Origin of the sequence: Luteimonas deserti (assembly GCF_013425765.1) — a bacterium.
GTDB classification, from domain to species: domain Bacteria; phylum Pseudomonadota; class Gammaproteobacteria; order Xanthomonadales; family Xanthomonadaceae; genus Luteimonas; species Luteimonas deserti.
This window is the reverse complement of sequence record NZ_JACCJZ010000010.1, coordinates 57,034-112,610: the sequence shown is the minus strand read 5'-3', so window position 1 is coordinate 112,610 and position 55,577 is coordinate 57,034. Positions and strand designations below refer to the sequence as shown.

At 70.4% G+C, this 55,577-nt stretch carries 57 protein-coding genes (2 of these 57 only partly in view); 25 read left to right on the top strand and 32 right to left on the bottom strand.

The features are described 5' to 3' along the window. The 4 genes from H0E82_RS16750 to H0E82_RS04050 form a co-directional block, all read right to left on the bottom strand. On the bottom strand, positions 1–77 hold the start of the coding sequence (locus H0E82_RS16750; protein ID WP_180544075.1) for an alpha/beta fold hydrolase. The gene continues 715 nt to the left of window position 1, outside the view; 77 of the gene's 792 nt are visible here — the first part of the coding sequence; it begins with the start codon at positions 75–77; the stop codon falls past the left edge of the window. Between the two features lie 50 nt (positions 78–127). Continuing rightward, positions 128–1,735, bottom strand: a complete 1,608-nt coding sequence (locus H0E82_RS04060; protein ID WP_180544073.1) for a GMC family oxidoreductase — start codon at positions 1,733–1,735, stop codon at positions 128–130. Positions 1,736–1,940: 205 nt separating this feature from the next. Continuing rightward, positions 1,941–2,876 (bottom strand): AraC family transcriptional regulator, encoded by a 936-nt coding sequence (locus H0E82_RS04055; RefSeq protein ID WP_180544071.1) that lies wholly within the window; start codon positions 2,874–2,876, stop codon positions 1,941–1,943. 49 nt (positions 2,877–2,925) lie between these two features. Beyond that, on the bottom strand, positions 2,926–3,252 hold the full coding sequence (locus tag H0E82_RS04050) for a nuclear transport factor 2 family protein (RefSeq protein ID WP_180544070.1): 327 nt from the start codon (positions 3,250–3,252) through the stop codon (positions 2,926–2,928). Between the two features lie 88 nt (positions 3,253–3,340). Between H0E82_RS04050 and H0E82_RS04045 the strand changes: the two genes are divergently transcribed. Together H0E82_RS04045 and H0E82_RS04040 are read left to right on the top strand one after the other, a co-directional pair. Next, positions 3,341–3,709: a winged helix-turn-helix transcriptional regulator gene (locus tag H0E82_RS04045; RefSeq protein ID WP_180544335.1), complete on the top strand. Its 369-nt coding sequence runs from the start codon at positions 3,341–3,343 to the stop codon at positions 3,707–3,709. Between the two features lie 529 nt (positions 3,710–4,238). Continuing rightward, positions 4,239–5,027, top strand: coding sequence for a glutaredoxin family protein (locus H0E82_RS04040; protein ID WP_180544068.1), 789 nt, complete (start codon positions 4,239–4,241; stop codon positions 5,025–5,027). A 42-nt stretch (positions 5,028–5,069) separates the two neighbouring features. On the opposite strand, the gene H0E82_RS04035 is transcribed toward H0E82_RS04040, so the two are convergent. After that, on the bottom strand, positions 5,070–6,179 hold the full coding sequence (locus tag H0E82_RS04035) for a hypothetical protein (protein ID WP_180544066.1): 1,110 nt from the start codon (positions 6,177–6,179) through the stop codon (positions 5,070–5,072). A gap of 332 nt (positions 6,180–6,511) precedes the next feature. On the opposite strand from H0E82_RS04035, the gene H0E82_RS04030 reads away from it, so the two are divergent. The 3 genes from H0E82_RS04030 to H0E82_RS04020 all read left to right on the top strand — a co-directional run bounded on the left by H0E82_RS04030 (position 6,512) and on the right by H0E82_RS04020 (position 9,652). After that, the gene (locus H0E82_RS04030) at positions 6,512–7,060 is read left to right on the top strand and encodes a YdeI/OmpD-associated family protein (protein ID WP_180544064.1); all 549 of its coding nucleotides are present in this window, start codon (positions 6,512–6,514) and stop codon (positions 7,058–7,060) included. Between the two features lie 292 nt (positions 7,061–7,352). Next, a complete protein-coding gene (gene mgtE / locus H0E82_RS04025) occupies positions 7,353–8,684 on the top strand; it encodes a magnesium transporter (RefSeq protein WP_180544063.1) in 1,332 nt (443 codons plus the stop codon). A 95-nt stretch (positions 8,685–8,779) separates the two neighbouring features. Beyond that, positions 8,780–9,652 (top strand): hypothetical protein, encoded by an 873-nt coding sequence (locus H0E82_RS04020; RefSeq protein ID WP_219338400.1) that lies wholly within the window; start codon positions 8,780–8,782, stop codon positions 9,650–9,652. A 38-nt stretch (positions 9,653–9,690) separates the two neighbouring features. Here H0E82_RS04020 and H0E82_RS04015 read toward each other — a convergent pair whose 3' ends face one another. After that, entirely contained in the window at positions 9,691–10,965 is a 1,275-nt protein-coding gene (locus H0E82_RS04015; RefSeq protein ID WP_180544061.1) for a serine hydrolase domain-containing protein, read from the bottom strand. A gap of 123 nt (positions 10,966–11,088) precedes the next feature. Here H0E82_RS04015 and H0E82_RS04010 point away from each other — a divergent pair, with 123 nt between their 5' ends. Further along, on the top strand, positions 11,089–11,583 hold the full coding sequence (locus tag H0E82_RS04010; protein WP_180544059.1) for an Lrp/AsnC family transcriptional regulator: 495 nt from the start codon (positions 11,089–11,091) through the stop codon (positions 11,581–11,583). Between the two features lie 24 nt (positions 11,584–11,607). Here the strand turns inward: H0E82_RS04010 and H0E82_RS04005 are convergent, their stop codons facing one another. The 9 genes from H0E82_RS04005 to H0E82_RS03970 all read right to left on the bottom strand — a co-directional run bounded on the left by H0E82_RS04005 (position 11,608) and on the right by H0E82_RS03970 (position 18,512). Then, entirely contained in the window at positions 11,608–12,993 is a 1,386-nt protein-coding gene (locus H0E82_RS04005; protein WP_180544057.1) for a hypothetical protein, read from the bottom strand. A gap of 229 nt (positions 12,994–13,222) precedes the next feature. After that, entirely contained in the window at positions 13,223–14,029 is an 807-nt protein-coding gene (locus H0E82_RS04000) for a DUF3618 domain-containing protein (RefSeq protein WP_180544055.1), read from the bottom strand. Then, on the bottom strand, positions 14,026–14,475 hold the full coding sequence (locus tag H0E82_RS03995; protein ID WP_219338399.1) for a phage holin family protein: 450 nt from the start codon (positions 14,473–14,475) through the stop codon (positions 14,026–14,028). The genes H0E82_RS04000 and H0E82_RS03995 overlap by 4 nt, the downstream gene beginning before the upstream one ends. Next, positions 14,472–15,140 carry a hypothetical protein gene (locus tag H0E82_RS03990; protein WP_219338398.1) on the bottom strand — a complete coding sequence of 223 codons (669 nt, stop codon included), beginning with the start codon at positions 15,138–15,140 and terminating at the stop codon, positions 14,472–14,474. The genes H0E82_RS03995 and H0E82_RS03990 overlap by 4 nt, the downstream gene beginning before the upstream one ends. Before the next feature lie 228 nt (positions 15,141–15,368). Next, positions 15,369–15,464 carry a small membrane protein YohP gene (locus tag H0E82_RS17120; RefSeq protein WP_486624448.1) on the bottom strand — a complete coding sequence of 32 codons (96 nt, stop codon included), beginning with the start codon at positions 15,462–15,464 and terminating at the stop codon, positions 15,369–15,371. 116 nt (positions 15,465–15,580) lie between these two features. Further along, on the bottom strand, positions 15,581–15,748 hold the full coding sequence (locus tag H0E82_RS03985; protein ID WP_180544052.1) for a hypothetical protein: 168 nt from the start codon (positions 15,746–15,748) through the stop codon (positions 15,581–15,583). Between the two features lie 142 nt (positions 15,749–15,890). Further along, positions 15,891–16,793, bottom strand: a complete 903-nt coding sequence (locus H0E82_RS03980; protein ID WP_180544050.1) for a type II toxin-antitoxin system RelE/ParE family toxin — start codon at positions 16,791–16,793, stop codon at positions 15,891–15,893. A gap of 388 nt (positions 16,794–17,181) precedes the next feature. Continuing rightward, positions 17,182–17,694, bottom strand: a complete 513-nt coding sequence (locus tag H0E82_RS03975; RefSeq protein WP_180544048.1) for a nuclear transport factor 2 family protein — start codon at positions 17,692–17,694, stop codon at positions 17,182–17,184. Positions 17,695–17,768: 74 nt separating this feature from the next. Next, positions 17,769–18,512: an SDR family oxidoreductase gene (locus tag H0E82_RS03970; RefSeq protein ID WP_180544046.1), complete on the bottom strand. Its 744-nt coding sequence runs from the start codon at positions 18,510–18,512 to the stop codon at positions 17,769–17,771. A 108-nt stretch (positions 18,513–18,620) separates the two neighbouring features. On the opposite strand from H0E82_RS03970, the gene H0E82_RS03965 reads away from it, so the two are divergent. Both H0E82_RS03965 and H0E82_RS03960 read left to right on the top strand, forming a co-directional pair. Continuing rightward, positions 18,621–19,511: a LysR family transcriptional regulator gene (locus H0E82_RS03965; protein WP_180544044.1), complete on the top strand. Its 891-nt coding sequence runs from the start codon at positions 18,621–18,623 to the stop codon at positions 19,509–19,511. A gap of 157 nt (positions 19,512–19,668) precedes the next feature. After that, a complete protein-coding gene (locus H0E82_RS03960; RefSeq protein WP_180544042.1) occupies positions 19,669–19,896 on the top strand; it encodes a DUF378 domain-containing protein in 228 nt (75 codons plus the stop codon). 356 nt (positions 19,897–20,252) lie between these two features. Here H0E82_RS03960 and H0E82_RS03955 read toward each other — a convergent pair whose 3' ends face one another. Both H0E82_RS03955 and H0E82_RS03950 read right to left on the bottom strand, forming a co-directional pair. Beyond that, complete coding sequence (locus tag H0E82_RS03955) at positions 20,253–20,699, bottom strand: DUF3597 domain-containing protein (RefSeq protein WP_180544040.1); 447 nt, start codon at positions 20,697–20,699, stop codon at positions 20,253–20,255. A 544-nt stretch (positions 20,700–21,243) separates the two neighbouring features. Next, on the bottom strand, positions 21,244–21,741 hold the full coding sequence (locus tag H0E82_RS03950) for a fasciclin domain-containing protein (RefSeq protein WP_235974175.1): 498 nt from the start codon (positions 21,739–21,741) through the stop codon (positions 21,244–21,246). Between the two features lie 275 nt (positions 21,742–22,016). Here H0E82_RS03950 and H0E82_RS03945 point away from each other — a divergent pair, with 275 nt between their 5' ends. Further along, positions 22,017–22,565 (top strand): YaeQ family protein, encoded by a 549-nt coding sequence (locus H0E82_RS03945; RefSeq protein WP_180544035.1) that lies wholly within the window; start codon positions 22,017–22,019, stop codon positions 22,563–22,565. Positions 22,566–22,632: 67 nt separating this feature from the next. Here the strand turns inward: H0E82_RS03945 and lnt are convergent, their stop codons facing one another. The 3 genes from lnt to H0E82_RS03930 are packed head-to-tail and all read right to left on the bottom strand — an operon-like array spanning position 22,633 to position 26,865. After that, positions 22,633–25,083: an apolipoprotein N-acyltransferase gene (lnt, locus tag H0E82_RS03940; RefSeq protein WP_219338397.1), complete on the bottom strand. Its 2,451-nt coding sequence runs from the start codon at positions 25,081–25,083 to the stop codon at positions 22,633–22,635. Positions 25,084–25,108: 25 nt separating this feature from the next. Further along, the gene (locus H0E82_RS03935) at positions 25,109–25,753 is read right to left on the bottom strand and encodes a hypothetical protein (RefSeq protein WP_219338396.1); all 645 of its coding nucleotides are present in this window, start codon (positions 25,751–25,753) and stop codon (positions 25,109–25,111) included. Between the two features lie 23 nt (positions 25,754–25,776). Further along, positions 25,777–26,865, bottom strand: coding sequence for an SGNH/GDSL hydrolase family protein (locus tag H0E82_RS03930; protein WP_180544032.1), 1,089 nt, complete (start codon positions 26,863–26,865; stop codon positions 25,777–25,779). Between the two features lie 341 nt (positions 26,866–27,206). Between H0E82_RS03930 and adhP the strand changes: the two genes are divergently transcribed. Beyond that, positions 27,207–28,235 carry an alcohol dehydrogenase AdhP gene (adhP, locus tag H0E82_RS03925; protein ID WP_180544030.1) on the top strand — a complete coding sequence of 343 codons (1,029 nt, stop codon included), beginning with the start codon at positions 27,207–27,209 and terminating at the stop codon, positions 28,233–28,235. A gap of 8 nt (positions 28,236–28,243) precedes the next feature. Here the strand turns inward: adhP and dbpA are convergent, their stop codons facing one another. The 3 genes from dbpA to H0E82_RS03910 form a co-directional block, all read right to left on the bottom strand. Further along, positions 28,244–29,626: an ATP-dependent RNA helicase DbpA gene (gene dbpA / locus H0E82_RS03920; protein WP_180544027.1), complete on the bottom strand. Its 1,383-nt coding sequence runs from the start codon at positions 29,624–29,626 to the stop codon at positions 28,244–28,246. 201 nt (positions 29,627–29,827) lie between these two features. Beyond that, positions 29,828–30,565, bottom strand: a complete 738-nt coding sequence (locus H0E82_RS03915) for a hypothetical protein (protein WP_180544025.1) — start codon at positions 30,563–30,565, stop codon at positions 29,828–29,830. A 182-nt stretch (positions 30,566–30,747) separates the two neighbouring features. Beyond that, positions 30,748–32,610 carry a DUF885 domain-containing protein gene (locus tag H0E82_RS03910; RefSeq protein ID WP_180544022.1) on the bottom strand — a complete coding sequence of 621 codons (1,863 nt, stop codon included), beginning with the start codon at positions 32,608–32,610 and terminating at the stop codon, positions 30,748–30,750. 263 nt (positions 32,611–32,873) lie between these two features. Between H0E82_RS03910 and H0E82_RS03905 the strand changes: the two genes are divergently transcribed. After that, positions 32,874–33,251 (top strand): hypothetical protein, encoded by a 378-nt coding sequence (locus H0E82_RS03905; protein WP_180544020.1) that lies wholly within the window; start codon positions 32,874–32,876, stop codon positions 33,249–33,251. A gap of 57 nt (positions 33,252–33,308) precedes the next feature. Then, positions 33,309–33,914 (top strand): GTP cyclohydrolase I FolE, encoded by a 606-nt coding sequence (gene folE, locus H0E82_RS03900; protein WP_235974162.1) that lies wholly within the window; start codon positions 33,309–33,311, stop codon positions 33,912–33,914. 16 nt (positions 33,915–33,930) lie between these two features. On the opposite strand, the gene H0E82_RS03895 is transcribed toward folE, so the two are convergent. Beyond that, positions 33,931–34,704 carry a sulfite exporter TauE/SafE family protein gene (locus H0E82_RS03895; protein WP_425600311.1) on the bottom strand — a complete coding sequence of 258 codons (774 nt, stop codon included), beginning with the start codon at positions 34,702–34,704 and terminating at the stop codon, positions 33,931–33,933. Positions 34,705–34,810: 106 nt separating this feature from the next. On the opposite strand from H0E82_RS03895, the gene argS reads away from it, so the two are divergent. The 8 genes from argS (at position 34,811) to H0E82_RS03855 (ending at position 41,730) form a co-directional block, all read left to right on the top strand. Continuing rightward, a complete protein-coding gene (gene argS / locus H0E82_RS03890; protein WP_180544010.1) occupies positions 34,811–36,511 on the top strand; it encodes an arginine--tRNA ligase in 1,701 nt (566 codons plus the stop codon). Beyond that, on the top strand, positions 36,511–37,290 hold the full coding sequence (locus tag H0E82_RS03885) for an SPOR domain-containing protein (protein WP_180544006.1): 780 nt from the start codon (positions 36,511–36,513) through the stop codon (positions 37,288–37,290). Before argS ends, H0E82_RS03885 begins: the two co-directional genes overlap by 1 nt. Before the next feature lie 496 nt (positions 37,291–37,786). Beyond that, positions 37,787–38,167 (top strand): hypothetical protein, encoded by a 381-nt coding sequence (locus H0E82_RS03880; protein ID WP_180544003.1) that lies wholly within the window; start codon positions 37,787–37,789, stop codon positions 38,165–38,167. Positions 38,168–38,267: 100 nt separating this feature from the next. Beyond that, positions 38,268–38,831: a hypothetical protein gene (locus H0E82_RS03875; protein ID WP_180544001.1), complete on the top strand. Its 564-nt coding sequence runs from the start codon at positions 38,268–38,270 to the stop codon at positions 38,829–38,831. Then, on the top strand, positions 38,828–39,577 hold the full coding sequence (locus tag H0E82_RS03870; protein WP_180543998.1) for an SDR family NAD(P)-dependent oxidoreductase: 750 nt from the start codon (positions 38,828–38,830) through the stop codon (positions 39,575–39,577). The genes H0E82_RS03875 and H0E82_RS03870 overlap by 4 nt, the downstream gene beginning before the upstream one ends. A 511-nt stretch (positions 39,578–40,088) precedes the next feature. Beyond that, positions 40,089–40,658: an RNA polymerase sigma factor gene (locus H0E82_RS03865; protein WP_180543995.1), complete on the top strand. Its 570-nt coding sequence runs from the start codon at positions 40,089–40,091 to the stop codon at positions 40,656–40,658. Beyond that, positions 40,642–41,025: a DUF6768 family protein gene (locus H0E82_RS03860; RefSeq protein ID WP_180543992.1), complete on the top strand. Its 384-nt coding sequence runs from the start codon at positions 40,642–40,644 to the stop codon at positions 41,023–41,025. The genes H0E82_RS03865 and H0E82_RS03860 overlap by 17 nt, the downstream gene beginning before the upstream one ends. Positions 41,026–41,376: 351 nt before the next feature. Beyond that, on the top strand, positions 41,377–41,730 hold the full coding sequence (locus tag H0E82_RS03855; RefSeq protein WP_219338395.1) for a hypothetical protein: 354 nt from the start codon (positions 41,377–41,379) through the stop codon (positions 41,728–41,730). Here H0E82_RS03855 and speA read toward each other — a convergent pair. Together speA and H0E82_RS03845 are read right to left on the bottom strand one after the other, a co-directional pair. Next, complete coding sequence (gene speA, locus H0E82_RS03850; protein ID WP_180543987.1) at positions 41,703–43,592, bottom strand: arginine decarboxylase; 1,890 nt, start codon at positions 43,590–43,592, stop codon at positions 41,703–41,705. The two genes, H0E82_RS03855 and speA, sit on opposite strands and share 28 nt — an antisense overlap. A 75-nt stretch (positions 43,593–43,667) precedes the next feature. Beyond that, complete coding sequence (locus H0E82_RS03845) at positions 43,668–45,551, bottom strand: M48 family metallopeptidase (RefSeq protein ID WP_180543984.1); 1,884 nt, start codon at positions 45,549–45,551, stop codon at positions 43,668–43,670. Between the two features lie 126 nt (positions 45,552–45,677). Between H0E82_RS03845 and speE the strand changes: the two genes are divergently transcribed. Next, positions 45,678–46,529 (top strand): polyamine aminopropyltransferase, encoded by an 852-nt coding sequence (gene speE, locus H0E82_RS03840; RefSeq protein ID WP_180543981.1) that lies wholly within the window; start codon positions 45,678–45,680, stop codon positions 46,527–46,529. A gap of 4 nt (positions 46,530–46,533) precedes the next feature. Here speE and H0E82_RS03835 read toward each other — a convergent pair whose 3' ends face one another. Then, positions 46,534–46,821, bottom strand: a complete 288-nt coding sequence (locus H0E82_RS03835; protein WP_180543979.1) for a hypothetical protein — start codon at positions 46,819–46,821, stop codon at positions 46,534–46,536. 165 nt (positions 46,822–46,986) lie between these two features. Continuing rightward, a complete protein-coding gene (locus H0E82_RS03830; RefSeq protein WP_180543977.1) occupies positions 46,987–47,325 on the bottom strand; it encodes a P-II family nitrogen regulator in 339 nt (112 codons plus the stop codon). 229 nt (positions 47,326–47,554) lie between these two features. Between H0E82_RS03830 and ubiK the strand changes: the two genes are divergently transcribed. Beyond that, positions 47,555–47,836, top strand: coding sequence for a ubiquinone biosynthesis accessory factor UbiK (gene ubiK, locus H0E82_RS03825; RefSeq protein ID WP_180543975.1), 282 nt, complete (start codon positions 47,555–47,557; stop codon positions 47,834–47,836). Positions 47,837–47,846: 10 nt separating this feature from the next. Next, a complete protein-coding gene (locus tag H0E82_RS03820) occupies positions 47,847–49,346 on the top strand; it encodes a YifB family Mg chelatase-like AAA ATPase (RefSeq protein ID WP_180543973.1) in 1,500 nt (499 codons plus the stop codon). A 265-nt stretch (positions 49,347–49,611) separates the two neighbouring features. Here H0E82_RS03820 and H0E82_RS03815 read toward each other — a convergent pair whose 3' ends face one another. The 3 genes from H0E82_RS03815 to aceB all read right to left on the bottom strand — a co-directional run bounded on the left by H0E82_RS03815 (position 49,612) and on the right by aceB (position 53,444). After that, complete coding sequence (locus tag H0E82_RS03815) at positions 49,612–49,896, bottom strand: hypothetical protein (protein WP_180543970.1); 285 nt, start codon at positions 49,894–49,896, stop codon at positions 49,612–49,614. A 532-nt stretch (positions 49,897–50,428) separates the two neighbouring features. Next, complete coding sequence (aceA, locus tag H0E82_RS03810) at positions 50,429–51,760, bottom strand: isocitrate lyase (protein ID WP_180543968.1); 1,332 nt, start codon at positions 51,758–51,760, stop codon at positions 50,429–50,431. 73 nt (positions 51,761–51,833) lie between these two features. After that, entirely contained in the window at positions 51,834–53,444 is a 1,611-nt protein-coding gene (gene aceB, locus H0E82_RS03805; protein ID WP_425600315.1) for a malate synthase A, read from the bottom strand. A 154-nt stretch (positions 53,445–53,598) separates the two neighbouring features. On the opposite strand from aceB, the gene H0E82_RS03800 reads away from it, so the two are divergent. Together H0E82_RS03800 and H0E82_RS03795 are read left to right on the top strand one after the other, a co-directional pair. Beyond that, a complete protein-coding gene (locus H0E82_RS03800) occupies positions 53,599–54,543 on the top strand; it encodes a LysR family transcriptional regulator (RefSeq protein ID WP_235974161.1) in 945 nt (314 codons plus the stop codon). Positions 54,544–54,546: 3 nt separating this feature from the next. Continuing rightward, positions 54,547–54,777 (top strand): hypothetical protein, encoded by a 231-nt coding sequence (locus H0E82_RS03795; protein WP_219338394.1) that lies wholly within the window; start codon positions 54,547–54,549, stop codon positions 54,775–54,777. Between the two features lie 370 nt (positions 54,778–55,147). Here the strand turns inward: H0E82_RS03795 and H0E82_RS03790 are convergent, their stop codons facing one another. After that, positions 55,148–55,577, bottom strand: partial view of a LysR family transcriptional regulator gene (locus H0E82_RS03790; protein WP_180543960.1) — the 3' end only. The gene runs 626 nt beyond the window's last position; the window shows 430 of its 1,056 coding nt (coding positions 627–1,056); the start codon falls outside the window, past its right edge; its stop codon occupies positions 55,148–55,150.

Genomic DNA, 55,577 nt, shown 5'->3' with positions numbered 1-55,577 from the left:
GTGCGGGTGTCGGCCGTGGCGGTGGCCGCCGCGAGGCTCAGAGCGCTGGCGAGCAGCGTGGGAAATGCAAAGCGCATGGGATGTTGCTCCGGTCGATATCGGACGGGAATGGAGACGAGCGCCGGCGTCAGATGCCGTGCGCCGCCTTGATGAGAGCGGCCGCGCGTTCGCCGACGACGACGCAGGGCGCCATGGTGTTGCCGCTCGGCACGTCGGGCAGGACCGAGGCGTCGGCGATACGCAGCCGGTCGATGCCGTAGACCTTCAGCTGGCCATCGACCACCGACATCGCATCGCGGCCCATCTTCGCGGTGCAGGCCTGGTGCCAGAAGGTGATCGCCGAATCGCGGATATAGCGTTCCAGCTCGGCGCCGGCGAGCGGGCCTGGCATGGCTTCACGCTTGAGCAGCGATTTGAACGCGGGCGCGTGGGCGATCTCCTGCGCGATCGCGATCGTGGTCTTCGCCGCACGCAGGTCGTCGGGGTGCGACAGGGTATTGGCCTGGATGCGGATGCGGTCCTGCGGCGCGCTGCCGGTGAGATGCAGCGTGCCGCGACTCTTGGGATGCGACAGGCCAGCGAACGTCATCCATCCATTGGCGGGCGCACCGCGCGATGCGGTTTCCGGCGTGGGCACGGCGAAGCCCAGCTGGCACTGGAAGATGTCGGGCAGCCGCAGCGTGGCATCGGTCTTCCAGTACAGCGTGGCTTCGGAACCGCCATGGCCGATGGCCAGCGGCGCGTGCGATTCGAACAGGCAGCCGAAGGCCACGTGGTCCTGGTGGTTGCGGCCGACGCCGGGCAGGTGCTGGACGACCGGGATGCCGTGCGGGTGCAGCTCGTCCTCCGGGCCGATGCCGGACTGCATCAGCACGCGTGGCGTGTTGATCGCGCCCATGGACAGTACGACCTCGCGGTCGGCGAGAAAGGTCTCGCGCCGGCCGTCGACGATCGCCTCCACGCCGGTCACGGCACGCCCGTCGAACACCAGCCGGTGCACCTGTGCATGGGTGCGCACGGTGAGGTTGGCCTGGTGCCGTTTCGGCCAGACGTAGGCGCGGTACATCGACGCGCGCCGGCCGTCCCTGACGATCAGGTCCTCGATCGCGACACCGCCGCGCCCTTCCATCATCGCGCCGTTGGGGCTGGCGAAGACCGGCAGGCCGATCGACTCCGCGCCGGCCACCATGGCCAGCGCCTCGGGCTGCGGATCGCGCGCGGTCTCGACATGCACCGGGCCGCCGTGGCCGCGCCGCTCCGGATCCGGCAGGCCGCGCCAGTCCTCGATGCGGCGGTAGATGTCGAGCACGTTGCGGTAGTTCCAGCCGTCGTCGCCGGCGTGCTCGGCGTAGTGGTCCCAGTCTTCCTGGTGGCCGCGCGCCCACACCATCACGTTGATGCTGGAGCTGCCGCCGAGCACCTTGCCCATGTTGAGCGGGATCGCGCGGTTGTTGAGGTGCGGATTGGGCTCGGCGACGAAGCCCCAGTCGCGCTCCGACCCGAGGTTGGCCGGCCACTGCGCGGGTGTCTGGATGTCGGGGAGGTCGTCGCTGCCGCCAGCCTCGAGCAGCAGCACCCGGACGTCGGGGTTTTCGGCCAGCCGGCCGGCCAGCGCGCAGCCCGCGGAACCGGCTCCGCAGATGATGAAGTCGTAATGCGATGCGGTGTCGTGGCCCGGGTGGTGCGGGCCGCTCGCGTCGTCGGGGCGGGGCGTGCTGTCGCGCGGAGTGCGCATGCGCTGTCGTCCTGGAGCATGGGGGGAGGACCCCATGCTGCCGAGCGCGCAGGCGGCGATCCTGCACGCGCGGGACGCGGCTGGAACGTTCGGGCCGCGTCGTGCGGGCGCACCGCTGTAGGCGCTCCACGCTGGCTGCAGCGATGCGCCCGGCCTCGCGCCGCACGCGGGTTGGACGCAGTGGCGCGCGCGTGTCCGACGCGTTCTAGGTCCGGTGCAGGCGCCGATACGCGCCCGGGCTCATGCCCAGGTGCTGGTGGAAGACGCGGGTGAAATGGCTCTGGTCGGCGAAGCCGCAGGCCAGCGCGAGCTCGCCCAGCGGCATGCGCGGATCGACCAGCAGATCCCGCGCGCGCTCGACGCGCAGGCGCATCAGCCAGCCGTGCGGCGAGGTGCCGGTGGACGCACGGAAGGCACGGGTGAAGTGGCGGATCGACAGCTCGCAGACGCCGGCCAGCTCGGCCAGCGTCACGCGGCCGGCGAGATTGGCGCGCAGCAGGTCCTGGGCGCGCCGGAGTTGCCAGGCGGCCAGCGCGCCGGGCTGCACGGCAGGCCGTGGGCGCATGCCGCCGTACGTATGCGCGACGTGCGAGGTCAGTGCCAGGGCGACGTGGTCGAGGAACAGCTGGTTGGCCTGCGCCGGCATGGCGAGGGCCGGGCGAATCGACGACAGCAGCGCGTGCGCGACCGGATCGCGGAACGCGGCGCCGGTGTCGTGGCGCAGGTCGTCGATGCGCACCGCGCCGGCCTCTTCGGCAACCGCAACGAGCGCGGCCTGCGGAAGATAGAGATCGACGGCGTGAAAGGCCTCGCGACGCTCGGTCGCCAGGTTCTCCCGCAGGTCGAAGATGGCGACATTGCCGGTGTCGAAGCCGCGCGGGCGCACCAGCCGGCCGTCGGCGTACAGATCGAAATCGGCGCAGGGGCGAAGCTGCAGCGCGATCAGGAACGCGTCGTCACGGACCGGCGCCGCCACCCCGGCGGCGGCGTCGCCGCTGCCGAGTTCGAGAAACGCCATGCCCGACACCCCGGCGCTGCGTGTCGCCAGGATCGGCGCCTGCGGGAGCTCCATGGCACGGGTCAACCCGCGCACGCCGGGCGGGTGCGGCGGGGGTTCGGTGCCAGGGACGAGGCGGTCCATCGCACGAGCATCCGCCTCCATCGTGTGCGCTGCAACGCGGCCGGCGCGCTCAGCCGATCCGCAGCGCGCGGATGCGCTCACCCGCGAGCTCGAACACGTGGTCCACAGTCACCGGGCTGCCCGGGAAATTGCCGACGAGCTCGGCGGAGACGGTCAGGCGATCGCCGTCGCGGTGGCTGTCGACCGGCGTGACCGAATAGTCGTACTTGCTGCGCGCGGCGCGTTTCCAGGCCTGGATGTCGGCGTGGCCGCGGTGGGTGCCGCCTTCGTCGTGCACCACGGCGTCGTCGGTGAAGCAGGCGCCGAGCGCGGCATCGTCGCCGCCGTTGCTGATGCGGAAGTAGTCGACCACCACGTCGGGAAGCGAAGGCGTCATGTCAGTGTCCTGGGGTTTGTCTGCCCCGGATGGTGGTCATAGACTCGGAATGCATCAAGAACGTACCGGAAGGTAAGTGACCGCACCGATCGGTGAGCCCCGTACGCCCGAAGCTGCCGCACGCGATGTGGAGGCGGTACTTCGCCTGCTCGAAGGACGCTGGAAGCTGGAGTTGCTGTTCCATCTGTTCGGCGGGCAGGTGCAGCGCTATTCCGATCTGGAGCGCCTCGTGCCCGGCATCTCGCAGAAGATGCTGGCCCAGCAGCTGCGCCAGCTCGAGGCCGACGGCCTGGTGACGCGCACGGTGTATCCGCAGGTGCCGCCGAAGGTCGACTACCGGCTCACGCCCTGGGGCCAGGCGCTGTGCCCGGCGCTGGATGCGATGCTGCAGTGGTCGGCGCTGCGTGCGGGGCTGACGGAAGGGCACGACGCCGCCCGTGCACCCGGAGCGCATTGACACCGGGCCCGCGCCGGTCGACCCGCGCAGTTCGCTTTGGCCGGCTGCAGGCGACGGTCCGGCGGCCCGGACACACCACGCCGCCCGTCCTGGCACGAGGCCCGGATGGGCCCGGCCTCCTCGCCTTCGCACCGCGCTCCCGCGCGAGCGTCTGCGGCTCGTCACGTACAGGGCTCGGCGCCGCGATCCGCGCGTCCAGCCCGGTGATGCCGTTCCGGGCGAGCCGCCTACGCACCACCGTCCTGTCCGGGCGTCGAGCGCGCGCGGCGCGGGGAGATCCTCCAGCTTGAGACCGGCGCGCCGGGCCATGCGGATGACACGCCGCCGGCCACGTTCGCCGGGCGTCGGCGACGAATGGCGGCGCCCTGTTCGGACGTCTCGATCAGCCTCTGTTGAAACGTAGGGTTCACGCGCCGACGCGGCAGATGGGTGAACCGGCCGATCGAGCGCGGCATCGCTTGACTCCGTCCTACGGCGCGGGGCCTAGCATGGGCGTCCGTCGTGAATCCAACGTGGATCGGAGACCGTCATGCGCACTGCCCGCCACCCGGCGCGCCCACGCGCCACCCTGTACCGCATGGTGATGGACCAGCACGTCTGCCCCTACGGCCTGAAGGCGCGCGACCTGCTGCGGCGGCAGGGCTTCGAGGTCGAGGACCACTGGCTGACCTCGCGCGAGGCCGTGGATGCGTTCAAAGCCGAGCACGGCGTGGCGACCACCCCGCAGACCTTCATCGACGGCGCGCGCATCGGCGGCTACGACGCTCTGCGCCGGCATTTCGGCAAGCGCGTCGTCGACCCCGAGGCGACCAGTTATCGCCCGGTCGCCGCGCTGTTCGGCATGACCCTGCTGATGGCGCTGGCGGCGAGCACCGCGGTGTACGGCACGCCGTTCACCGTACGCGCGGGCGAGTGGTTCATCGCCTTCAGCATGGCGGTGCTGGCCCTGCTGAAACTGCAGAACCTCGGCAGCTTCGCCACGATGTTCCTCAACTACGATCTGCTGGCCCGGCGCTGGGTGCCCTATTCCTACGTGTATCCGTTCGCGGAAGGCCTGGCGGGCGTGCTGATGATCGCCGGCGTGCTGACCTGGCTCTCGGTGCCGGTGGCGCTGTTCATCGGCACGGTGGGCGCGGTGTCGGTGTTCAAGGCCGTCTACGTGGACCGCCGCGAACTGACATGCGCCTGCGTGGGCGGTGCCAGCAACGTACCGCTCGGTTTCGTCTCGCTGACCGAGAACCTGATGATGATCGCCATGGCGATCTGGATGGCACCGGGCGCGTTCACACGGCTGCCGGGGTGGGCGCAGGGGATGTGAGTGCCGTGATGGGTGCGGCGCGCGGCGCCGGCGCGCGCCGGCCTATCGCGCCCCGTCGTCCACGCTGCTGATGAATGCGGCGAGGGTCGGCAGATGGGCACGGAAATCGCGGGTCGCACGGCCCGGGGCGTAGCGCTCGCGCAGATGGGTGACGACCGGCCGGTACAGCACGCCGCCCATCGCCTCGTTCTGCGCCAGATGGGTCTCGGCGGCATCGGCGCCGAAGCGCTCGCCCTTCAGGTGGATGGCCACGGCGTCCGCCAGCACCTCGTGCACGAAGAAGTAGGTGTCCAGACGCGGGTCGTCGAAGACCTTGAACTGCCGCGAGAAATCGTCGGCGTAGTCGATGTCCTTGAGCACGTCGCGCTGACCGTGCGCGAACTGCTCGAGGGCGATGTGGGTGGCCTCGTGCCAGACCGCATTGGCCAGCGGCATGTCGGCGTAATCGAAGCGCGCGGCATCCGTCGGCCCCTCGGGCAGGAACCGCGGATCGAACGGCACCAGGATCGGGCCGTACCCGGCATGCCGCGGCGCCACCTCGTCGATGACGATGTTGGCCTTGAGCACCACGCCGAGCGGCGAGATCGAGAAGTACAGGGTCTTGTCGAGGCCGGTGCCGTAGAGATCGGCCAGCGGCGTCAGCGGGTCCACGGCGGCCAGCCGGGTCTCGAACTGGGCCACCCAGCGCGCGTAATCGGCCTCGTGCGCGGCGAAGAAGCCCTCGAAATCCGACACCTGCGCGAATTCCACCGCCAGGCGCAGGTAGTCACGCAGATAGGCCTCGTCCTTGATCAGGCCGAGATGTCCGAACCCCTCGGGCTCCACCACCCGGGGCCCCGGCCACTCCAGGGCCCAGCCGAGCTCGGCGAAATCGTTGTACGGCAGCGTGCGGGCATGCACCACCGCGGGATGCTCGCGCAGATGCCCGAACCAGGCATCCACCTCGTTGCGATAGTCGTAGTCGCGGACCGGCGGCCCGTAGACCCGCGCGAGGTAGTTGATGATGTGCAGCAGTTCGGTGCCCCGGTGCACCGCGACCACGTGGCGGATCGGCGGCGGCGCGGGCCGGCTCGCACGCGCCGCGTCCTCGCGCGTCGGTGGCTGGCTGCAGGCGGCGAACAACAGGACGAGGCCGATGAGGAGAATGCGCATCGCGTGCTGGGGGAGTGAAACCCGGCCGGATGTTAGCAACGGGCGCGCCCCCCGTGGCGTCGCGTTTCGATGACGGATCCTGCCTCGCGGGCATGGGCCGGGTTCACACGGCAGGGCGTCCCCGGTATCGCGATCCCGTGCGGCGAGCGCCGTATCCGGGCGGGCACGCGGCGGCGTTGCCCGACACTCGATCGACGCCGATGGGAGAGCCGGCTGCGGCGTCGAGTGCCCGGCTCGCGGCCACGGCGCACGCGCGCCGGCTCGGCCGACCCTGGTTCACATGCGCGCGCCGGACCGTCATGCTTGGCCCTTCACTCAGCGCGGAACCACCCATGCCTCCGACGTCGCGCACCGTCCGCTGCCGGGCCCGTCTGCGACGCCCCGCCGAGCCGGCGGATGCGACCTGGTCGTTTCTGGTGCTCCCGGCCGCCGCCAGCGCCGGCCTGCCCACGCGCGGACTGGTGACGGTGCAGGGCACGCTCGCCGGGCACGGTTTCACCGCGACGCTGCAGCCCGATGGGCAGGGCAGCCACTGGCTGAAGGTGGATGCCGCCTTGCGCGACGCCGCGGGTGTCGCCGACGGCGACCGCGTGGCCCTGGTCTTCGCCCCGCTCGCCGAGGAACCGGACCCCGAGATGCCGGACGACGTGGTCGCGGCACTGGCGGCCCATCCGGCTGCGGCTGCGCAGTGGCCGACTCTCACGCCGGCGCAGCGGCGCGACTGGATCCACTGGATCACCTCCGGCAAGAAGGCCGAGACCCGCGTCAAACGCCTGGCGACGGCCTGCGACATGCTCGCCGCGGGCAAGCGGCGGGCATGCTGCTTCGACCGCTCGGGGATCTACAGCAACGCCATGTCGGCGCCGAAGGCCGCCGACTGACGGTCCCGTGCGAGGCCCGCGGTGCAGGGATGTCGCGGTGGTGGTCACGCGAGCGTCGCTAGACTTGCCCACCGGCCCCGGCCTGCATCCGCCTGCCATGGACACCGACAGTCGACCCCGACCTGCCCCGACCATCCCCCAGCGCGCCCCCGGGCACGCGGTGAGGCCGACGGACGTCTGAGCCCGTTCGTCGCCGCCGCGCCCGCGGGCGGAGGACGACGCATGCACACCCTCCCCAATCCGCTTGCCGGACCGCGCCTGCGCGGTCACGACCGCCGCTTCGACGCCGCGCATGCCGCGCGCCAGATCGAGGTGCCTGGCGCGCGACGACTGCGGCCTGCTGTCGAGCTGGCTCGACGACGCCCTCCCGGCCGACGTGGCCGATGCGCTGGCGCATCTCGAGCCCGCGCAGGCCGCACGCGCATTGCCGCTGCTGGCCCCGCCGCAACGGGCGGCGGTGTTCGGCTATCTGCCGCTGCACATGCAGTCGGGCCTGGTCGCGGTGGTGCCGCGTGCCGCGCTGACCGAGCTGCTGGAGCACATGTCGGCCGACGAGCGTGCCGACCTGTTCAACGCCCTGCCGTCCGAGCAGTGCGCGCAGGTGCTGCCCGCGCTCGCCCAGGCCCAGCGGGAGGACATCCGCCGGCTGAGCGCCTACGGCCAGGACACCGCCGGCGCGATCATGACCTCCGACTACGCCGCGCTGGCTCCCGGCTTGACCGCGCAGCAGGCGGTGGAGGAACTGCGGCGCATCGCTCCCGATGCCGAGACCATCTACAACGCCTACGTGATCGACGATGCCCGGCATCTGGTGGGGGTGGTCACCCTGCGGCGCCTGATCACCGCAGCGCCCGATGCGCTGGTGGCCGACCTGATGCAGCCCAGGCCGATCGTCGCGCACGTGGGCGACGACCAGGAAACGGTGGCCGAGCTGATCGGCCGCTACGACTTCATCGCCCTGCCGATCCTCGACGCCGACGGCCGCCTGGTCGGCATCGTCACCGCCGACGACGCGATGGACGTGGTCCGGGCCGAGGCCACCGAGGATGCGCTGCTCGCCGGCGGCACCGCAGGTCGCCTGGCCGGCACGGTCCGTGGCGCGACGATCCGCCAGCTCTACCGGCTGCGGGTGTTCTGGCTGGTCTTGCTGGTGTTCGGCAACATCTTCTCCGGCGCGGGCATCGCGCATTTCGAAGACGTCATCGCCGCCCACCTGCCACTGCTGTTCTTCCTGCCGCTGCTGATCGCGAGCGCAGGCAATGCCGGCTCGCAGTCGGCCACGCTGATGGTGCGTGCGCTGGCGACGGGCGACGTGCGCGCCCAGGACTGGAGTCGCATGCTCGGCCGCGAGGTCCTCGTGGCCGGCCTGCTCGGCCTGACCATGGCGGTGGCGATTTCCGCGATCGGCCTGTGGCGCGGCGGCCCCGATATCGCGACCGTGGTGGCGATCACCATGGTGATCGTGGTGCTGCTGGGCAGCCTGATCGGCATGTCGCTGCCGTTCGCACTGTCGAAGTTCCGGCTGGACCCGGCCACCGCCAGCGGGCCGCTGGTGACCTCGATCGCGGACGTCGCCGGCGTGCTGGTGTACTTCGGCATCGCACGGGTGGTGCTGGGGTCCTGAGCAGTCGGGATGTCGCCGTGCGCCATGAGCACGTCCGAGGATCCAACCCGGCGCTCCGTGCGTATGCATGGCAGGTTTCGCACGGAACAATGGCCATGCATACGGTTACCCGGCTCGTTCTGCTGCTGGCCAGCGTCGTCTGGCTGGCCGGCTGCGCCACCGGCTTTCCGCAGGCGTCGATGCCGTACGTGGCGGACGACGGGCTCGACGGGGAGGCCGTGCTGGCGCGCAGCGTGACGGCGCACGGCGGCGACCTGCGTGAACGCTCGGGCGACCTCAACTACGCGAGCGACGGCCGCTGGTTCGCGCTGATCAAGCGGATCCAGCCGGTAGTCACCGACGCGGACTACCGGGTGACGGCGGAGACGCGCTATTCGCCGTCCACCGGTGTGCACGCGATCCGCTACCAGGGCCCGGCAGGCACCAAGCAGGTGCTGCGCACGGCCCAGGGCATCGAGGTGTATTACGACGGCGTGCCGACACGCGATGCGCAGACGCTGGCCGCCGCGGCGATGACGACCGATGCCTTCGCGCTGTTCCATTTCGGTCCGTCGTTCCTCGCGGCCCGCGCCACGCGGGTGGTGCGCTTGGCCGATGCGCGCGAAGGCGGGCGTGCCTACACGCGGGTGCTGGTGGACATCGCCCCCGGTTTCGGCGAGGCCGCGAGCGACCAGGTGGTGGCGTGGCTCGGCCCGGACTCCCACCTGCTGCATCGCGTGCACCTCACCCTGAACGGCTTTCCGACCACGCAGGGCGCGCACGTGGACACGACGTTTTCGGGCTACCGCGCGCTGGCAGGCGTCATGTTGCCCACCCGCTTCCACGAGCGCGTGCGCGGCCCGCTGCGCATCGACGCGCACACCTGGTGGGTCACCGGACTGGACGCCGACCGTGGCTGGCGGGCGGAGGACGTCGGTGATGGCCGCTTCATCGGTGCTGCGGCGGCGCCGGCCGAACCCCTGCGCTAGCACCGACATGGACGCGCAGCTGCGGTGCCTGCGGATGATCACTGTCCCGGACAGCGCGACGACGCAAGGGCGTGACGGCTCGAAAGGCGAACGCGCCGCGTCGCCCGGCGGATGCCATGCCCTGACCCCGAGAGCGCCGTCACCGTGTCGCCGCGTATGCGGAGTGACGACGGCGCGCCCGTCCGCTGCTTCTGCGTGTCGATCCCGGTGTCCGACGCCGGCGCGTCTTCGCCCAGCGCCCGCCAGTTGCGCATGAACTCGGACGCCGCGGCCGCATCCTCGTCCAGTGCGGTGTTGGTGAGCTGCACCCGCGCGGACGCATGCGCCGGCTCGATCGCCAGCAGCGCGGCGAGACCGGGGTCGCCGCCTGTGTGGCCGATCGCGCCGCTGCGGCGGTGTTCCCAGAACAGGCCGTGATTGGCCAGCGCGTCAGGCACGCCCGGTGGCGACCTGGACCATTGCGGCGCCAGCATCAGCGCGACGGCCGCGGGGTCCAGCGCGGACGGCTTTCCCGCGTAGGCGTCGATCACGGCGACCGTGAAGCGCTGCAGGTCGGCGCAGGTGGAGACCAGACCGCCGTCGGGATAGGTCACCAGCCGGTACGGGGGCACCGGCGTGCCGCGGTCGTAGAGGATCGCCTGAGCGCCGTACGTGTCCACGAAGCCGGGATAGCCGCTGCGCGTCATGTGCAGCGGCTGCAGGATGCGCGCGCGCACGTGGTCGGCGAACGCGGTGCCGGTCCGCGTCTCGACCACCAGGGCGGCGAGGGCCGCGCCGATGTTGCTGTACTCGTAGCGGGTGCCGGGTGCCCAGCGACGGAACCGCGACGGCGCGCCGCCGGCGGCGTCCGCGGTCATGTAGGCGCGCAGGAATGCGCCGAGATCGGCCACCGGCTGGCCCTCGGGCACGTACGCCGATGCATATGTGGCCTCGTCGTCGTAGATGCCGCTGGTGTGCGTGGCCAGGTGCCTCAGGGTGACGCTGCGGGCTGGGTGGCGCGGGTTGATTACCGGCCACCCCAGCAGCTCGCCCACCGGCGCATCGAGGTCGATCTCGCCCGCCTGGACCAGTTGGGCCAGTGCCAGACCGATGAAGGTCTTGCTGACCGAGCCGACGGGCTGCGGCGTGTCGACGGTATAGGCGCGGCCGCCTGCCACGTCGGCGTGACCCGACGCCCGTGCCTGGGCGGCGCCGCCCGCATGCGTGACCATGCCGCAATAGCCGGGAAGCGCATCGGCCGCCGCGGCGGACGGCAGGAGGGACAGCGCGCCCAGACACAGCGCGTGCGACGCGAAACGGCGGATCAGCGGCATGGCGGGCCTTCGAAGCGGTTGACGCGGACAGTCTAGGCAGCCGCAATGGCGCGATGTGCGCATCCGCGTTGACGGTTCGAGCGCCTGCCGCCAATCTTCGCCGCCTCCTGCACGGAATCGCCCATGCCTGCCGCCCGCTTCCTCGATGCGAAGGACAGGGCCCTGCTCGCCCTGCTGCAGGAGGACGCGCGCCAGGGCCCGGGTCGCCTGGCCGCGCGCAGCCACATGTCCGAATCGAGCGTGCGCCGGCGGATCGAGGCGCTGCGGCGCGATGGCGTGATCCAGCGCGAGGTCGCGGTGCTGGACCGCAACCTGATGCCCGGCATCCAGGTGATCGTGCAGGTCAGTTTCGAGCGCGAGTCACCCGAGCTGCTGCAGCGCTTCCAGACGCGGATGCGCCAGTTGCCCGAGGTCACGCAGTGCTACTCGGTCTCCGGCGCGGTCGACTTCGTGCTGGTGGTGCACGCGGCGGATCCGGCCGCGTTCGAGCGCTGGGGCCAGCGCGAGCTGACCGCCGACCCGGTCGTGCGGCGTTACGAGAGCATGGTGGTGTGGTCGACGGTGAAGTTCGACGGCGCCGTGCCGCTGCAGGTGGACGGCGTACACGGACGCGATTGACCGGCTGCGTCCAGGCAGCGACGTCTACTCGCGCGCCGCGCGTTGCGTGACCTGGGGCGTGTACCAGAACGGGATGCGGTACTCGCGGCGACGGGCGGGCCCTCCGGCCTCGCCGCCGGGGTTCCACACGAGGGCGAGATCGTGGCGTCCCGGTGCGAGGCCGTCCAACGGGAGATAGCCCACGAGGCCGCGCATGCCCAGATCGCGCCGCTCGGCCGGCATGAAGGCCTCGAGCGCGATCGGCGCGCCGTCGAGCGTGGCCGTCCAGAGCGAAGCGATGCATTCCACCGCGCGCGTGCCCGCCTCCGCGCCTTCCGCGATGTTGCGGCCGCCCTCCAATCCGTTGCAGCGCTCGCGCGCGAGCGCGTTGTCGCGCTGGGGCTGGTGCGGAACGAACAGGCGCAGATGGGTTTCGGCGATGCGGTCGGAGGGAATCATCGGGAACCGCAGCAGCCGGTCATGCTCCGACCGCAGCGATTCGTAGTGCGCGCTCGTCATCCCGTGCTCGACGGCGGCGGTGTTCATCACGTCGTAGCGGTTGAGCATGGCGAACTGCGAGGAGTTGACGATCTGCACGCCGCCGATCGCCAGCGCGCCGACGATCACCGCGAAGTACACCACCAGAAAGCCGCGGCCGTTGAGGTTGCTCTGCAGGGTGAACTGCACCGGCGCGATCAGGCGCATCGGCAGCAGCACGCCGTAGATGCGCAGCAGCCGACGCACGAGGCGATGCAGACCCGGGGCCGGCCGGCCCGCGGCCTCACTGCGGGTCACCAGGCGATCGGCCAGCATCATCGCCCCGTTGCCGAGCATGAAGACGACGTAGGCGCCGACGAGGATGGCCTTGGTCGCGCGGTCGGGATCGGGAAACACCGCGCCGAGGGCGCCGCCTGCCAGGATCATTGCCACCGCGAGCACGCCGGTCCAGACCAGGGTCATCGCGATCAGCATGGCCATCGCGAACAGGATCGACGCCAGCCGGTCCGCACGGTCGATCGCATCGCCGAGATCGCCGATGCGCTCGCGATGGTAGGCACGCGTGGCCGAGCCCATCATCGCCACCCGCTCCCAGCGCACGCCGTCGGGGAACGCGGACTTGAGGCCGACGAGTGCCACCCAGTAGCCACGGATGGCCAGGTGCACGATGAAGGCGAAGGCCAGCGCATACGACAGGCCCAGGCTGACGAGGAAGCCGAACCACAGTGCCCACTGGAACAGCCCTTCGACGTGCACCGCGTTCGCCACCCAGGCATCGAACACGCGCGGCGGCAGTGCGAGCAGCGAGAAGGCCAGCAGGCCGGAAATGATGATCTCGAGCTCGTCCGTGCGCTCGCGCAGGCGCTCGAAGCTGATCCGCGCACGCGGCGCAGGCGCGACCGTCTCCGGTCCGCCCGGGTTCGATTCGGTCATCTGCATGTCCCCCCGGAGTCCGGGGAAGTCTAGCGACAGGCGCGCAAGGCGGGCGCTGCCGGGCGCGACCGGGCCACGATTGGGCCTCGATCGGGCCCGAGCCCCGCCCCGCAGGACGTCCGCGCCGCTGCGCCCGATCCCGAACGGGCGTCAGCGGTGGCCTTCTGAGGACCCGCCCCCGGCGCCTTGATCGAAGGACGTGGGCCGGCCCCGGGTGCGGCGTCGGCCGTCAGCCGGCGTGAGTGGACGGCGTCGGCGGCTCCTCGTGGCCGGCATCCTGTCGGCCGCTCTGCCCACCGTCCTGCGAAGTCGCCAGTGTTTCGACGGCCTCGGAGGCGCGTTCGTACCCTTTGGCGGCCATGGCCTTGGCCTGTCCGGTCAAGCGATCGCTCGTCTCACCGAGCATCTCGTCCTCCTTGCGCGTGGAAGGCAACATCGCGCCGAGCAGGGCGCCCACCGCGATTCCGATCGCACCCGCAGCCAGCGGGTTGTCTTCGAGCAGATGCTGGAGACCGGCGCTGGCCTGGCGCGCGCGATCACGCGTGGCGTCCACGGCGCCGTGCACGGCCTCGCCGGCATGATCGCGGGCGTCGCCCATCGTTCCACCGAGGCGTTCGGCGACATCGCGCACACGGTCGCCGAGTCCGGCATGGTCACCGTCGCCGGTCGCCTGGCCATTGCCTGCGCCAGCAGCATCGCCCGCCTGTCCATTGCCGTCGCGATGTCCGCCAGGGGGGTTGGTACGTGGCGCGTCCTTGCTGGCGTAGAGCCAGACCAGACCTGCCGCCGTGAGCAGCGCGGGCACCGGATTGGCCCGGACCGTGCTGCCGAGATTGCCCATGAATTCGCGCCCGCCGCCCTTTCCGTAGCTCAGCACGCGCTCGAAGATCTCGCCCGGGGACAGCTTGCTCTCCAGCGCATCGACAAGGCTGCCGATGTGCTCGCGCTGACGATCGACCTCCCGTTCGAGTTGGGCCGGGCTGGCTTCGGAGGTGGTGGACGGGGGGGTTGCATGCATCGGGTGGGGACTGTTCATGACGCCTTCTCCTGCAGAGCGTTCTTGTCTTTGCGCAACGCATCGATCGTGCGATCCGGCGTGAACGCCTGCGCTTCGAATTTTTTCTTGCCGGCCTGGACCATCATCAGGCCCGCCAGCAAGGTGATACCGCCCACGATCAAGGCCGCGAGCCAGAGCTCGACCACGTTCCCCAGCGCATACACCGCCGACAGCAGCAACACGAGGAAGCCGCCGAGCAGGACCACGCCTCCGGTGGCCACGGCCGCCACGCCGCGTCGGGTGGCCTCGAGGTTTTCCCGGATTTCACTCTTGGCGAGCGCGAGCTCCTTGCTGATCAGCACTGGCACTTCATGCGCCAGCTGCTTGAGCAGGCTGCCGACGGAGGCGTCGCCCTGCGCAATGGGCGGTGCGCCCGGCACTGGGCCGGACGCCTCGGATGGCGGCATGTCCGGACGGGCGCTCATGCCCGCAGTCCCGGATGCGGCGCCGTGGTGCTGCCGAGCGCGTCGGGGGCGACGGCGGTCGCGGTCATCGACGCAGCGGTCGATTGCGGGCCGTGGCCCGACACCGCCGCGGTGTGGTCTGTCGGGGCCGTCGCGCCGGCGCCGGGATGCGCGGACGCATGCGTCGTCTGGGACGATCCGTTTCCGCTGCGATCGCCTGGTGCTGCAGCGCGGCTCGCGTCTGCATCCCGCTTCGGGGGCGCTGCAGACGCGGGGGCGGACGCCTTGGCGAAACGCGCGAGCCCGAAGCCCACCGCGATGCTGCCGGTCACGAACAGTGCGGGGTTGTCACGGGCCAGACGCGTCACTTCGTGCAACAACTCGTCGCCGCTCTTGTCGCGCATGCTGCTGGACAGACGGCCCAGGCTCGACGCGAGCTCGGTGACGTAATCCGACATATGCCCGATGTCGTTGCGCTCCAGCTTTGACGCAGCCGCTTCGACACTGTCAACGAGCGAGTCGAGCTTGTCTGCAGCGGCGCTGCGCACGCTCTCGACCTTGTTCTGGGCTTCGGACGTCGCGCTGTTCGCAAGCGACGCGGCCTGATCCTCGAGCGGCCGGGTATGCGCCGGGTCGGAACCGGATGGCGCACGCCCGGTATCGGACGGGTCGTGGGAGGGGGTCATCATGGAGTGCTCCTGTGAGCGCGGCGCGGCAGCGCTCTGGGGCACTGCCGCCGAAACCACGCAGATACGAAAGAGGCAGGCCACCCGTGAAGGCGGCTGCCGGAAGAAGAAGAAAGAGTTCTTGGCTGCGGGCGTGTGAACGCGCTGCGGCCAAGGACGATCCGTGCAAGGCCGGCATCAGCCAGGCCTACCTGCACGTGAGGACGGACAGCGGGGCGACGCCCGGTATCAGAAGATCAGCATCAGCAGGCCGATCACCACGATCAGGCCGATCAGGAAGATGATTCCCGCGGTCTTGCCTAGGAACTTGAACACTGCGACCACCACTTTGTTTGCGAATGTGCTGCACGACGCTACGCATCTGCGGCACGCCGGACTGTGAAACGAGAATCCCGACTGCGCTGAATAGATGGATGGATTGCAGGGTCGGTCCAGCGTCTTCACGCGGTGCGCGACGGGACCCGGAGCTGCACGGCGGTCGATCTACAGTGGTTTCGCAGCGCGATGGGATCGAACGCGATCTCGAAGAAGCGGCGGACGCGGGTCACGCTGACCGATGCCATGCTGCGCCGATGGGCCATGCCGCGCGCATGACGATCGCCGGTCATCCCTCCGCCTCGTCCGTGCGGCTCGACCGATCGGTGCAATCGCGTTGTCCGCGGCGTGGACATCCTTGGCGTATCGATGCGGTGCGCCGTGTCGCCCCACGCGTCTCGTGGCGCAGACCGCGCCGTGCACGCGATGCGACGCCTAGCGGTAGGCGCCGGGCCCGCGCCAGACCAGCTCGCCCCGCCGGTAGACCTGGTGGAAGCTGATGACCTCGCGTGCATCGCCGATGTTCGCCATCTGCGGATCCTCCGGATCGAGCATGCGGCAGTTGCTCGACTCGCGTCGCAGCGCCGTTTCCAGCGGACAGACCATGCGCTGGCGGGTGCCGGGCAACGGAATGAAGATCTCGGTGATGCCCTGGTCGCGCCATTCGCGCAGCTGGCGTTCGCTGCGCGTGTCGTAGACCACCTGGTAACCGCCCACCTCCATGCTCGGCGCATCGGACGCACCATCGCGCCCACGACTGCGGGTGCTGCTGGCGCTGCGCGCCATGCCGGCGTTCACCGGTGCGGTGTCCTCGGGCAGCATGCCGGGCGGCTGGCCCCGGGTGCGCGCGCGGCGCTGGGTCGGTGGGGGCGGCACGGCGACCGGCGCCTGGTCAGCCGCCGCGCTTGCCGGCCGTTCTGCCGGCTGCGGCCATGTCGTCGGATCCGGCGTGGTCACATCGGCCTCGCTGGGATCGCCCGGATCGGGCGCCACCGGGGCCTCGGCACGCACGACCTGCGTGGCCTGCAGGCGCGATGCAGCGCGCGCCCCGCGCGCGGCATCCGGCTGCGGAGGCCGCTGCGCACGCGGGGCCGGACGCGTCGCGGGCGGAACATTGGGGGGCGGCACGACGTCGGGCGTCTCGCCGATCATGGTGACCTCGATGCGGCTTCCGGATGCAGCGCCTTGCGGCGTGGACATCGGAATCGGCGGTGTCAGCCAGGCCAGCAGGAGCAGCAGCGCGTGCAGCACGACGCTCGCCACGCCGGCGATCCAGGGTTGCAGGCGTTCCATGCGGGCGGATGCCCGGCCGGACGCCGGGCGCGACGCGTCGCTCATGCTGCGGGCAGCGCGTCGGAATGGCGGACCGTCATGGATTCGAAGGCAGGCGACCGGGGGTGGGCCATCCTAACGCGCGTGGTCCCGCGGATTGCAGCAGCGGGTGAACGTGGCGGCCGACTCGCGATGGTCGCACCGGACGCGCGGACGGTGGCCCGCGCGGCCACGACACCGGACGACGCATGGCCCATCCGCAGGTGCGCGTGCCGCGACCGGCGCGACACCACGAGCCGCCGCGAGGGGCGGCCCCCGCGCTGCGCGTGCGCAGGACGGACGCGGGATCCGACGGCGCGGGTGCGCAGTCTGCGTCAGCCGCGCATTCGCCGCGGCATCCCGGCGACCCGCGGGCGCTGCACGCTCGCCACCGGTACGCCTGCGCGGCTCGTCATCACGGCGCCGTGCGCGTCGCCCGCGTTTCGCTGCGCATCATCGCGTCGAGTGCCCAGGTGTCGAGAAACGCCGTGACCTGCACGATCGCCCCCTCCGCGAACGTCATCCTCCATGCGTAGCGGTTGGCGTAGGGCGCGCCGGAGCGCGTGGTCGCCGTGCCCTGCCACAGCACGACCACATCGTCGCCCTGTGCGATCACCGCCTCGACCTGCGGCACGATCGGTGTCGCCAGGCGGCTGCTGATCGGCGCGACCGCGCGCTCCATGAAGTCCGCGCGGGACCGGTAGGTGCCCGATACCGGACTGGTGCCGGCGACGGTCCAGACCACATCCTCGGCCAGCAGGTCGAACACGCTGGCCTGGCCTGCGGCCCAGGCATCGAACGCGGCGCGGGTGGTGGCCGTGTTTAGGGTCGCGGTGGATCCGGGCGATGCGAGCGCCTGGGCGGCGACGGCCGCGGGCAGGAAGAGGGCGAGTGCGGCGGCGCAGACCGCCAGGCGTGAAGCGGGCATGGGCGATTCCTCAGTCGTGGAACATCCGAGTGCGTGGACAATGCGGACGTGGGCAGCGCGAGCCGTGTCCGCGCTCAGTAGGGACTGGCCGTGGGGCGCACGACGAGTTCGCTGACATCGACGTCGTCCGGCTGCGCCATGGCATAGGCGATCGCACGTGCGATCGCCTCGGGCGCGATCGTGACGCGGCGGAACGCACGCATGGCCTCGGCCGCGTCCGCATCGGTGATGGTGTCGGCCAGCTCGGACGCGGTGGTGCCGGGACTGACCACGGTCACACGGATGCAGTCCGTCTCCTGGCGAAGACCATCGGACAGCGCGCGCACGGCGAACTTGGTCGCGCAGTACACGGCAGCGGTGGGCGATACCGCATGCGCCCCGATCGAGGCCACGTTGATCACGTGGCCGCGGCCGCGCGCTTCCATCGCCGGCAGCACGGCGGCGATACCGTGCAGGACACCGCGGATGTTGACGTCGATCATCCGGTCCCACTCGTCGAACTTGAGTGCGCGCAGCGGCGACAGCGGCATGACGCCGGCGTTGTTGACGATCGCATCGATACGCCCGTGACGCGCGAGTGCCGCATCGGCGAACGCCTGGACATCGTCGCGCCGGGTCACGTCGAGGACGTGCGCCTCGGCCTGGCCGCCGGCCGACTGGATCTCGGCCACGAGGCGATCGAGGCGCTCGCGCCGGCGTGCACCGAGAACGACCGTGGCGCCGCGCGCTGCGAGCTCGTTGGCGGTGGCCTCGCCGATGCCGCTGCTGGCGCCGGTGATGAGAACGATGCGGTCCTGAAGATCGTGCTTGACCTGCATGGGGGGCTCCTGGAGGGATGGGCACTGCCCGGTGCACATACGGTAGGACGCGAGCGCTGTCGCGGGTATTCCCCGGACACTGGACTCGGTGGTTAGACTTGCTTACCGATGCAGCCCGACCTCAACCTCCTGCGCCTGTTCCGGGCGGTGGCCGAAGCGGACAATTTCCGCGCTGCCGCCGATCATCTCGGCGTGACCCGTTCGGCAGTGAGCCAGGGTGTGCGCCGGCTCGAGGACGCGCTCGGCATCGCCCTGGTGCAGCGCTCCACCCGCAGCGTCCGGCTCACCGAAGCCGGCATGCGTCTGTATCGCGCGATCGCCGAGCCGCTCGCGGCGATCGCCACCGCGCTCGACGAGGTAATGGACGACGGGCCGCCGCGCGGGCTGCTGCGGGTCGCGGTGACCTCGATCGCGGAGCGCTTCCTGTCGGGCCCGCTCGTCGCCGGCTTCGCGGCGGCGCATCCCGGCATCACCCTCGACGTCACCGTCACCGATGCCGAATCCGACATCGTGGCGGAGGGTTTCGATGCGGGCGTGCGTCTGGGCGAAGTGATCGAGCAGGACATGGTCGCGGTGCCGCTGACCGGCGCCCAGCGCCAGGTGGCGGTCGCCGCGCCGGCATACCTCGCCCGGTACGGCACGCCGACCCATCCGCGCGAGCTGGTGACGCACCGCTGCATCGGCTGGCGGCCAGCGCCGGGCGTGGCGCCGTACCGCTGGGAGTTCGCCGAGGACGGCCGCGAGTTCGACGTGGCCGTGGAGCCGCAGATCACGACCAACGACATGCTGCTGATGGTGCGCAGTGCACTTGCAGGCGGCGGCGTGACCTTCGGTATGGAGGCCACGTTCCGCCCCTACATCGAGCGCGGTGAGCTGGTCGCGCTGCTGCAGGACTACCTGCCGGAGTTCGCGGGGTTCTTCCTCTACTTTCCGACCCGGCGCAACCAGCCCGCCAAGCTGCGAGCGCTGGTGGAGTACGTGCGCGCATCGCGCGATTGAGTGAGCCCGCGCCTGGCGGAAGCGTCCGCAACCTTGTGCCGGCGCCGGTGTGCGCGGAAACGCTGCGCGGTCGCGGACGGCAGGTCATACGGGAATCGCTTCGCCTTCACGGGCACGATGGGACGTTGCGGTTCCCCTACGACGACCGGAGCAAGCTATGAAAGCGATCAACATCATCACCCTGGTGCTGATCATCGTTGGCGGCATCAACTGGGGCCTGGTGGGCCTGGCCCAGTTCGACCTCGTGGCCGCGATCTTCGGTGGCCAGGACGCACCGCTGGCACGTGCGGTCTACGTCCTGGTGGGTCTGTCGGCGCTGTGGCAGCTGGTGCCGCTGTTCCGCGCGATCTCCACCGACGAAACGCACGCGCAGAGCCACCGCTGATCGACGATTGATCGAACACGTTTGACTTCGGCGTGCGGCCTGTGGCCGCACGCCTTTTTTTCGCCTGCGCCGAATCGTCGGGTGATCCCCCGCGCGAGCACGCGCCTGATGTCTGTCGAGCGGCGTGGACTCGACGGCGCGCGATCTTCGAAGCGCGTGGAGCGACCGCCTCTCCCGTCCGGTATGTGGGGCCGCCCGGGGTGGGGCGTGCCGCGGACAGGCGTCGAGCGTGACGCAGGCGCTGCGCTCCGGCATCGACACGGCCACGCACGAGCGTGAAGCGACGCGCGCGCCCACGGAGATCCGCCGGCCTCCGATCGACGCCTCTCCGGCGCGAGGCGGAAGCACTGCAGGGCTCAGTCTTTCAGGGCGTCCGGCACGCGACCGCCGTTCTCCGCGAGCTTGCGCATCACCGCCTTGTGCAGCGCGATGTTCTGCTCGGCACTGCCGTGCGCGCCGGCAGCGACCCCGAGCTCGGCCGCGAGCTCCTTGCGCGCGTCGAGGCTGGACTCGAGATCGAGCAGCTTCAGCAGGTCCACGATCGAACGACGCCAATCGCTCGCGCCACCCTTTTCGGCCGCGAGACCGGTCAATACCGCCTCGACATCGACCGGCTCGGCCGGCGCCGCAGGCGTGGACGGCGCCTGTGTGTGCGACTGTGGCGAGACCTTCGGGTCATCCGGGCTTCCGGTGAAGATCACCGCCGCCGGCCTGGCGGGTGCGGGTGCCGCCGGGGCGGACTTGGCCGCGGGAGTGTCGTTGCGACGCAGAATCCGATCGGCGATCTTCGAGAACAGGCCCATGCGCGTGACTCCGGATAAGGGAGCGCGAGTGTGTGGCCGCGTTCGCAAAGGCGGAATGAAAACAACGTGGAGCGCGCAGCGATGTCACCGCAGCGCAGTGGGCATCCCCGGATCCACGCGTGGCGTCACGTCCCCAGCGCGGGCTCACGGCAGCAACCGGTGAAGTGCGAACGGCGCCGCCGCCATGCCCCGCGTGTCGGCGCGGGCAGTGGGCGGGCGATCCTCCGTCCGCGCTGCAGCGACCCGGCGCACGACCTATGCGCGCGGCATTCCGGCATCTGCTGCGGATATCGGCTTTTTTCTGGTGGCGATGCTGGCCGCAGGCCTCGCGCTCGCCCGGCTCACCCGGAGGGCGTCGACGCCCGTGGACGTCCATCTCCAGGATGGGCATCGGGCACCCCTGCCCGTTCGCTGAGCGCGACACACACGAGAAAGGGCGGCCCGAACGGGCCGCCCCGGGGATGCGCGTGGTCGGACGAGGACAACACGCGCAGCCAGGCGATGCGGAGAGGGGCCGGGCATGCCGGCCCGTCGGTATCGCCGCTTACGGCATCAGCACCGTGTCGATGACGTGGATGACGCCGTTGGTCTGGCGCAGGTCCGCGGTGGTGACGGTGGCCGACCCGCCCTGTGCATCGGTGATCACGACATTGCCGCCGTCGACCATCGCGGTCAGCGTGCCGCCCTGCACCGTGGTCAGCGTGGCCGAACCACCGCCGGCTTCGATCTGACGGGTCAGCTCGGCGGCATCGACGCGGCCGGCCACCACGTGATAGGTCAACACGCCGGTCAGCTGGTCCTTGGCGGCCGGCTCGAGCAGGCCGTCGACGGCGCCGGCAGGCAACTTCTCGAACGCGGCGTTGGTGGGTGCGAACACGGTGAACGGGCCGCTGCCCTTCAACGTATCGACCAGGCCGGCAGCCTGCACCGCCGCCACGAGCGTGCTGTGGTCGGGCGAGTTGATCGCGGCGTCGACGACGTCGCCGGCCGCTGCATCGGCCACGGCGTCGGGTGCGCCCATGGTCTCGGTCTCGGCGGCCATCGGCGCCGGGGCAGCGGCATCGGTGGCAGCCACGTCGGTGGCGGCGTCCTGCGAGCAGGCGGTCAGGGCGAGGGAAGCGAGCAGGCTGGCGGTCAGCAGATGGATCTTCATCGGGAATTCCTCTTGGAATGGATGACGCGGGACCTGGATCCGCCCGCACAGGGCGGCGGGTGATGTGACTTACGCGCGGAACGCGCGACTGGATGCATCACGCCGCCGTCACGCGCCGCGCAGGCGCGCGCTTACACTTGCCCGCCGCTCTGCACGGACTGGCGATGGCTCCCAACGCGACGATCTACAAGGCCGAGCTGCAGGTCAGCGACATGGACCGGCAGTACTACGCCGAGCACAACCTCACGCTGGCCCAGCATCCGTCGGAGACGCCGCTGCGGCTGATGGCGCGCTTGATCGCCTTCGTGCTGTTCGCCGACGAGCGTCTGGAGTTCGGCCGCGGGCTGAGCAACGAGGACGAGGCCGATCTGTGGCAGCGCGACTACACCGGCAACATCGATCGCTGGATCGATCTCGGGCAACCCGCGGAGACCCGCATCCGCAAGGCGGCAGGCCGTGCGCGCGACGTCGCCGTGGTGACCTACAGCGGCGCCAGCGCGGCAATCTGGTGGGACAAGAACGCCGGTGCGCTGTCGCGGGTGAAGAACCTCACCGTCATCGACCTCGATCCCGACGCGCTGGAACGGGCGGCCTCGCTGCTGGAGCGCGGCATGCGCCTGACCGCGCTGATCCAGGACGGCGAACTGCAGCTGATGGGCGAGAAGGCGAGCGCCGCGCTGACACCGCGCGTGCTACTGGCGCCGAAAACGTGAGGCACCCGGCGGCCGTCCTCGGCATCCGGACGGCCAGCCGGAACCGCGCGGCGCGCCCGGCCTGCATCTAGCCCGCGCCGGGCGACAGCCGCCAGGCCAGCCACAGCGGCACGCCGAGGTAGTAGACCAGCCGGGCCGCGTGCTCGAGCCCCCCGCGCAGCGCATGCGCGCCGGCAGGGCACCGCCACGTGGTGGCCAGGCAGATCGCCTCCAACAGCACACGCAGCGCCGCGGCGAACAGCACCAGTCCGAGCGACCACGATGCCCACCAGATCGCGAGCGCCGTCCACCAGGCGCCTGCGCCGAAGGTCTGCCATTCGCCCAGCGGCCCGCCGAAGGCGATGATCTGGTGCAGGCGGAACGCCACCAGCGCGGGCAGCAGCGGAAACGCGCCGAACTTCAGCAGCGGGTGATCCCACCGTCGACGCCCGGCATCGCGGGCGTCCGCGAACCGCGCGAGGACCGGGTGACGCCGGTCGACCAGGCACTCCGATCCAGCGGCATCGACCAGGCGCTGCACGCGATGGGGCCCGCGCAGCGCCATCGCGTACGGGCGCCGCTCGTCGCCGCCGGTCTCGAGATCGACGCCCGCGCACGGCCAGGGCAGGCGCCACGGGCGAAGCGTGGTGGTCGCGGCGGGCAGGTCGATCCGGCGCCCCCGCGCGACGAGGACCCGCCCGTCGCCATCCGGCGCGATCCCCGCGGCGGTCGCCACACGGAGCAGGCCCGCAGCGAGCCACGGCAGCACGACCATGCCAGCGAATACCTGCAGCTGGACGAGCGAGGCCACCTGGGGGCCGGTGCGCAGCAGCATGTCGACGGCCAGCCAGGCCAGACCCGCGCCGGCGAGCAGCCGCAGGCCCGCGTCGAGCGCGCGGACCGGCGGCGGCATCAGATGGCCTTCGATGGCCACCGGCACGCGTGCGTCGTCGCTGCGCGGACGCGTCCGCATGCCGGCGAGCGCAAGCACCAGCAGGAAGGCCGCGCCCGCACGCCCGACCCAGTCGCCCCAGCGCACCATCAGGGTCGTGACGGGCGCTTGCGGATGCACGGTGGCGGTGAGGACGGCCTCGTCGCCCATCGCCGTGCGCACCTGGACCTCGCCGGTCTCGTCGATCACGGCCGACAGGCCGTTGGTGGTCACCCGCACCTGCGGCAGGCGCGTCTCGATGCTGCGGAAGCCGGCGACGGCCAGATGCAGCCGGGCGCCCTGCGGATGCCCGGTGAACCAGGAGTCGTTGGACATGCCGAGGATGGCCTCGGCGCCGAGCCGCGCGCCGTCGATCGCCAGTTGCGGATGCACGTCGTCGAGGCAGATCAGCGGCACGACATTGAGTTCGCGTCCGTCGCGGCTGCGCAGTGGCATCACCCGCGCACCGTTGCCGGGTTGCCAGCTGCCGGCCCACGGCAGCCACGCGCGCAGGCGGGGACCATCGAGCCAGCGCGGCACGTGTTCGGTCAGCGGAAACGGGTGCGTCTTGCGGTAGGCACCGATCAGCCCGCGTCCGGGCTCGACGAACATCGCGGCGTTGTACTCGCCGTCGGCGTCGCGGTCGTAGCTGCCGAACACCAGCGGAACGCCGGCGGTTTCGACGAACGCCCGGATCTCCGCATCCAGCAGTGCGCCGTCCTCGCTGCGCGGGGTTCCGAACGTGGTCGGGTACACCGTCTCCGACCACAGCAGCACGTCGGCATCGTGGTCACGCAGCGCGGACCACGACAGCGCGTAATGCGTATCCAACACATGGCGGACCACCGCGTAGGCACCCATCTCGCGACGCAGCCGCTCGTAGTCGGTGATGCTCGCCTGCACCATCGCCACGCGCAGCGGCGCTGCCTCGGCGGCGGGGCGCGCCTGCAGCGATGCAAGCCGCACCGCGCCGTAGGCGGCCGTGCCCGCGACCAGCAGCACGCCGGCGAGGAGCGGAGTGGCCCAGGCGCGCGACCCGCCGCGTCGCCGCGCCAGTGCGCAGGCGATCGCCTCGTTGACCAGCAGCAGCAGCACGGTGAGCCCGGCGGCGCCACCGAGGTCCGCGGCCTGGCGCAACGTCCGGGCGCCGTGCAGCCCGTGCCCCAGCGTGTCGCCGAACAGCTTGGGCCAGAGCGCCTCGCAGGCGACCCACGCCGCGGCGGCAGCCAGCGCGCGCATGCCGGCGCCGTACCGCAGTCCGGCGATGTGGCGCACCGCGGCGTAGGCCAGCAGTTGCGGCTGGAGCAGCGGCGCCAGCACCAGCAGAACGGCGGTGGCCGACGCGGTTCCGAGGCCGACATAGCCCGCGATCGCCGCGCCGAACCAGCCGAACACGACGGCGACGAAGGCGAGCGCCATCGCGGCGCCCGAGACCACGGCGCCGCGCAATCCGCGTCCATCGTCCAGCGCAAGACACCAGGGCACCAGCACGAACGCGCCCAGCGGCCAGGCCTGCGGCCAGCGCGCGTAGAGCGCCAGCAGCAAGGCGGATGCGGCGATCCCGGCGGCATGCCGGCCCGCGCCGCCGCGCATCCAGGCCCGGCTCAAGCGCCGGACCCTCCACGCACCGGCGTCACTGGCCCGGGATGCGGACCTGGCGCAGCGGCAGGCCCGCCGGCGCGAGGTCGGCGGTCACGACGCGATTGTCGGGCAGATCCACGGGATGACCGTTGGCGTCGACCAGCGCGAAATCAGGCGCGAACATCAGGATCGGCTCGATCGGCTGGCCGTCATCGGTGGCCTGGTGATGGCGGACGTAGCCCTGCGGCAGTTCGAAATCTTCGGGCACCGCGAGGCCCTCGAGCGGCGGGCTGGTCCCGGGCGGATTGAAGGCGCCGATCCCGGTCCGGATCCCGGCGTCCTGCAGGGCGCCGATCAGCTCGGCGCCGCCGGGTTCCGGATCGCCCGGCTGGAAGTACGCCGCGACATCGTTGGGATCGTCGCCGGGACGCAGCCGTGGCTTGCCCACCGCCGCCATCGCCGTCGCCGCATACCCGGGCCTGGCCGGCGCTGCTGCCGTGTCCGCCGTGGCGGCGCCGGCCGTGCCGGCCACCGGCGCAGGCGCCGTCAACGCCATGCGCCACATCACCACGCCGCCGACCACGACCACGGCGGTGGCTGCGAGCCACCAGGGCGAGGCGCGACCGGCGATGGCTCGGGCACGACGGCTGTCGCGGTGGCTCGGCGCGGCTGCAGCGGAAGGACGGGTATCGGGCATGCGGCGGATCTCCATGGACCGGATCAGGGCGTGGCGGGGTTGTAGACCGACAGCGCCCAGCCCATGCGCTCGTGGCCGAACTGGTTCCAGATCGGGCTGCGGCCGTTGACGAAGCTGGCGTAGCGCGCCGCGCCGGTGCCGGTGGTGCCGCCCCACAATCCGGCGCTCACGGTGCCGCCGGCGTAGGTGGGATGCACGTCGTCGGACTGGATGTAGTCGTAGGAACTCTGCGCGCTGACGAACTTGGTGTTCGCGTCGCGCAGCGTGCCGCGCAGGGTCACGGTGATGCGCTGCAGGTAACTGGCCTCGCTCTCGCCGGGCACCCAGCGCAGCGCCTCGGCGTCGACGATCCCGTCGCCGTTGCTGTCGTGGTCGGCGCCCATGTACTGCGCGAAGCTGTCGGCGCACTGGAAGCCCTTCTGCCGCGCGTACTCGCACATCCAGTAGTTCATCCGGGTCAGCGCGGGCAGGAAACGGTCGCGCAGGTTCACGGTCTGGCCGGTGACGCCGTCGCGGCAGCTGCTCTGCACGTTGTCCGCGGCATAGCCGGGGTAGTAGACGTTGGAGATGATCTTCAGCCGCGTGTTGGGATGCGCGTTGGCGTTGATGAAATCCATCGACTGCGCGACGTAGGTCTTGCACGCATTCACCGCGGCCTCGAGCCCGGTGTAGTTGCAGGTGCCGCCCTGGGACTTAAACGCGGTGCGTGCCTGCAGGCCGTCGTTGCCGCACATCTCGAAGGTCACCACGCGTGTGGATGCGGCCTGCATGTAGGAGCGCTCGGCGACGATCTTGTTCTCGTAGACGTCGCGCGCGACCGCGCCGGATTTGGTGCGGCGGACGGTCTCGATGTCGGCGTTCCAGCGCGCGGCCAGGTACTCGCCGTTGACCGTCGGCGCCGAATACCGCGCGGCGTTGCTGATCGAACCGTTGTAGCCGGCGTAGATCGAGTCGCCGTAGGCCACCATCCGGTACTTGGTCGCGGTGCCGGGCCGGTCGATGGTCCACGACACGTTCTGGTTGAGGGTATTGGCCGCGGCAGGCGCAGCGAGCGCCAGCAGGACCGCGATGGGCAACGCACGACAGGCGGTACTGCGCAGATGGGTGTTCATCCCTTGAGCCCCTTCGACATGGATGCACCCGGGACGGACGCCCGCGGGTGGTACGGCGCACACGACGTTCGATTTCCGCGACCTGATGCTGCCCCCCGGCCCGTCATCCCCCGTGTCGTCGCGCACCGGACGCTAGCGTACGGCACAGCCGGGCGCATTCTGCGCTGCAGCAGGCGGCCGCGCGGCACGGGTCCACCGGCGGCTTGCCGTGCCCCGCGCACGTCCGCCTGGACCCGGCGACCCGACAGGCCGGCGTCGGAGGCGGACCGGCTTGATCAGGATCAATGCCACGCAGCGCCGGTGCATCCAGGGTGGCGGTATTCCATCCGAGGGAGCGAGCAATGGAGAGGACGATGAAAGCCGCCGTGGTGCGTGCGTTCGGCGCGCCACTGGTGATCGAGGAGGTCGCCGTGCCGCGGCCCGCGGCAGGCGAGATCCTGGTGCGGCTGGGCGCCTGCGGGGTCTGCCACACCGACCTGCACGCGGCCGGGGGCGACTGGCCGGTGAAGCCGACGCCTCCCTTCATTCCCGGTCACGAGGGTGTGGGCCACGTGGTGGCGGTGGGCAGCGGCGTCACCCGCGTGCGCGAAGGTGATCGCGTCGGTGTGCCCTGGCTGTACTCCGCATGCGGCGGCTGCGAGCATTGCCTCGGCGGCTGGGAAACCTTGTGCGAGTCGCAGCGCAATACGGGCTATTCGGTCAACGGCAGCTTCGCCGAATACGTGCTGGCCGATGCCGACTACGTGGGGCATCTTCCCGACGCCATCGACTTCGTGGAGATCGCGCCGATCCTGTGCGCGGGCGTGACGGTCTACAAGGGCCTGAAAATGACCGATACCAAGCCGGGCGACTGGGTCGTGGTGTCGGGTATCGGGGGGCTCGGCCACATGGCGGTGCAATACGCCAGGGCCATGGGCCTGAACGTCGCGGCGGTGGACGTGGACGACAGCAAGCTCGCGCTCGCCCGGCGACTGGGTGCCGTGGTGACGGTCAATGCGACCACGACCGATCCCGCGACGTTCCTCAAGAAGGAGATCGACGGCGCCCACGGCGCACTGGTGACCGCAGTCTCCCCCCGGGCTGTCGAGCAGGCCATCGGCACCGTGCGTCGTCGCGGGACGGTGGTGCTCACCGGGCTGCCGCCGGGCGCGTTTCCGCTGGACATCTTCGGGATGGTCCTCAACGGCGTGACCGTACGCGGCTCGATCGTCGGCACGCGGCTCGACCTGCGCGAGTCGCTCGCCTTCGCCGAGATGGGCCAGGTCCGCGCGACCGTGACGACCGAGCGGCTCGACGCCATCAACGATGTGTTCGCGCGCATGCGCGCGGGGCGGATCGAAGGACGTGTGGTCCTCGACTTCGCGGCCTAGCCTCGTGCCTACATCTGCGCGATGCGGAAGCGCCGGTTCTTGATCTTTCCGCCCTGCAGGCGGTCCAGCGCGCGGCCCAGCTGCCCGCGCGCGATGGCCACGTAACTGCGGGTGGCGAAGACGTCGATCTTGCCGATGGCGTCCTTGTGCAGGCCGGCGGCGCCGGTGAGTGCCCCGACGATGTCGCCGGGGCGCAGCTTGTCGGTGCGTCCTCCGTCGATGCGCAGGGTGACCATGGGCGCGACGGGCACGTCCTGCGGCTTGCCCGACAGCGGCAGCAGCTTCTCCCAGCGCAGCGGCGCGCCGGTCTGCGTTTCGATCAGCGCCGCGCGCGGCAGCTCGCGCGGCGTCACGAGGTTCAGCGCCAGTCCGGACCTGCCGGCCCGGCCGGTGCGGCCCACCCGGTGCACGTAGCTGTCCGCGTCGTGCGGCAGCTCGAAGTTCACCACCGCCTCGAGATCCTCGACATCGAGACCGCGCGCGGCGACGTCGCTGGCCACCAGCACGTTGCAGCTGCGGTTGGAGAAGCGCACCAGCACCTCGTCGCGGTCGCGCTGGTCCATGTCGCCGTGCAGGGCCAGCGAATCGAACCCGTAGTGCCGTAGCGAGCCGGACACCTCGTCGACATCGGCGCGGGTGTTGCAGAAGACCACCGCCGAGGCCGGCCGGTGGCGCAGCAGCAGCGCGGCGAGCAGCGGTATGCGCCGCGCCGGCTCGATCTCGTGGAACAGCTGTTCGATCTTCGCCGGCGGCGCATCGCCGCCGACGCCGACCTCCACCGGGTCGCGCAGCATCGCCGTGCCGAGCGTGCGGATCGCATCGGGAAACGTGGCCGAAAACAGCAGGCCCTGGCGCGCCGGCGGGACCCGCTTGACGAGATCTCGAATGGCCTCCTCGAAGCCCATGTCGAGCATGCGGTCGGCCTCGTCGAGCACCAGCACACGCACGTGGCGCAGGTGCAGCGCCCCCTTCCTGGTCAGCTCCTGGATGCGGCCGGGCGTGCCCACCACCACGTGGGGCGGATGGGTCAGCGACGCCAGTTGCGGGCCGAGCGGGATTCCGCCGCACAGCACCGAAATCTTGAGATTGGCGATGCCCACCGCCAGCCTGCGCAGCTGCTTGCCGACCTGGTCGGCCAGCTCGCGCGTCGGGCACAGCACGAGGGCCTGCGTCTCACCCAGTGCAGGATCCATCCGGTGCAGCAGCCCGAGGCCGAACGCGGCGGTCTTGCCGCTGCCGGTGGGCGCCTGGGCCAGCACGTCGCGTCCTTCGAGGATGGACGGCAGCGTCGCCGCCTGGACCGGCGTCATTGCGGTGTAGCCGAGGGCGTCGACGCCCTGCAGCAGGGCGGGTGTCAGCGCAAGGCTGTCGAATGCGGTCGAGGTGCTCATGGGCACCATGATCGCAGGTGCCGCCACGCGCGTGCGGTCCGTCGGCGTGCGGACCCCGGCGCGCCGGGGACTGGCGCACGCTGCGGGCGCGCGGCCCGACGGGCGTTCGCCGCTCCGCGGGCGGCGCTGCGCTGCGCCCTCCACGGCGGGCTCCTACGCGGGTCGCATCTCCGGCACCCCTGGCCGCCGGGCCGCCCGCCCTCACCAGATCCGCGCGAGCATCCAGCGGTCGAGGGCCGTGCCCGGCAGCAGGAAGGCACTGCCCAGGTGGGCGAACAGGAAGAACGGCGCGCCCCACATCGTGGCCGTGTGCGGTCTGCGGCGCACGGCGATGTCGTAGGCCAGCATCGCCAGCAGGCCGAGCAGGGTCGCCGGGACCGGATCGACGCCGGCGAATGCCGGAAGCTCGGCGATCCGCAGCAATGCCGGAGAGATCAGCGCGATCGAGGCCAGCAGCATCATCCGGCGGTGGGTGTCTGCCTGCGCACGCGCCAGCACCCCGCGGACCACGAAGACGGCGAAGGCCAGCAGGGCGCCGAGATTGCCCCAGACGATCAGCGAGATCAGGCCGCGACGCGCGTCGACGTCGATCCCCCGGGCGCGGAAGGCCTCCACCACCCCGAGGCTGGCCGTGCACGAGGTGACCAGTGTCGCCAGCGCGACCGCCAGGGCCAGCACACCCAGCTGCCGGTGCAGCGCGAGCCGCCCCTGACGGACCAGCAGGGTCTGCAGCAGGAACAGCACGAACCAGCCGGTGACCGCGATCCCGTGCGCGAGCATCGCCGGCGACAGCGGGACGGGGTCGAACCACGGCCGCAGGTAGAGCGTGCGCGCGAAGCCGGCGATCACGCATGCCAGCAGGACGGCCGCATACAGCGCGAAGAACCGGCGGCCGCGGCCGGAGGCCGGCAATGGCCGGGCGGTGGTCGTTGCATGCATGGTGGCCTCCGTGTCGGCGATGCGTTCGCACCGGGCGCCTGCGCCGCGTCCCTGGTCGCCCCAGTCTTGAACGCGAACCACGTCGCGATCCGGACATGGACTGCACGCTCCGCCACCTCGGACACGGAAAAGGCCGGGGTCACCCCCCGGCCTTCCGAGTACCACCGACCGCTGCGTGCAGCTCAGCCGGCGCGTCGCGCCTCGATCCACGCATCGACGCGCTGCTCCAGCAGGTCCAGCGGCATCGCGCCGCCACCGAGCACCGCATCGTGGAAGCCGCGGATATCGAAGGCGTCACCGAGCTCGGCCTCGGCCTTGGTCCGCAGCTGCTGGATCCGGATCATGCCGATCTTATAGGCGGTCGCCTGGCCCGGCATGATCAGGTAGCGACGCACTTCCGACTGCATCGCGGCCTCCGGGATCGAGGCGTTCCGGCGGAAGTAGTCGATCGCCTGCGATTCCGTCCAGCCCTTGGCGTGCAGGCCGGTATCGACCACCAGCCGGATCGCGCGCCACATCTCCGACATCAGCCGGCCGTATTCGGAATACGGATCCTGGTAGGTGCCGGGCATCTCCTTGGCCAGCCATTCGGAGTACAGCGCCCAACCTTCGGCGTAGGCGGTGCTGAAGTACTGGGTGCGGAACATCGGCACGCCCTGAAGCTCCTGGGCGATGGCGATCTGCATGTGATGCCCGGGCAGGCCTTCGTGATACGCGATGACCTCGAGCTCGGTCTTGGGCATCGCGTCCATGTCCGACAGATGCGCGTAGTACACGCCTGGACGCGAGCCGTCCGGCGTACCGGGGAAGTAGTGCTGCGCCGCGCCGTCCTGCTCGCGGAACGCCTCGACCCGCTTCACTTCCAGATCCGCCTTCGGCAGCAGGCCGAAATAGGCCGGCAGCTGCTGCTTGATGTTGGCGATGGCCTGGCTGGCCTGGTCGATGTAGGCCTGGCGGCCCTCGTCGGTATTGGGGAAGCGGAACTGCGGATCGGTGTTGAGGAAGGCGAAGAACGCCGTGAGGTCGCCCTCGAAGCCGACCCGGTCCTTGAGCGCCTCCATTTCGCCGCGCAGACGCGCCACCTCGTCGAGGCCGAGCTGGTGGATCTGCTCGGCCGACATGCCGGTGGTGGTGTTCTCGCGCAGCTGGAACGCGTAGTAGTCGGCGCCGTTGGGGTGGGTGGTCCCGACACCTGCGGGATTGACCAGGGCCGCGGGCATCTCGGCTTCGCTCCACGTGATGATCCGTTCGTAGGCCGGCTTCAGCTGCTCGACCAGGGCGGTGCGGGCCTGCGCCTTGAGCGCATCGCCGCGGGCGGCATCGATGGTGCCCGCCTCCACCAGCGCGTTCGCCTTGGCCTCGAGATCGGCCCACAGCGCGCTCGGGGCGCCGCCGTCGAAGGGCGCGCCTGCGATGACCTTGCGCGACTGGTCGATCACGCCTTCGAAGGCGAACCTGGGCGGCCGGATACCCGCGGCCGCCGAGGCCTGGCCACGCGCGAGCAGCTGGTCGAACAGACGCGGGGCTGCCTCGAGCCGCGCGACGTAGGCCAGGAAGTCCTGCTCGGTCTCCACCTTGTGGAAGTTGATCAGGAAGGTCGGCAGCATGCTGTGCATACCGTTCATCTGATCGAAGGCGTAGCCGTTGTCGGTGAACGCGTCGCCGTCGCGCGCGCTTTCGTACTGATGCTTCCACAACGCCCAGGACAAGCGGCTCTCGGCATCGAGGGCGTCGTAGTCGAAGGTGGACTCCATGGTCTCGACCGAGGTCTTGAGCCAGGCGAGACGCCTGGCCTGGGCCTCGGGTGACACGTCGTCGAGCTGGTCGTACAGGTCCTTGCGCCCGAGCACCGTCAGCTGCAGCGGACTGAATTGCAGCCATGCCTCGTATTGGGTTTCGAACCAGGCATTGAGCCGGGACGATTCGGATTCGGCCTGGGCCGACACGGCGGACGCGCCGGGGTCGGCGGTCGGGGTGGGCGACTGCGAACAGGCGGCGAGCGCCAGGGCCACGGCCAAGGCGCTACACGCGAAGACTGGGCGCATCGGGGACTCCGGGATCGAAACGGGCCTGCATTCTGCGGCGCGAAGCCGATCGCCGGCACGTGCTGGATGTCACGGGCGCTCCACATGCCGGGCGACTGCACGAAAGATGTGCACACTGGATGAACGCCGGCTGCACTCGCGTCAATCCTCGGTCGTGTCTTTCACCCATGTCGCACGAGGCTTGCCGTACGGTCGCAGCCCTAGCCGAGCAGCATCGCGCTCAATGTTCCGGCTCCATGCACGTCGCGATGCAGGACCCACCCATGGCCCCGACCAATCGACAGCAGCAGCAGTTGAGCCCCTCCACGCTCGATCCCGACCAGGTCGATGCGGACGAACTGCTCGCCCACCGCTACCAGGCCGGCCTGTTCGATGCGCCCTACTATTCGGCGGGTCGACTCTGGGACGATTACGTGCCGGCCTACCGCCTGGGTCAGGCGGGCCAGCGTCGGCATGCGGGCCGCGCCTTCGCCGACATCGAACCGCACCTGGCTGCGGAATGGGACGCCGTCCGCGGCCAGTCCCGTCTGGGCTGGGTGGAAGCGCGGGGCGCGGTCGAACACGCCTGGGAGCGCGGCGCGCAGGACGTCGCGGTGCCGCACGACGGCCGCGCCGGGAACACCGGCTTCGAGGACGGCTGAGCGGCAGCGCGGCGCGAGCGGCGCGGTACCATGGCGCCCCGTTCAGTGAGTTCGACCATGCGCCCCGAGTCCGACGACGACGCCCGCCACGGCGTCAGCCGCGCCGATGCCGAATCCGCCGTGCGCACCCTGCTGCGCTGGGCCGGCGAGGATCCCACGCGCGAAGGGCTGCTCGATACGCCGCGCCGTGTGGCCGACGCCTACGGCGAATGGTTCAGCGGCTACGCCCTGGATCCGGACGCCTACATGGCACGCACCTTTGAAGAGGTGGCCGGTTACGACGAGATGATCGTGCTGCGCGACATCGAGTACGAGAGCCACTGCGAACACCATATGGCACCGATCATCGGCCGGGTGCACGTGGGCTACCTGCCCAAGGGGCGCGTGGTGGGCATCAGCAAGCTGGCGCGCGTGGTCGAGGCCTACGCCAAGCGTTTCCAGGTCCAGGAGAAGATGACCGCCCAGATCGCCGGCTGCATCCAGCGCGCGCTGGCGCCGCTGGGTGTGGGCGTGGTCGTGGAGGGCGCGCACGAGTGCATGACCACCCGCGGCGTGCACAAGCGTGGCGTGAGCATGGTGACCTCGACGATGCTCGGCAGCTTCCGCGACGACGCGCGCACGCGCGCCGAATTCCTGAGGTTCGTGGAAGGGAACCGGCGCTGAGCCCGCGTCGGCGCGGCTAGCCGGCGACCGTGTCCCAGCCCATCCTGGCGATCAGCACCACCACCAGCACCAGGAACAGCCTGCGGATCAGCGGCGTGCCGCCGCGCAGGGCAAGCCGGGTGCCGGCGTAGGCACCGGCCACGTTGGCGACTGCCATCGGCACCGCGAACGCGAGCAGGACATGACCGGCCGGCACGAAGAACGACAGCGCGGCCAGGTTGGTGGCGATGTTGACGATCTTCGAGGCGGCGCTCGCGCGCAGGAAATCCAGGCCGAAGAAGCGGATGAACAGGAAGATGAGAAAGCTGCCGGTGCCGGGGCCGAACAGACCGTCGTAAAAGCCGATCGCCGCGCCCATCACCAGGGCCAGGGCCAGGTCCCGGTGACCGAGCACGCGCGGTCGGTGCAGCGCGCCGAAATCCTTCTTCAGCACCGTGTAGACGAGCATCGCGATCAGCAGGCCCAGGATCAGCGGGCGTACGGCATCGCGAGGCAGCAGGCTGACCGCGGTGGCGCCGAGGAAGGCGAACATGAACGCCGTGGCCGCGGCCACCAGGACCAGCGCCCAGGGAAAGCGGACGTTACGGGCGTAGCGCCAGCCCGCGGCCATCGTGCCGAAGACGGCGCTGAACTTGTTGGTGCCGAGCAGCGCAGCCGGGGCGTGCTGCGGCAGCGCGGTGAACAGCCCCGGCAGCTGCACCAGGCCGCCTCCGCCGACGGCGGCATCCACCAGACCGGCCATGAACGCGATGCAGACAAGCCAGGCCAGTTCGGGAACGAGCAGGTCCACGCGCACGCCGGACGAAAACGGGCGGCAAGCATAGCCGCGACCATCGCGGCCCGGTACGGGCGCTCGCGTACAATGTGCGGCCGTTGATCCGCGACCGAATACGCCCGTGAACCCTTCGCTCCGCGATCTGATCGCCCCGCTGGTCGAACAGGCCATCGCCACCCTGCGCAGCCAGGGCGTCCTGCCCGCCGACCTCGCCACGCCCGCCTTCGTCGTCGAGCGACCGAAGGACCGGAGCCACGGCGACTTCTCGACCAATGCGGCGATGCTGCTGGCGCGCCCCGCGCAGTCGAATCCGCGCGCGATGGCCCAGGCCCTGGTCGACGCCCTGCCGGCCAACGACGCGGTCGCCGCGGTCGAGATCGCCGGCCCCGGATTTCTCAATTTCCGCCTGGCGCCGGCGGCCTGGGCGGCCCAGCTGCTCGCCGTGCATGCCCAGGGCGACGCCTACGGCCGCAACGAGAGCGGGGGCACGCGCACCGCGGGCATCGAATACGTCTCGGCCAACCCGACCGGCCCGCTGCATGTCGGCCACGGCCGGGCCGCGGTGATCGGCGACTGCATCGCGCGGGTGCTCGATGCCAACGGCTGGCTGGTCAAGCGCGAGTTCTACTACAACGACGCCGGCGTGCAGATCGAGAATCTCGCGCGCTCCACCCAGGCGCGTGCGCGTGGTCTGGCGCCGGGTGATGCGGACTGGCCGGCCGACGCCTACAACGGCGACTACATCGCCGAGGTCGCCCGCGCGTATCTCGACGGCGCCACCGTCGAGGTCGACGGCGTGGTCGTGGCCGGCACTCCCGATGCGGACGATCTCGATGCGATCCGTCGCTTCGCCGTCGCCTGGCTGCGCCGCGAGCAGAACGTCGACCTGGCCGCATTCGGCGTCGGCTTCGACGTCTACTTCCTCGAATCGGCGCTGTACGCGCACGGCAAGGTCGAGGAAACGGTGGGCGTGCTGGTGGCCAACGGCCACACCTACGAGGACGGCGGCGCCTTGTGGCTGCGGACCACCGCGTTCGGTGACGACAAGGACCGCGTGATGCGCAAGTCCGACGGCACCTATACCTACTTCGTGCCGGATGTCGCCTACCACCTGTCGAAATGGCAGCGCGGCTACGTGCGCGCGATCACCGAGCTCGGCGCCGACCATCACGGCTCGCTGGCGCGGGTGAAGGCCGGCCTGCAGGCGCTCGACGTCGGCATTCCGCCGGGCTATCCCGAATACGTGCTGCACCAGATGGTCACGGTGATGCGCGGCGGCGAGGAAGTGAAGCTGTCCAAGCGCGCCGGCAGCTATCTCACGCTGCGCGAGCTCGTCGACGAGGCCGGCCGCGACGCGACACGCTGGTTCCTGGTGGCGCGCAAGCCCGATTCGCAGCTGGTGTTCGACATCGATCTGGCGCGCAGCCAGTCGCTCGACAATCCGGTGTACTACGTGCAGCTGTCGCATGCGCGCATCTGCGGCCTGCAGCGGCAGCTGGCCGAGCGCGGGCTGATGTTCGACCTGCAGAACGGTCTGGCCCAGCCGCTGGATCTGGCGGATGTCGCCTTGCGCGACGTGCTGATCGACCTGTCGCGCTGGCCGGAAACGGTGGCTGCGGCCGGTGCCCAGCTTGAACCGCATCTGGTCGCGACCTACCTGCTGGAACTGGCCCAGGCCTTCCAGACCTATTACAACGACCACCAGTTCCTGGTCGACGACGGCGACGTGCGCGATGCGCGCCTGGCGCTGGCCACGGCCGTGGGACAGGTCCTGCGCAACGGCCTGACGCTGCTCGGCGTGCAGGCCCCGGAGACGATGTGATGGCGGCACGACGCGGCAAATCCCAGGCCCGGCGCAGCGGCGGCAGCTCGGGTGGCCTGCCGGGCTGGGCGTGGATGATCATCGGCATCGTGCTTGCGCTGGCCGCGGTGCTGGCGCTGCCACGGCTGTTCAAGCCCGATGCGGGCGACGGCTTCTTCCGCCCGCGTCCCAACCCGGATGCGCAGCCGGCGCTCGCCACGACCGAGGAGCCGGAGCTGCCGGCAGTCACCGGGCCGCGTCCACGGCCTGCCGGGCAGGACGCCGCGCGTACGCGGGACTACGATTTCTACACGATGCTTCCCGAGCAGGAAGTGCCGATGAGCGATGCCGAGCTCGCGGCCAGCGCCCGCGCGGAAGCCGAGCGGCAGCGGCAGGCGGAGGCCGCGCAGCAGGCGCTCCAGGCCCGGCATCCCGATGCCGCGGATCTGGCCGGGGGCACCGGCCCGGTGAGCACCCCCACGCCGCTGCGCGAAGACCGCCCGGCAGCCGCTACGCCGCCTGCGCCGGCGCCCGCAGCCGCTGCTCCGGCGGCGCCCGCGGCGGCCGACGCGCGCTATCTGCTGCAGGCGGGCTCGTTCAGCGCCTCGGGGGATGCCGAAGCCCTGAAGGCGCGGATCGCGCTGCTCGGGCTCAGCGCACGGGTCGAATCCGGCGAGGCCAACGGCCAGACCGTCTACCGCGTGCGCATGGGGCCCTACGGCACCGCGACCGAACTGGCCGAGGCCAAACAGACGCTCGGCAACGGCGGGCTTCCGGCGCTGGCCATCAAGGCTCAGTAGGGATCGCGAACCCGCTTCTCCTGCGGCTGGCGCGCCCGGGCGGAGGATCGCGTTGCCGCCAACGACCGAGCCTGATGGATCTGCGTGCAGGGACCGGATGGCCCGCTTCGCCTTGATCCGCCCGGCACGCGCAGCGGCGGAGACCCGGGTCGCACGGCTCGCTTGATCCGATCCAGGCCCTGCGCGCCGCCCGTTGCCGCGGGGCCGCCTGGTTCGGGACGCGCAGCGCCCGCGGCGCTGCAGACCGCATCGCCCGCACCGGGCGATCCCCCGCCGATGCCCCGCCGGCGTGGGCGAGAGGGCTGGACACGTGCCTGCCTGTTGACTGCCCGGGCGGACCCGGGGCCATGCGCGTCGGGCTGCCCCGTGTTCATCCCCGAGGCCGCCCCGTGGGCCAGGTCGCCAGTGATGCGCTTTCGATCCGTGCCCGCCGTCGCATGTGGATCGCAGTCCGCGCGATGCGCCTGCGGAGAATGGTCGGCAAGGAGACACCGCCATGGCCATCGAAGCTGCTTTCGTCAAACCCGTCGTCGATGTGCTGCTGGCGCTGTTCCAGCAGGGCAACGACCTGAAACTCAAGAGCAATGCCCAGGCCGCCCTGCGCGAGGCGATCCGCGAGCTGCTGCAGGCCAATCCCGACGAGAACCGCGCCGCCGCGCGCATCGCGGTGGCGCGTGCGGCCGGCATCCTGTCCGAGGACGTGGTGCTGGCCGAGGATATGCTGGAAAAGCACCGGGCCACCCGCGCACGGACGCGCGGCAAGTCGGCGACCGGACGTCGCCGCACGTCCGCCGCGGACCCGGTTGCCGGCACCGAGCCGGCGGTTCCGCGCCGGTCCGCGCGCAAGGCGGCGCCGGCGCAGGGTGCGGGGCCCTGATCTCCCCTGCAGGCCCGCACCACGGGCGACGGGGCATGCACTGCACGCCCGCGACGCGCGCGGGTAAGCTTGCCGCCCCCACTTCGCCAGCAGGTCGACCGTGATCTCCCCCGCCCTCTGCGCTGCCCGCTGGGCGGCGCTCGCGCTCACCCTGCTGCTGGCGCTGCCGGCCGCAGCCACCGAACAGATTCCGGACACCCTGCTGCTCGACGGCCAGCCCCGGCCGTTGCACAGCGAGCCGCTCAGCGCCTATCTCGACCAGCCCGACGCCTGGGAGCGGTTCCGGGCGCTGTTCGCGACGACGCTCGGCACCTGCAGCGCCAACTGGCGCGGCTACCGTGCCACCTGGCGGCTGGAGGACGATCGCCTGCAGCTGCTGCGCATGGTCGCGGGTGCCTGCGACCGCAAGGCGCCCGAGATCGCGCTCGAGGCGCTGCTGCCGGGACGCACTGCCCCGGTGGACGCGGACTGGTACAGCGGCACCCTCGTGGTGGCCCTCGGGGAGCGCGGCGGCAACGATCACATGGGCTATTCGACGCGCTATCCGCGCTATGCCCTGATCGAGATCGAGCAGGGCCGCCGGATCGCCCAGCGCGAGGTGACGCACGACGAACTGCAGGCGCTGCGCGTACGCGAGCGTGCCGGCGCGGAGACGACGCCGTGAGCCGGACGGCGCTGATCACCGGCGCGACCTCCGGCTTCGGGCAGGCCGCGCTCGAGCGATTCGTCGCCGATGGCTGGCGGGTCGTCGCATGCGGCCGGCGGGCGGCGCGGCTCGAGGCTCTGGTGCAGGCGCACGGCAGCGCGCGCGTGCATCCGGCCTGCTTCGACATCCGCGACGCGGACGCGATGCAGGCCGCGCTCGACGGACTGCCGCCGGCGTTCCGCGACGTCGATCTGCTGGTCAACAACGCCGGGCTCGCGCTCGGTACCGCGATGGCGCAGCAGGCCAGCCTCGCCCAGTGGCGGCAGATGATCGACACCAATGTCACTGCGCTGGTCACGTTGACCCATGCCCTGCTGCCGACCCTCGTCGCGCGGCGCGGCGCGATCATCAACATCAGCTCGGTGGCCGGCGTGTATCCCTATCCGGGCGGCAACGTCTACGGCGGCACCAAGGCCTTCGTCAGCCAGTTCTCGCTGGGCCTGCGCTCGGACCTGCACGGAACCGGGGTGCGTGTGACCACGATCGAGCCGGGCATGGCCGAGACGGAGTTCACCCTGGTCCGCACGGGTGGAGACCAGGCCGCTTCGGACCGCCTCTATACGGGCGCGTCGCCGATGACCGCCGACGACATTGCCGGCGTCATCCATTACGTCGCGACACTGCCGCCACACCTCAACATCAACCGGCTCGAGCTGATGCCGGTCACCCAGTCGGTGGCGGGGTTCCAGGTCCACCGCGGCTGAGGGACGGCCGGACGCCCGGCCTGCTGGCGTGGCATCGCGCAAGCCGGGCCGTCCGTGCCCGCGGTTGTGCCGTGGCCGGCCCTCCGGACGTCACCTGTCTGCGGGGCCGCAGCGCATCCGCTGCGGATGCGGACGGATCCGAGGCCGCGGCCCGGGCCGGGTCGCCCTCGCGGCGCGAGTCAGGGCATGGAAGCGGCCGGGACACGTGTATCCGGAGCATGTCGTCTGCACGCCGGGCGGCCCTGACCGACCGCATCGACGCGCAGGTCCCGGATCACGCCCGGCTCCGACCTCCGTCCTGGCGCAGTGGAGGCACTGGCGCGCCGGTTGCGATGCGCGCCGGTGCCTGTGCATGCAGGCACCGCGGCGGACGCGCATGTCACCGAGACACCGGCCGGCGCCGCGGCAGCCGGGCAGCCGGCCCCGCCAAGCCGCGCCCCGATCATCCGCGATTGAACCGTCCGGCATCGGCGCGACACCTTCATGCTGACGGGATCACCGGGGCGGACACGTGCAGCGCGACAGTGGGCGGATTTTCGACGAGTACCTCGCCTCGGCCGCGCGGGCGGGCGACCGCGCCGCCTGGGAACGCCTCGTCGCGCGCTGGCATCCGCGCCTGCTGCGCCATGCCTGGCGGATGACCGGACATCCCGAACAGGCCCGCGACGCCGTGCAGGAGGCGTGGATCGACATCCTCCGCGGTCTGCGCCGGCTGGACGATGCGGCGGCATTCCCGGCCTGGGCCCTGCGCATCGTCACCCGGCGCTGCCAGCGCCTGGTGCGTGCGGCGGTGCGCGAGCGCACGGGGCTGGCGGCCTATACCGACGACCCCCTGCTGGCGCAGGCGCTGGATGCGCCGGGCGAGCGCGACGCCGAGGTCGCCAACGTACTGGCGGCGATGGAACGGCTGCCGCCCGAACAGCGTGCGGCGCTGTCGCTGTTCCACCTCGAACACCTGGGCGTGGCCGAAATCGCGGTCGCGCTCGACATCCCGCCGGGGACGGTGAAAACCCGGCTCATGCATGCGCGGCGCAAGATCCGCGCGCAACTGGAAGGAGCATCCGATGGGCAGGACCGATGAACTGATCGAACGCGCAATGTCCGACGAGGACCGCGCCCTGCTCGCCGCACATGGCGAGCCCGGCTACATCACCCAGTCGCTGGGTCTGTTCCGTGGGCCGCAGGCTTGGCTGGGCGCCCTGGCGTATCTGGTCGCGCTTGCGGCGTTCGCAGGATTCGCCTTCACCTTCTGGAAGCTGTGGGCAAGCACGGACGCCCTGGCCGCGGTGAAGTGGGGCGTGGCCAGCGCGGTGCTGTTCCAGACCTCGTCCATGATGAAGACCTTCATGGGGGCGAGGGTGGAGGCCAACCGCACACTGCGCGAACTCAAGCGGCTGGAGCTGCAGCTCGCCCTGCTGGTCGAAGCGCGCCGGGGCGTGCGCGACTGAGCGACCGCCGGGCGATGCGGCCGGCGGAATCGGACCAGCTCGAGCCCGCGTGCGTGGCCGCACCGCCGACCGGCATCGCGATGTCGGCCCGGGAACCGGCCGGCGTATGGGCTGCTCGGCTGCCCGGAGTCGGACCCATCGACACCTCCGCCCGGTGCGCCGGCAGACACCATGCGCGCCTAGGCTGAAGGCGTGCCTGCGGCTGCAAGGTGTGAGGGAAAAAAGCATGACCGCATGGACCGGTACGGCGCTCGCGCCCCCGCTGCCGGCGGCGCTGCCCGCTTCCGGTGGTCGCGGACACGAGTCCCCGTCCAACATCGGTTCCAGATCACCGACTCCAACCGCGATGACGTGATCACGGTGGAAGACGTCGGCGCGGTCGTGGCGCAGCGGGTCCGCAGTCCGGATCCGGGCCGGGACGGTCCTCCCAGCCGGGCGCAGGTCCGCACGCAACAGAAGGCTCACGGGACCGAGCGGCTCGGCGCGCCCCGGCAGGCGGCCGCCATCAATGGCGCCTTCGCGTTCTACGACCAGATCGGCATTGGACGGATCACGCAGGCGAACCACCAGGAATCGCAGCTGTCGATGCTGCCGCAAGCGGAGAGGAACCGGGACGGACGCGCCACGCTGCGAGCAGTCCGTCACTCCACGAGCTGCCCGTCCGCCGGCTCGGCGGCCTACTCCAGCGGCGTGTCGTCGAGGTAGGTGTAGCCGGTGAGGCCGGCTTCCAGCGCGGCCTTCAACCGTCCCGATTCGTCGGCGGCGAGGCCGGCGTCATCGACCAGCGCGGTGTAGCGCGCGCGCAGGTCGGCGAGTGCATAGCCCACATAGTCGAGCATCACGTCGGTGGTATCGCCACGGCGCTGGCGGTTGACCGCGATGCCGTCGCCCTCGATCTTCACTTCGACCGCGTCGGTGTCGCCGAACAGGTTGTGGATGTCGCCGAGGATTTCCTGGTAGGCGCCGACCATGAAGAATCCCAGGCGGTAGCGTTCGCCACTGCGCAGCGGATGCAGCGGCAGCGAGGTGTCGAGGTCTTCGTTCTCGACATAGATATCGATCTTGCCGTCCGAGTCGCAGGTGAGGTCGGCGATGATGCCGCGGCGTTCCGGGCGCTCGTCGAGGCGCTCGATCGGCACGATGGGGAACACCTGATCGATCGCCCACACGTCGGGCATCGACTCGAACACGCTGAAATTGACGAAGTACTTGTCGACCAGGCGCTCGTTGAGTTCGTCGAGCAGCGGCCGATGGCTCTTCTCGTCGAAGGTCAACCGCGCGCGGACGGCGTGGGCGATCGCGTAGAAGAGGTCGTCGATGCGTGCACGGTGGACCAGGTCCAGCTGGCCGAGCGCATACAGGGCCAGGCCTTCGGCATGCTGGTGCTGGGCTTCATGGAACAGCTCCACTGCGGGGCGCGCGGCCAGTTCGCCGTGCAGCTCGCGCAGGTTGGCCACCACGGCAGGCTCGTCCGCGTGCACGTCGGGCACCCGGCCCTCGGGCGCACGCTCGACCTCCGAGACATTGGCCACCAGCACCGCATGGTGCGCGGTCATTGCGCGCCCGCACTCGGTGACGATGCGCGGCTGGGCGAGTCCGTGTTCGGCGCAGGCCTGGGCCAGTGGCTGCACGATGCTGCCCGCGTACTGACGCACGCCGTAGTTGACCGAGTTGTAGCTGCGCGATCGGGTGCCTTCGTAATCCACGCCGAGGCCGCCGCCGACGTCGACGTGGCTGATCACCGCGCCCAGCTTGCTCAGCTCGACGAAGTAACGGGTGGCCTCGCGCATGCCGTTGGCGATGTCGCGCACGTTGGAGATCTGCGAACCCATGTGGAAATGCAGCAGTTGCAGGCAGTCGGCCATGCCGGCGTCGCGAAGCTTCTTCCACAGGTCGAGCAGCTGGCGCGGGTTGAGGCCGAACTTGGCCTTGTCGCCGCCGCTGTTCTGCCACTTGCCGGCGCCGAGCGAGGCAAGACGCATGCGCACGCCGAGACCCGGCTTGACACCGAGCGCCGCCGCCTCCTCCATCACCAGCGCGAGTTCCGACGGCTTCTCGATGACGATGAAGGTCTCGAGGCCGAGCTTGCGGCCGATCAGGGCCAGGCGGATGTACTCGCGATCCTTGTAGCCGTTGCAGACGATCAGTCCACCCGGCCGCGACAGCGCCAGCACCGCCATCAGCTCCGGTTTGCTGCCCGCTTCGAGACCGAAACCGTCGCCATGATGCGAAGCGAGCGTTCCGGCGACGCCACGATGCTGGTTGACCTTGATCGGGTACACGGCCGTATAGCCACCGGTGTAGTCCCATTCGGCCTGGGCCTGGGCGAAGGCCGCCTGCAGGGTGTGCAGGCGATCGCCGAGGATGTCGGGAAAGCGCACCAGCAGGGGCAGCTGCGCGCCGCCGGCCAGCGCGGCATCCACCGCCTTGGGCAAGGCGATCGACGGCCCCTGGGCGCCGCGCGGCGAGACCACGATGCGTCCCGCCGGGTCGACGTCGAAATACCCCTCGCTCCAGTGCGGGATCGAGTAGGTCTTGCGGGCGTGGTCGATCGACCAGGACGTCATGGCGGCATCCGTCAGGCGGGGGCCGCATAGTCTAGGGGCTGCCGGACGTCGCTGCGGTGATCCGCGTCCGCACGGTCAGAGGGCCTGGCCGCGTCCCCTGCGATAGACCGGTGCGCCGCAGACCGCACGCACCTCGCGCGCGAGGGCCGCGGCGCTGCTGGCCGTGAACACGGTATGGCTGCCCGGCACCTCCATCGCCTGGGAGATCGCACGCAGGCCGGCGCCTTCACTGGCGACCGAGCCGCGCCAGTCGACCAGCAGCACGTAATGCGCGGTCTGCTCGGCCATCGCGACCTGCTTGCGCACCAGCCAGGCGCTGGCGACACGCTCGTGGCGGGCGAGGCCGGCCGCCAGACGGGCCAGGGCGGCGGCGTCGAGACCGTGGGGCTGCAGGGCATCGCCATCGGCGACGCCGTCGCGGGCGCGCAGATCGGCCGCGCGCGGCGCCAGCGCATCGCGCAACGCGATTGCCTCGGCGATCGTCGCCGGCGCGATATCGGGATCACGCAGCACGGCCACGAGCGCGTCGTCCACCGGACCGATGGCGCCCGCATCCTGCTCGACGGCCTCGCGCAGGTGGGCGATGCCGGTGACGTCGCCGGCCTGCAGCAGCCGCGCGCCGAGCCGGAACGCGATCATCGCGCTGCCCGGGACGGCGCTGCGGGCGGCTTCAAGCGCCGGCACGGGGTCACGGTCGCTCTCGATCGCCTCCAACAGCCGGGCGTACTCCACGATCTCCTCCGGCGTACGCGCGCTGCACGCCTCGAGTGCGCGCAGGCGCGCGCGCTCGTCCGCGGCCGCCGCGTGCCGCTGCGTCCAATCGGCCCGCAGCACCTCGCGCCACTGCGCGTCGAGCGTGCGCTCGATCTCCGGCAGCGCATCGCCGAGCCAGCTGGCGGCCGGCACGCCCGATGGCGACAGGCGTACCGGCACGCCGAGGGCTTCGATGCGCCGGGCCAGCGTGGGATGCGTGTCGTAGGGATCGATCTCGCGTTCGGCCACGGCGAGCACCCGCTCGACGTCGAGCGGCGGGTCGCCCCGCAGGCCCTCGACCAGGTGGGCCAGAAGCTGCGCCGGCGGATACGCCTGCTGCGTTGCCCGCGCGAGCACCCGGGGCCAGAGCGAGGCCTGGAGGCGGGCACCGGCATGCTCCAGCCGCAGCAGCGCGCTGGCCGCGGTTTCCGGCGATGTCATCCGCGCAGCGGTGGCGTCGGCGCGGAACTCGTGCGCCCGTGCCAATGCGAAACTCCAGGCATCGAACAGGGGTGCGTACCAGGCGTAGAAACGCGTGAGCGGCAGCGACAGTACGAACCCGCTGCGCGACAGACCCTCCACCGCGCGGTGCCAGGTGAAACGGACGCGGTAGAGCCAGCCGGCGAGGCGACCGTGCCGCTCGCCGAAATGACCGAACTCGTGCGCGATGACGGCGGCGGCTTCGTCCCGGTCGAGCACCTGCAGCAGCGGCAGGCCCAGCACGAGATAGTGCCGGTGACCGGCAAGACCGAGCAGCCGGGGCAGGCTGGCCGCAGCCGCATTGAGCTGGTGATCGATGACGATGCCCGCCAGCGGCGGCGCACCCGTCGCCGCGCGCAGACGCTCGACCTCGGCCTCGAGCTCCGGCGCCTCGCCCGGTGCCAGCAGCCGGCCTTCCGGCACACCGAAGCGCACCCACATCGCGCGCAGCAGCACGGCGATCGAGGCGCCGGCGAAGACCAGCACGATACCCAGCTGCGGCTCGAAGGCCACGCCCTGCACGAGCACCCGCCATGCGATCGCCAGCGGGAGCGCCAGCAGCATCAGCAACAGGCCGACCAGGATGCCGTAGCCGGCGAGCGCCAGAGCCAGCACCCGCATCAGATAGGCCCGCGGGGACCGCGCCGCGGCCGCTTCGAGTCGCTGCACCCGGGCACGGTGTCGGGCAGTGGCGGCGTCGGCCGCGCGGCGGTCGTCCAGGGGCACGCAGCGTCCAGTCGGCTGAGGTGCCGCGCAGTATCGCACCTGCCCGACACCGGGTTTTCGCTACACTTCCGCCCCCGCGCGCCGGCCCATTGCCATTGCCGCGCCTCCCGATCTGCAGGACTTTCCATGACCGCGCCCAACTGGCTCTACGAGAATTTCGAAACCGCCGGCTCGGCGATCGGTTTCCGCGTCGACAGGAAGCTGGACGAAGTGCAGTCGCCGTTCCAGAAGATCGAGATCTTTGAAAGCACCGACTGGGGCAACGTCATGCTCATCGACGGCGCGATGATGGTCACCACCCGCGACAACTTCCTCTACCACGAGATGATGTCGCACCCGGCGCTGTTCACCCACGCCGCGCCGAAGACCGTGGTCATCATCGGCGGCGGCGACTGCGGCACGCTGCGCGAAGTGCTGCGGCACCCGGGTGTCGAGAAGGCCGTGCAGTGCGACATCGACGAGCAGGTCACGCGCATGGCGGAGAAGTACTTCCCCGAGCTGTGCGAATCCAACTCCGATCCGCGCGCCGAGATCCTGTTCGACGACGGCATCGCCTATATGGCGAACTGCGCGCCCGGCAGCGTCGACATCGTCATTGTCGATTCGACCGATCCCGTCGGCCCGGCCGAAGGCCTGTTCAACAAGGCCTTCTTTGAAAGCTGCCACCGTGCGCTGAAGGACGACGGCATTCTCGTGCAGCAGTCCGAATCGCCGCTGGTGCTGCTGGATCTCATCAAGGCGATGCGCGCCGAGATGGGCAAGGCCGGCTTCACCACGTTCCAGACCCTGCCGTTCCCGCAGCCGTGCTATCCCACCGGCTGGTGGAGCTGCACGCTGGCGCGCAAGGGCCAGGGCTTCGACTTCCGCGAAGAAGACGCGCGCGCCAAGCCATTCGAGACGCTGTACTACACCGCCGACATCCACAAGGGCGCGCAGTCGCTGCCGCCGTTCGTGGCGAAGGCGCTGGGCGAGGGCTGAGCGCTCAGCAGCCGCAGCGGCCCGTCACCGGACGGGCCGTGCGCGCACCGTCCTCGCGGACGACCGACAGGCGTCCGCGGAACTCGAAATACTCGCACCCGTCATTCTCGTAACAGATGCGTGTGACGAAGCCGGCGAACCAGACGACGTAAGGCGCGCCCGCGAAGCGGGCATTGAGCGGCATCCCGCACGGCGCGCTCCAGACGTTCAATGCGCCGGTCACCATGGGCGGACTGCGATCCGCGCCGTCGAGTCGCAGAACGGCGGGCGATCCGTCGTCCAGATCCTGCATCAGCAGCGGTGGACGAGGGTCGATGCCAAGCACTGTTCGCCCTCGGTCAGCGAACAGCCGCATTCGGGGCTATGGACAGGCTGCGGGTCGATCCGCAAAAGACCATCGGCGGCGAGGCGCGCGTCGCCCGGAAGCAATGCGAGCACCATCCCGAAGCCGAAGACGCTAGAGCGCATCTCCATCGAGCTCACCGGTGCGGATCCGCACCGCACGTTCGAGGTCGTAGACGAAGATCTTGCCGTCGCCGATCTTGCCCATGCCCGCCGACCTCAGGACCGCCTCGACCACGGTGTCGACGATGTCGTCGGTGACCGCGATTTCCAGTTTCACCTTGGGCAGGAAGTCCACCACGTACTCGGCCCCGCGATAGAGCTCGGTGTGACCCTTCTGGCGCCCGAAGCCCTTGACCTCGGTGACGGTGATGCCGGTGACGCCGACGTCCGCCAGCGCCTCGCGCACGTCGTCGAGTTTGAACGGCTTGATGATCGCCATGACCATCTTCATCGGGCGCACTCCATGGGGTCCGGGGCAAGGATACGCCACCCTCACGCCGCGCCCGACACGATCCGCGGCGTTGCCATCGCGCGTTGTGAGATCGGCATCTGCATGCTGTAGTGCGCCGCGCCGTCGAGGGGCGGCGTTTGGACCATTCCCTACCCCGTGCCGCGGCCGCGCCCGACTGTCCAAGCCGGTGACGCGGGCGAGGCTGATGGCATATCGAGAGGAGCCCCCGATGATCGATCTCAACCACCTCGACGACCTCGCACGTCGACTCAGCGGCCTGGTGCCGGCCGGCCTGCGGGAGAGCCGCGAGGAGCTGCAGGAGAACTTCAAGGCCGTCCTGCAGTCCGGCCTGTCGAAGCTCGACCTGGTGACGCGTGAGGAGTTCGACGTGCAGCGCGCGGTGCTGCTGCGCACGCGCGAGAAGCTGGAGGCGCTCGAGGCGCTGGTCCAGCAGCTGGAGCGACCCGCCGGCACACCGGTCGAGGCCTCCGGCGTCGACATCACCCACTGACGCCGCCGACATGGGACTTGCGCTCGTGCACGGACGTGCGCGCGCAGGCATCCGGGCACCCGCTGTCAAGGTGGAGGTGCACCTGGCCGGCGGGCTGCCTTCGATGTCCATCGTCGGCCTACCGGAGGCGGCCGTACGCGAAGCGAAGGACCGGGTGCGCGCCGCCATCCAGTGCGCGCAGTTCGAGTTTCCGGCCCGCCGGATCACCGTCAATCTTGCGCCAGCCGACCTCCCCAAGGGCGGCGGCCGCTTCGATCTGCCGATCGCGCTCGGGATCCTCGCCGCGAGCGGACAGATCCCGGCCGATGCGCTGGGCGATTGGGAATTCCTCGGGGAACTCGGCCTGACCGGCGAGCTGCGGGGCACCGACGGCGTGCTTCCGGCTGCCCTCGCGGTCGCTGCCACGGGCCGACGCCTGCTCGTGCCCGCGGCGAACGGCGCCGAGGCGGCCCTGGCGTCCGGTGTCGAGGTCCGCACCGCACGCACCCTGCTCGAGGTCTGCGCGCTGCTCGGTGGACAGAAGGCCTTGCCCCTCGCGACGGCGCCCGAGCAACGCGTGCCCGCCGGGCCGGACATGCGCGAGGTCCGCGGCCAGGCACAGGCCCGACGCGCGCTCGAGATCGCCGCGGCGGGCGGCCATCACCTGCTTCTGGTGGGTCCGCCGGGGTGTGGCAAGACCCTGCTCGCCTCGCGTCTTCCCGGCCTGCTGCCGGACGCGAGCGAAGCCGAAGCGCTGGAGTCCGCCGCCGTCCAGTCGGTGAGCGGCCGCGGCCTGGATCCGGCCTGCTGGCGCACGCGCCCGTTTCGCAGCCCGCACCACACGGCGAGCGCGATCGCGCTGGTCGGCGGCGGCAGCGAACCGCGCCCCGGGGAGATCTCGCTGGCGCACAACGGCGTGCTGTTTCTCGACGAACTGCCCGAGTGGGACCGGCGTGCACTCGAGGTCTTGCGCGAGCCCCTGGAGTCCGGGGTAGTAACGATCTCGCGCGCCGCGCGGCAGAGCGAGTTCCCGGCGCGCTTCCAGCTCGTCGCGGCGATGAATCCCTGCCCGTGCGGATGGGCGGGCGACGCCTCCGGCCGATGCCGGTGTACGGGCGATGCCATCACCCGCTACCGGGCGCGGATTTCCGGCCCGCTGCTCGACCGCATCGACCTGCATGTCGATGTGCCACGGCTGCCCCCTGCCGCCCTGCGCCCCGATGCCCCCGAAGGCGAGTCGAGCGGGCACATCCGTCAACGCGTGATCGAAGCCCGGCAGCGCCAGCTCGACCGCGCGGGCGTCACCAATGCCGCGCTCGACCAGGCGGCCACGGCGCGCGACTGCCGCCTCGCGCCGGGTGACCAGGCCCTGCTGGAGCGGGCGATCGATGCGCTGCATCTCTCCGCCCGGGCCATGCATCGCATCCTGCGTGTCGCGCGGACGATTGCGGACCTGGAAAGCCATGAGCGCATCGCCTCGCTGCATCTCACAGAGGCGCTCGGCTATCGAGGCTTCGGTCGCTCAGGATGATCCCGCCACGCGCCAGGACCTCCGGGTGCCGCGTACGGACCGCAGAGGCACTCTAGATCGGATACGCCTTCGGCTAGTACGGCGACCTTCAATCGAATCGGACATCCGATTGAGGACATACGGCACGCTGCAGCTAATGGTGCAGGCCTGCCACGTCCGAGCGAAGTACAGTCCGACGCCAGTCACCTGTCGGAAGCAGCGGACTCGACGCTGTGCCGGCCGGTGGAGCAGCGGAACCTACGCCGCCCACCCCACCAGACGTTCGTCATGGTTCCTTGAACGCGTTGGTCTGTGTGTTCCGCAAACCGCTGACGGTGATCTCCCGCACCTCTTCGATCGAAGCTGCGGTCCGGCAGACCCGGCGGGAAAGCTTGCTCCCGATCGGGCGTTCGATGCGGCACACGATCCGCTCGTCCGGCTGTTCTCCGGCGGCAGCCACCAATCCCTCGGCCGGATCGACATCCGGCGGGGTCTGGTCGTCTCCGCCGAACGCCGGGGCGGCGACGCCCACGCAGCACCCTAGTACGATCGCAACGACGAGTGTTCGCATCATCGGCTCCATGCGCGTGAACTGAACCCGACCTTACTCCGTTTTTCCACAGCACGCATTAATACGTTCCAGAGCGTTCTGGAACACTCTACGTCGCGCCGCCGTCCGCGGAGGCGGTGACTCGCGACGGCGTGGCGTGTTGGCCGGTCTACGAGCGCACGTTGTCGTCGCGTGCAGGTTGACTGCGCTTGCGACGCATCGATTCCATCGCAGCCTTGCGCTCAACCGCGGCTTCTTCCGCCGTTCTGCACACGCGCGTCACGCGGTTGCTGCCCGTCTGTCGCGTTCGGGTACAAACGAGGCGCTCTTGGGTGACGCTGTCGGCCTCCGGACGCGGATCCGTAGTCGCGACCTGCTGTCCATCCGAAGGTGGCGCCGCCCATAGTCCCGCTGGAAGCGCCAGAAGCGAACCGATTGCCGCAACGATCAAAGACCGGGTCATCCTGGACTCCCTATGTGTGCGACTCCACACACTAGCTCCGGAGCCCCGTAACGAGTGTGCTGAATCTGGCGGTTTGCTGCTAACGGGTCGTCATGCTGCCGCCCTCGCCTGGAACTGCTGCTCCTCCGTGGAGCCGGTCAGTGCCGTGACGCTCGACGCCCCGCCCTGGATCACCGTGGTCACGTCGTCGAAGTAGCCGGCGCCGACTTCCTGCTGGTGCGAGACGAAGGTGTAGCCCTTGTCGCGCGCGGCGAATTCGCGTTCCTGCACCTGCTCGACATAGTGCTTCATCCCTTCGCCGCGGGCGTAGTCGTGGGCGAACTGGAAGCTGTTGAACCAGTTGATGTGGATGCCGGCCAGGGTGATGAACTGGAACCTGTAGCCCAGCGCGGCCAGGTCCTCCTGGAAGCTCGCGATCTGGCGGTCGTCGAGGTTCTTCTTCCAGTTGAAGCTCGGCGAGCAGTTGTAGCTCAGCAGCTTGCCCGGGTGCTTGGCGTGCACGGCCTGGGCGAATTCGCGGGCGAAACCGATGTCCGGCGTGCCGGTCTCGCACCACACCAGATCCGCGTACGGCGCGTAGGCCACGCCGCGGCTGATCGCCTGCTCCACGCCGTTGCGCACCTTGTAGAAGCCTTCGGCCGTGCGCTCGCCGGTGACGAAGGGCGCGTCGTTGGCGTCGAAGTCGGAGGTCAGCAGGGTTGCAGCTTCGGCATCGGTGCGCGCGAGCACGATCGCGGGCACGCCGAGCACGTCGGCGGCCAGACGCGCGGCGACCAGTTTCTGCACCGCTTCCTGCGTGGGCACCAGCACCTTGCCGCCCATGTGGCCGCACTTCTTGACCGCGGCCAGCTGGTCCTCGAAATGCACGCCCGCCGCGCCGGCGACGAGCATGTTCTTCATCAGCTCGTAGGCATTGAGCACACCGCCGAAGCCGGCCTCGCCATCGGCGACGATCGGCAGGAAGAAGTCGATCGCATCAGACTCGTCGAGCTTGCCGTCGGCGATGGCCTTCCACTGGATCTCGTCGGCGCGCTGGAAGGTGTTGTTGATCCGGCGGACCATCGTCGGCACCGAGTCGTAGGCGTACAGCGACTGGTCCGGATACATGGTCTCGGAACTGTTGCCGTCGGCGGCGACCTGCCAGCCCGACAGATACACCGCTTCCAGACCGGCCTTGGCCTGCTGCATCGCCTGGCCGGCGCTGATCGCGCCAAAGGCGTTGACGTAGCCCTTCTTCGCATTGCCGTTGACCAGTGCCCACAGTTTCTCGGCGCCGCGCTTGGCCAGTGTGTGCTCGGGCTGCACGCTGCCGCGCAGGCGCACCACGTCGGCGGCGGAGTACGGCCGCTGGATACCGCTCCAGCGCGGGTTGCTGGTCCAGTCCTGGTGCAGGGCGTCGATCTGTTGCTGGCGGGTGGGCATGGCGCATCTCCTTCGCGGAACGGGATATGGATCGGGGCGCGACGGCCGACGAAGGCCGCGCGGCGCGGGCGCTTCAGTCGAGGCGCGCGTAGGCCGGCAGGGTGAGGAAGTCCTCGAGCGTGTCGCGCAGCGTCAGCGACTCGAGCATCGCGATGGCCTCGTGCACGCGGGCGGCGCCCGGGATGTCCTGGCCCGCCAGCTTCGAGGGCAGGCACAGCAGCACCCGATCGAGCAGCGCGGTGTCGATCGCGGTGCCGTCGTCGAGATGCAGCGGCGCATGGCCATCATCGGCGTAGTGGATCCACTGCCAGAGCTGCGCACGCGCGATCTCGGCGGTCGCGGCGTCTTCCATCATGTGGTGGATCGGCACGCAGCCGTTGCCGTCGAGCCACGCGGCGATGTAGCGCACGCAGACCTCGACGTTGCCGTCGAATCCAGCGCGCGTGATCGTGCCGATCGACGGCGCGATCAGATCGTCACGGTCCACCAGCACGTCGTCGCGCGTCATCGCGTGCTGGTGCGGGCCGCGCATGCGCTCGTCGAAGATCTGCTTCGCCAGCGGAATCAACGCAGGGTGCGCGACCCAGGTGCCGTCGTGACCGGCGGTGACTTCGCGCAGCTTGTCGGCGCGCACGCGTGCCATCGCCGCATCGTTCGCGGCGGCGTCGCCGGCGATCGGAATCTGCGCCGCCATGCCACCCATCGCATGCGCGCCGCGGCGGTGGCAGGTCTGGATCAGCAGCTCGGAATACGCCTTGAGGAACGGCTGGGTCATCGTGACCTGGCCGCGTTCGGGCAGCACCCGGTCGCGGTGGCGGCGGAAAGTCTTGATGTAGGAAAAGATGTAGTCCCAGCGGCCGCAGTTCAGACCGACGATGCGCCGGCGCAGCGCATACAGGATCTCGTCCATCTCGAACACCGCCGGCAGCGTCTCGATCAGCACGGTCACCTTGATCTGCCCTGCCGGCAGGCCAAGGCTGCGCTCGATATGCGACAGCGCGTCCTCCCACAGCTGCGCCTCCTCCATCGACTCCAGCTTGGGTAGATAGAAATACGGTCCGCGGTCCTTCGCCACCAGCGCGTGGGCGTTGTGGAACGCGAACAGGCCCGCGTCGAACAGCGCCCCCGACATCGGCGCGTCGTCGATGCGCACGTGCTTCTCGTCCAGGTGCCAGCCGCGCGGGCGGACGATCAGCACTGCACGCTGGCCCTCGGGCTTGAGCGCGTAGCGCTTGCCGGCCGGCGCGGTGAATTCGAGCGTGCCCTTGATCGCATCGCGCAGCGCGCGCTGGCCGGTCAGCAGGTTGTCCCAGGTCGGCGAGGTGGAATCCTCGAAGTCGGCCATGTAGCAGTTCGCGCCCGAGTTCAGCGCGTTGATGACCATCTTCGGATCGACCGGCCCGGTGATCTCGACCCGGCGGTCGCGCAGCGCCGCCGGCAGCGATGCCACGCGCCAGGCCGATTCGCGGATCGAGCGGGTGTCGGCGCGGAAGTCCGGGACGTCGCCGGCATCGAAGCCGCGCTGGCGGTGCTGGCGTGCCCGCAGGCGGACCTGACGCTCGCCCTCGAACGCCGCATGGAGGTCGACCAGAAAGGCCTGGGCCTCGGGACCGAGCAGATCGGTCGGCACATCCGTCGGCAGGGCGATCTGCGCGTCTGGGCGCGGGGCGGGTTGCTTGATCACGGCATTCACGGAGGTCGCCTCGTGCTGTCACGGCGTTATTGCGTTGCAACAGACCGTCTACCCCGAGGGACTATTTGACAACCCAGTTTTGTCAATCCGATATATAAGAGGAACTCATACGGAGGGTCGGATGGCCGGCTAGCCCCTGTCTGCATTGCGGTTTCCCTACAAGTCGGACCGGCTTAAACCGCTGCGCGCGTTCTGTCAGACCGCCCGTCTAGGCTCGGTCTCACGGGCGGCCGAGGCGCTGTACGTCAGCCAGCCGGCGATCTCGCTGCAGCTGCAGGCGCTCGAACGCGAATTGGGCGTTGTCCTGCTCGAGCGCAGCGGCCGCCGCCTGGTGCCAACCCGCGAAGGCCAGGTGCTCTACGAGCTGGCGGTGCCGCTGGTCGAGGCGCTGGACGGCCTGCCGGCCGCGTTCCGCCGCGAGGTCGGAGGACTGGACGCCGGCGAACTCACCATCGCCGCCAACAGCTCGACGATCCTGTACCTGCTGCCGAAGATCGTGGACCTGTTCCGGCGCCAGCATCCGGACGTGCGCCTGACGCTGCAGGACGCGATCACCGCCGACGGCACCGGCCTGCTGCGCGCCGACGCGGTGGACCTGGTCGTCGGCTCGATGGTCGACGTGCCGGCCGACCTGGACTACGCGCCGGTGTACCGCTTCGAACCCATCCTGCTGACCCCGCCCGACCACGCCCTCGCGCGCGCGAAGCGGCTGACGCTGGAGGAGATCGCGCGCTACGGCCTGATCCTGCCGCCCAAGCGCCAGGTGACCTACCGGCTCGTCGACCAGGTGTTCCAGCAGGCCCGCGTGCCCTACACGGTGGCGCTGGAGGTCGGCGGCTGGGAGGTCATCAAGCAGTACGTCGCGATGGGCATGGGCATCTCGATCGTCAGTGCGATCTGCCTCGACGCTGACGACGACGCGCGCCTGGCGACGCGGTCGGTGGCGGAGTGGTTTCCGTCGCGCAGTTACGGCGTGGTGGTGCGCAAGGGCAAGGTGCTGTCGCCGCAGGCGCGGGCGTTCGTGGAGTTGATCCGGCCGGATCTGTTCACGCGGCGGGATTACCAGGACAGCGGGCATTCGGAGCGGTAGCGGTTGCCGTTGCGGTTGCAGTTGCAGTTGCAGTTGCAGTTGTTGTCGCTGTTGCTGTTACCGATCAATGATGCGCCGGCGCAGGGCCGAGACCCGGAGGGCGCCGCGCATGGATGCGCGGCGTTTTCCGACCGAGGCAGGATGCCGAGTCGGAAAATCCCGGAACAAATGACGCGCCGGGTGAGCTTCGTCGGGAAATCGTTTTTCTTTGGTTCCGTTTCTTTTGTCGATTGACAAAAGAAATGAACTCGGCCGCGTTAGCGGACGAAAGCCTTTGATGTCGTGTCGGCTCGATCTAGGGAAAACAAGTGCAAAGCTTCCACTCGCCTATCGGCGAGCGGCTCACTTTTCTTTGTTGGCCCAAAGAAAAGTAAGCAAAAGAAAGGGCCTCCCCGACAAAGCACATCCGGCCTTTCATTCGTTCCGGGATTTTCCGACTCGCCATCCTGGCTCGGTCGGAAAACGCCGCACATCCATGTGCGGCGCCCTACGGGTCGGCGTGCATACGCGAGTCGTCACGGATACGAAGAGTCAAGAGCACAAAGCGGAAGCGGAAAAACATCGCACGCCGTACATCGTACGTCGTACAGCGATGCACAGCGCACTACCGCCTCGCGTGCGCGACCTCATCCTCTTCCGGCACTGCTGCCGGCACCGCACTGCGCCGCGACGCCTTCTCCAACTCCGCCAGCGCCACTACACCCGCGGCCTTCGCTTCCATCGCCTGCTTCTGCACCATGCACAAGGTTTGCATGTGGTCGGCGTCGAAATTGAGCCGCTCGATCAGGAAGTCGACGAACGCGCGCACCTTCGGTGACACCAGGCGGCCGCCGGCGAACACGGCGTTGAAATCGACCTCCGGCCCGTTCCAGCCCGCCAGCACGCGCCGCACCATCCCGGCCTCGACGAAGGCCTTCGCCATCACGTCACCGGTCAGCAACAGGCCCTCGCCCTTGATCAACGCCCAGTTGAGCGCCGCCGGATCGTTCGCCACCAGCTGCGGATTGACCGGAAACTCGCGCAGCGCGGCGCCG

Coding starts and splice junctions, on each gene's coding strand:
- H0E82_RS03980 (WP_180544050.1), bottom strand. CDS start 16,793: ATGAGCGACGCGTCGCGCCCGGCGTCCGGCCGGGCATCCGCCCGCATG.
- H0E82_RS03990 (WP_219338398.1), bottom strand. CDS start 15,140: ATGACCCCCTCCCACGACCCGTCCGATACCGGGCGTGCGCCATCCGGT.
- H0E82_RS03960 (WP_180544042.1), top strand. CDS start 19,669: ATGAAAGCGATCAACATCATCACCCTGGTGCTGATCATCGTTGGCGGC.
- H0E82_RS03815 (WP_180543970.1), bottom strand. CDS start 49,896: ATGCGAACACTCGTCGTTGCGATCGTACTAGGGTGCTGCGTGGGCGTC.
- H0E82_RS03935 (WP_219338396.1), bottom strand. CDS start 25,753: ATGCCCGATACCCGTCCTTCCGCTGCAGCCGCGCCGAGCCACCGCGAC.
- H0E82_RS04010 (WP_180544059.1), top strand. CDS start 11,089: ATGCCTGCCGCCCGCTTCCTCGATGCGAAGGACAGGGCCCTGCTCGCC.
- H0E82_RS03955 (WP_180544040.1), bottom strand. CDS start 20,699: ATGGGCCTGTTCTCGAAGATCGCCGATCGGATTCTGCGTCGCAACGAC.
- H0E82_RS03880 (WP_180544003.1), top strand. CDS start 37,787: ATGGCCATCGAAGCTGCTTTCGTCAAACCCGTCGTCGATGTGCTGCTG.
- H0E82_RS04040 (WP_180544068.1), top strand. CDS start 4,239: ATGCGCACTGCCCGCCACCCGGCGCGCCCACGCGCCACCCTGTACCGC.
- H0E82_RS03965 (WP_180544044.1), top strand. CDS start 18,621: ATGCAGCCCGACCTCAACCTCCTGCGCCTGTTCCGGGCGGTGGCCGAA.
- H0E82_RS04020 (WP_219338400.1), top strand. CDS start 8,780: ATGCATACGGTTACCCGGCTCGTTCTGCTGCTGGCCAGCGTCGTCTGG.
- H0E82_RS03910 (WP_180544022.1), bottom strand. CDS start 32,610: ATGCGCCCAGTCTTCGCGTGTAGCGCCTTGGCCGTGGCCCTGGCGCTC.
- mgtE (WP_180544063.1), top strand. CDS start 7,353: ATGCCGCGCGCCAGATCGAGGTGCCTGGCGCGCGACGACTGCGGCCTG.
- H0E82_RS04005 (WP_180544057.1), bottom strand. CDS start 12,993: ATGACCGAATCGAACCCGGGCGGACCGGAGACGGTCGCGCCTGCGCCG.
- H0E82_RS04060 (WP_180544073.1), bottom strand. CDS start 1,735: ATGCGCACTCCGCGCGACAGCACGCCCCGCCCCGACGACGCGAGCGGC.
- H0E82_RS03885 (WP_180544006.1), top strand. CDS start 36,511: ATGGCGGCACGACGCGGCAAATCCCAGGCCCGGCGCAGCGGCGGCAGC.
- H0E82_RS04000 (WP_180544055.1), bottom strand. CDS start 14,029: ATGAACAGTCCCCACCCGATGCATGCAACCCCCCCGTCCACCACCTCC.
- speA (WP_180543987.1), bottom strand. CDS start 43,592: ATGACGTCCTGGTCGATCGACCACGCCCGCAAGACCTACTCGATCCCG.
- H0E82_RS04035 (WP_180544066.1), bottom strand. CDS start 6,179: ATGCGCATTCTCCTCATCGGCCTCGTCCTGTTGTTCGCCGCCTGCAGC.
- ubiK (WP_180543975.1), top strand. CDS start 47,555: ATGATCGATCTCAACCACCTCGACGACCTCGCACGTCGACTCAGCGGC.
- H0E82_RS03820 (WP_180543973.1), top strand. CDS start 47,847: ATGGGACTTGCGCTCGTGCACGGACGTGCGCGCGCAGGCATCCGGGCA.
- speE (WP_180543981.1), top strand. CDS start 45,678: ATGACCGCGCCCAACTGGCTCTACGAGAATTTCGAAACCGCCGGCTCG.
- H0E82_RS03975 (WP_180544048.1), bottom strand. CDS start 17,694: ATGCCCGCTTCACGCCTGGCGGTCTGCGCCGCCGCACTCGCCCTCTTC.
- H0E82_RS03930 (WP_180544032.1), bottom strand. CDS start 26,865: ATGAACACCCATCTGCGCAGTACCGCCTGTCGTGCGTTGCCCATCGCG.
- dbpA (WP_180544027.1), bottom strand. CDS start 29,626: ATGAGCACCTCGACCGCATTCGACAGCCTTGCGCTGACACCCGCCCTG.
- H0E82_RS04030 (WP_180544064.1), top strand. CDS start 6,512: ATGCCTCCGACGTCGCGCACCGTCCGCTGCCGGGCCCGTCTGCGACGC.
- H0E82_RS03970 (WP_180544046.1), bottom strand. CDS start 18,512: ATGCAGGTCAAGCACGATCTTCAGGACCGCATCGTTCTCATCACCGGC.
- H0E82_RS03985 (WP_180544052.1), bottom strand. CDS start 15,748: ATGACCGGCGATCGTCATGCGCGCGGCATGGCCCATCGGCGCAGCATG.
- H0E82_RS03950 (WP_235974175.1), bottom strand. CDS start 21,741: ATGGCCGCCGAGACCGAGACCATGGGCGCACCCGACGCCGTGGCCGAT.
- H0E82_RS03945 (WP_180544035.1), top strand. CDS start 22,017: ATGGCTCCCAACGCGACGATCTACAAGGCCGAGCTGCAGGTCAGCGAC.
- aceA (WP_180543968.1), bottom strand. CDS start 51,760: ATGCCCACCCGCCAGCAACAGATCGACGCCCTGCACCAGGACTGGACC.
- H0E82_RS03830 (WP_180543977.1), bottom strand. CDS start 47,325: ATGAAGATGGTCATGGCGATCATCAAGCCGTTCAAACTCGACGACGTG.
- adhP (WP_180544030.1), top strand. CDS start 27,207: ATGGAGAGGACGATGAAAGCCGCCGTGGTGCGTGCGTTCGGCGCGCCA.
- folE (WP_235974162.1), top strand. CDS start 33,309: ATGCGCCCCGAGTCCGACGACGACGCCCGCCACGGCGTCAGCCGCGCC.
- H0E82_RS04055 (WP_180544071.1), bottom strand. CDS start 2,876: ATGGACCGCCTCGTCCCTGGCACCGAACCCCCGCCGCACCCGCCCGGC.
- H0E82_RS03835 (WP_180543979.1), bottom strand. CDS start 46,821: ATGCAGGATCTGGACGACGGATCGCCCGCCGTTCTGCGACTCGACGGC.
- H0E82_RS03995 (WP_219338399.1), bottom strand. CDS start 14,475: ATGAGCGCCCGTCCGGACATGCCGCCATCCGAGGCGTCCGGCCCAGTG.
- H0E82_RS03860 (WP_180543992.1), top strand. CDS start 40,642: ATGGGCAGGACCGATGAACTGATCGAACGCGCAATGTCCGACGAGGAC.
- H0E82_RS03905 (WP_180544020.1), top strand. CDS start 32,874: ATGGCCCCGACCAATCGACAGCAGCAGCAGTTGAGCCCCTCCACGCTC.
- H0E82_RS04015 (WP_180544061.1), bottom strand. CDS start 10,965: ATGCCGCTGATCCGCCGTTTCGCGTCGCACGCGCTGTGTCTGGGCGCG.
- H0E82_RS03915 (WP_180544025.1), bottom strand. CDS start 30,565: ATGCATGCAACGACCACCGCCCGGCCATTGCCGGCCTCCGGCCGCGGC.
- H0E82_RS04050 (WP_180544070.1), bottom strand. CDS start 3,252: ATGACGCCTTCGCTTCCCGACGTGGTGGTCGACTACTTCCGCATCAGC.